Annotated in this window: 54 protein-coding genes (1 of these 54 only partly in view); 14 read left to right on the top strand and 40 right to left on the bottom strand. The window is 64.8% G+C overall.

Annotation, left to right across the window (positions count from 1 at the left end; translation table 11 throughout):
- Both AZSI13_RS15650 and AZSI13_RS15645 read left to right on the top strand, forming a co-directional pair.
- Positions 1–839: the 3' portion of a glycosyltransferase family 1 protein gene (locus tag AZSI13_RS15650; protein ID WP_235609800.1), read on the top strand. The gene continues 400 nt to the left of window position 1, outside the view; 839 of the gene's 1,239 nt are visible here — the last part of the coding sequence; the start codon falls outside the window, past its left edge; it ends in the stop codon at positions 837–839.
- 184 nt (positions 840–1,023) lie between these two features.
- Positions 1,024–1,488, top strand: a complete 465-nt coding sequence (locus AZSI13_RS15645) for a bacteriohemerythrin (RefSeq protein ID WP_109042123.1) — start codon at positions 1,024–1,026, stop codon at positions 1,486–1,488.
- A 102-nt stretch (positions 1,489–1,590) separates the two neighbouring features.
- Here AZSI13_RS15645 and AZSI13_RS15640 read toward each other — a convergent pair whose 3' ends face one another.
- The 5 genes from AZSI13_RS15640 to AZSI13_RS15620 form a co-directional block, all read right to left on the bottom strand.
- On the bottom strand, positions 1,591–2,478 hold the full coding sequence (locus AZSI13_RS15640; protein ID WP_109042122.1) for an energy transducer TonB: 888 nt from the start codon (positions 2,476–2,478) through the stop codon (positions 1,591–1,593).
- Between the two features lie 4 nt (positions 2,479–2,482).
- Positions 2,483–4,393: a ribonuclease catalytic domain-containing protein gene (locus AZSI13_RS15635; RefSeq protein ID WP_109042121.1), complete on the bottom strand. Its 1,911-nt coding sequence runs from the start codon at positions 4,391–4,393 to the stop codon at positions 2,483–2,485.
- Between the two features lie 7 nt (positions 4,394–4,400).
- Entirely contained in the window at positions 4,401–4,964 is a 564-nt protein-coding gene (locus tag AZSI13_RS15630) for a YqiA/YcfP family alpha/beta fold hydrolase (RefSeq protein ID WP_109042120.1), read from the bottom strand.
- 111 nt (positions 4,965–5,075) lie between these two features.
- Entirely contained in the window at positions 5,076–5,978 is a 903-nt protein-coding gene (locus AZSI13_RS15625) for a dienelactone hydrolase (protein ID WP_165833569.1), read from the bottom strand.
- Positions 5,979–6,052: 74 nt separating this feature from the next.
- A complete protein-coding gene (locus AZSI13_RS15620; RefSeq protein ID WP_109042118.1) occupies positions 6,053–6,877 on the bottom strand; it encodes an undecaprenyl-diphosphate phosphatase in 825 nt (274 codons plus the stop codon).
- A gap of 121 nt (positions 6,878–6,998) precedes the next feature.
- On the opposite strand from AZSI13_RS15620, the gene AZSI13_RS15615 reads away from it, so the two are divergent.
- The 4 genes from AZSI13_RS15615 to AZSI13_RS15600 all read left to right on the top strand — a co-directional run bounded on the left by AZSI13_RS15615 (position 6,999) and on the right by AZSI13_RS15600 (position 10,189).
- Entirely contained in the window at positions 6,999–7,934 is a 936-nt protein-coding gene (locus AZSI13_RS15615) for a carbohydrate kinase family protein (RefSeq protein WP_109042117.1), read from the top strand.
- Positions 7,935–7,956: 22 nt separating this feature from the next.
- Positions 7,957–8,424, top strand: coding sequence for a glycine zipper 2TM domain-containing protein (locus AZSI13_RS15610; protein ID WP_109042116.1), 468 nt, complete (start codon positions 7,957–7,959; stop codon positions 8,422–8,424).
- Positions 8,425–8,577: 153 nt separating this feature from the next.
- Positions 8,578–9,336, top strand: coding sequence for a GNAT family N-acetyltransferase (locus tag AZSI13_RS15605; RefSeq protein WP_109042115.1), 759 nt, complete (start codon positions 8,578–8,580; stop codon positions 9,334–9,336).
- 67 nt (positions 9,337–9,403) lie between these two features.
- Positions 9,404–10,189, top strand: a complete 786-nt coding sequence (locus tag AZSI13_RS15600) for a 1-acyl-sn-glycerol-3-phosphate acyltransferase (RefSeq protein WP_235609799.1) — start codon at positions 9,404–9,406, stop codon at positions 10,187–10,189.
- Between the two features lie 52 nt (positions 10,190–10,241).
- Here AZSI13_RS15600 and galE read toward each other — a convergent pair whose 3' ends face one another.
- The 29 genes from galE to AZSI13_RS15455 form a co-directional block, all read right to left on the bottom strand.
- The gene (galE, locus tag AZSI13_RS15595) at positions 10,242–11,258 is read right to left on the bottom strand and encodes a UDP-glucose 4-epimerase GalE (protein ID WP_201262412.1); all 1,017 of its coding nucleotides are present in this window, start codon (positions 11,256–11,258) and stop codon (positions 10,242–10,244) included.
- Between the two features lie 2 nt (positions 11,259–11,260).
- A complete protein-coding gene (locus AZSI13_RS15590; protein ID WP_109042113.1) occupies positions 11,261–12,091 on the bottom strand; it encodes a symmetrical bis(5'-nucleosyl)-tetraphosphatase in 831 nt (276 codons plus the stop codon).
- Complete coding sequence (locus tag AZSI13_RS15585) at positions 12,088–13,200, bottom strand: glycosyltransferase (RefSeq protein WP_109042112.1); 1,113 nt, start codon at positions 13,198–13,200, stop codon at positions 12,088–12,090. Before AZSI13_RS15585 ends, AZSI13_RS15590 begins: the two co-directional genes overlap by 4 nt.
- A gap of 100 nt (positions 13,201–13,300) precedes the next feature.
- Positions 13,301–14,233, bottom strand: a complete 933-nt coding sequence (locus AZSI13_RS15580) for a glycosyltransferase (RefSeq protein ID WP_109042111.1) — start codon at positions 14,231–14,233, stop codon at positions 13,301–13,303.
- Positions 14,230–15,336 carry a glycosyltransferase gene (locus AZSI13_RS15575; protein WP_109042110.1) on the bottom strand — a complete coding sequence of 369 codons (1,107 nt, stop codon included), beginning with the start codon at positions 15,334–15,336 and terminating at the stop codon, positions 14,230–14,232. Before AZSI13_RS15575 ends, AZSI13_RS15580 begins: the two co-directional genes overlap by 4 nt.
- Positions 15,333–15,929 carry a DapH/DapD/GlmU-related protein gene (locus tag AZSI13_RS18325; RefSeq protein ID WP_165833567.1) on the bottom strand — a complete coding sequence of 199 codons (597 nt, stop codon included), beginning with the start codon at positions 15,927–15,929 and terminating at the stop codon, positions 15,333–15,335. The genes AZSI13_RS15575 and AZSI13_RS18325 overlap by 4 nt, the downstream gene beginning before the upstream one ends.
- A 2-nt stretch (positions 15,930–15,931) precedes the next feature.
- Positions 15,932–16,672, bottom strand: a complete 741-nt coding sequence (locus AZSI13_RS15565) for a glycosyltransferase family 2 protein (protein WP_165833565.1) — start codon at positions 16,670–16,672, stop codon at positions 15,932–15,934.
- A gap of 74 nt (positions 16,673–16,746) precedes the next feature.
- On the bottom strand, positions 16,747–17,715 hold the full coding sequence (locus AZSI13_RS15560) for a GDP-L-fucose synthase (protein WP_268807539.1): 969 nt from the start codon (positions 17,713–17,715) through the stop codon (positions 16,747–16,749).
- A gap of 3 nt (positions 17,716–17,718) precedes the next feature.
- Positions 17,719–18,840 (bottom strand): GDP-mannose 4,6-dehydratase, encoded by a 1,122-nt coding sequence (gene gmd, locus AZSI13_RS15555; protein ID WP_109042106.1) that lies wholly within the window; start codon positions 18,838–18,840, stop codon positions 17,719–17,721.
- Positions 18,840–20,042: a glycosyltransferase family 1 protein gene (locus AZSI13_RS15550; RefSeq protein ID WP_133247336.1), complete on the bottom strand. Its 1,203-nt coding sequence runs from the start codon at positions 20,040–20,042 to the stop codon at positions 18,840–18,842. The genes gmd and AZSI13_RS15550 overlap by 1 nt, the downstream gene beginning before the upstream one ends.
- 8 nt (positions 20,043–20,050) lie before the next feature.
- Positions 20,051–20,815, bottom strand: coding sequence for a class I SAM-dependent methyltransferase (locus AZSI13_RS15545; protein WP_109042104.1), 765 nt, complete (start codon positions 20,813–20,815; stop codon positions 20,051–20,053).
- A 4-nt stretch (positions 20,816–20,819) separates the two neighbouring features.
- Positions 20,820–21,938 (bottom strand): DegT/DnrJ/EryC1/StrS aminotransferase family protein, encoded by a 1,119-nt coding sequence (locus AZSI13_RS15540; RefSeq protein WP_109042103.1) that lies wholly within the window; start codon positions 21,936–21,938, stop codon positions 20,820–20,822.
- 1 nt (position 21,939) lies between these two features.
- Positions 21,940–22,368 (bottom strand): hypothetical protein, encoded by a 429-nt coding sequence (locus tag AZSI13_RS15535; RefSeq protein WP_109042102.1) that lies wholly within the window; start codon positions 22,366–22,368, stop codon positions 21,940–21,942.
- Positions 22,365–23,255, bottom strand: a complete 891-nt coding sequence (locus AZSI13_RS15530; protein ID WP_109042101.1) for a glycosyltransferase — start codon at positions 23,253–23,255, stop codon at positions 22,365–22,367. The genes AZSI13_RS15535 and AZSI13_RS15530 overlap by 4 nt, the downstream gene beginning before the upstream one ends.
- Positions 23,255–23,872: a CatB-related O-acetyltransferase gene (locus AZSI13_RS18320; protein ID WP_201262411.1), complete on the bottom strand. Its 618-nt coding sequence runs from the start codon at positions 23,870–23,872 to the stop codon at positions 23,255–23,257. The genes AZSI13_RS15530 and AZSI13_RS18320 overlap by 1 nt, the downstream gene beginning before the upstream one ends.
- A 74-nt stretch (positions 23,873–23,946) precedes the next feature.
- Positions 23,947–25,434, bottom strand: a complete 1,488-nt coding sequence (locus AZSI13_RS15520; protein ID WP_109042099.1) for a hypothetical protein — start codon at positions 25,432–25,434, stop codon at positions 23,947–23,949.
- On the bottom strand, positions 25,435–26,139 hold the full coding sequence (locus AZSI13_RS15515; protein ID WP_109042098.1) for an acylneuraminate cytidylyltransferase family protein: 705 nt from the start codon (positions 26,137–26,139) through the stop codon (positions 25,435–25,437).
- Positions 26,136–27,191, bottom strand: coding sequence for a nucleotidyltransferase family protein (locus AZSI13_RS15510; RefSeq protein ID WP_201262410.1), 1,056 nt, complete (start codon positions 27,189–27,191; stop codon positions 26,136–26,138). Before AZSI13_RS15510 ends, AZSI13_RS15515 begins: the two co-directional genes overlap by 4 nt.
- A gap of 19 nt (positions 27,192–27,210) precedes the next feature.
- Positions 27,211–27,879: an acetyltransferase gene (locus AZSI13_RS15505; protein WP_109042097.1), complete on the bottom strand. Its 669-nt coding sequence runs from the start codon at positions 27,877–27,879 to the stop codon at positions 27,211–27,213.
- Positions 27,876–28,955 carry an N-acetylneuraminate synthase gene (neuB, locus tag AZSI13_RS15500; RefSeq protein ID WP_109042096.1) on the bottom strand — a complete coding sequence of 360 codons (1,080 nt, stop codon included), beginning with the start codon at positions 28,953–28,955 and terminating at the stop codon, positions 27,876–27,878. The genes AZSI13_RS15505 and neuB overlap by 4 nt, the downstream gene beginning before the upstream one ends.
- A complete protein-coding gene (locus AZSI13_RS15495; RefSeq protein WP_109042095.1) occupies positions 28,952–29,635 on the bottom strand; it encodes a PIG-L deacetylase family protein in 684 nt (227 codons plus the stop codon). The genes neuB and AZSI13_RS15495 overlap by 4 nt, the downstream gene beginning before the upstream one ends.
- Entirely contained in the window at positions 29,622–30,794 is a 1,173-nt protein-coding gene (gene neuC, locus AZSI13_RS15490; RefSeq protein ID WP_109042094.1) for a UDP-N-acetylglucosamine 2-epimerase, read from the bottom strand. Before neuC ends, AZSI13_RS15495 begins: the two co-directional genes overlap by 14 nt.
- 10 nt (positions 30,795–30,804) lie before the next feature.
- A complete protein-coding gene (locus AZSI13_RS15485) occupies positions 30,805–31,602 on the bottom strand; it encodes a GNAT family N-acetyltransferase (RefSeq protein WP_109042093.1) in 798 nt (265 codons plus the stop codon).
- A 13-nt stretch (positions 31,603–31,615) separates the two neighbouring features.
- Positions 31,616–32,764 (bottom strand): LegC family aminotransferase, encoded by a 1,149-nt coding sequence (locus tag AZSI13_RS15480; protein WP_109042092.1) that lies wholly within the window; start codon positions 32,762–32,764, stop codon positions 31,616–31,618.
- A gap of 7 nt (positions 32,765–32,771) precedes the next feature.
- The gene (locus AZSI13_RS15475) at positions 32,772–33,752 is read right to left on the bottom strand and encodes an NAD-dependent 4,6-dehydratase LegB (protein WP_109042091.1); all 981 of its coding nucleotides are present in this window, start codon (positions 33,750–33,752) and stop codon (positions 32,772–32,774) included.
- A gap of 42 nt (positions 33,753–33,794) precedes the next feature.
- A complete protein-coding gene (locus AZSI13_RS15470) occupies positions 33,795–35,594 on the bottom strand; it encodes an ABC transporter ATP-binding protein (RefSeq protein ID WP_201262409.1) in 1,800 nt (599 codons plus the stop codon).
- A gap of 3 nt (positions 35,595–35,597) precedes the next feature.
- Entirely contained in the window at positions 35,598–37,070 is a 1,473-nt protein-coding gene (locus AZSI13_RS15465; RefSeq protein ID WP_109042090.1) for a mannose-1-phosphate guanylyltransferase/mannose-6-phosphate isomerase, read from the bottom strand.
- 33 nt (positions 37,071–37,103) lie between these two features.
- Positions 37,104–37,502, bottom strand: coding sequence for a MarR family EPS-associated transcriptional regulator (locus AZSI13_RS15460; protein ID WP_235609798.1), 399 nt, complete (start codon positions 37,500–37,502; stop codon positions 37,104–37,106).
- Between the two features lie 96 nt (positions 37,503–37,598).
- Positions 37,599–38,384 carry a glycosyltransferase family 2 protein gene (locus AZSI13_RS15455; protein WP_201262408.1) on the bottom strand — a complete coding sequence of 262 codons (786 nt, stop codon included), beginning with the start codon at positions 38,382–38,384 and terminating at the stop codon, positions 37,599–37,601.
- A 55-nt stretch (positions 38,385–38,439) separates the two neighbouring features.
- Between AZSI13_RS15455 and waaC the strand changes: the two genes are divergently transcribed.
- Both waaC and waaA read left to right on the top strand, forming a co-directional pair.
- Positions 38,440–39,402 carry a lipopolysaccharide heptosyltransferase I gene (gene waaC, locus AZSI13_RS15450; RefSeq protein WP_109042088.1) on the top strand — a complete coding sequence of 321 codons (963 nt, stop codon included), beginning with the start codon at positions 38,440–38,442 and terminating at the stop codon, positions 39,400–39,402.
- A 12-nt stretch (positions 39,403–39,414) separates the two neighbouring features.
- Positions 39,415–40,677: a lipid IV(A) 3-deoxy-D-manno-octulosonic acid transferase gene (waaA, locus tag AZSI13_RS15445; RefSeq protein ID WP_109042087.1), complete on the top strand. Its 1,263-nt coding sequence runs from the start codon at positions 39,415–39,417 to the stop codon at positions 40,675–40,677.
- A 20-nt stretch (positions 40,678–40,697) separates the two neighbouring features.
- On the opposite strand, the gene AZSI13_RS15440 is transcribed toward waaA, so the two are convergent.
- Genes AZSI13_RS15440 through AZSI13_RS15415 form a run of 6 tightly spaced genes read right to left on the bottom strand, consistent with a single transcriptional unit; the run spans position 40,698 to position 48,186 of the window.
- Positions 40,698–42,041, bottom strand: a complete 1,344-nt coding sequence (locus AZSI13_RS15440; protein WP_109042086.1) for a TolC family outer membrane protein — start codon at positions 42,039–42,041, stop codon at positions 40,698–40,700.
- A 9-nt stretch (positions 42,042–42,050) separates the two neighbouring features.
- On the bottom strand, positions 42,051–42,374 hold the full coding sequence (locus AZSI13_RS15435) for a rhodanese-like domain-containing protein (protein WP_109042085.1): 324 nt from the start codon (positions 42,372–42,374) through the stop codon (positions 42,051–42,053).
- Between the two features lie 9 nt (positions 42,375–42,383).
- Positions 42,384–43,049, bottom strand: a complete 666-nt coding sequence (locus AZSI13_RS15430) for a protein-L-isoaspartate O-methyltransferase (RefSeq protein WP_109042084.1) — start codon at positions 43,047–43,049, stop codon at positions 42,384–42,386.
- 59 nt (positions 43,050–43,108) lie between these two features.
- Positions 43,109–46,312 carry an efflux RND transporter permease subunit gene (locus AZSI13_RS15425; RefSeq protein WP_109042083.1) on the bottom strand — a complete coding sequence of 1,068 codons (3,204 nt, stop codon included), beginning with the start codon at positions 46,310–46,312 and terminating at the stop codon, positions 43,109–43,111.
- Complete coding sequence (locus AZSI13_RS15420) at positions 46,309–47,502, bottom strand: efflux RND transporter periplasmic adaptor subunit (protein ID WP_109042082.1); 1,194 nt, start codon at positions 47,500–47,502, stop codon at positions 46,309–46,311. Before AZSI13_RS15420 ends, AZSI13_RS15425 begins: the two co-directional genes overlap by 4 nt.
- A gap of 48 nt (positions 47,503–47,550) precedes the next feature.
- Positions 47,551–48,186 (bottom strand): TetR/AcrR family transcriptional regulator, encoded by a 636-nt coding sequence (locus AZSI13_RS15415; protein WP_109042081.1) that lies wholly within the window; start codon positions 48,184–48,186, stop codon positions 47,551–47,553.
- Between the two features lie 411 nt (positions 48,187–48,597).
- On the opposite strand from AZSI13_RS15415, the gene AZSI13_RS15410 reads away from it, so the two are divergent.
- The 6 genes from AZSI13_RS15410 (at position 48,598) to AZSI13_RS18425 (ending at position 55,761) form a co-directional block, all read left to right on the top strand.
- Positions 48,598–49,377, top strand: coding sequence for an RNA polymerase sigma factor (locus AZSI13_RS15410; RefSeq protein ID WP_109042080.1), 780 nt, complete (start codon positions 48,598–48,600; stop codon positions 49,375–49,377).
- On the top strand, positions 49,374–49,940 hold the full coding sequence (locus tag AZSI13_RS15405; RefSeq protein ID WP_109042079.1) for a hypothetical protein: 567 nt from the start codon (positions 49,374–49,376) through the stop codon (positions 49,938–49,940). Before AZSI13_RS15410 ends, AZSI13_RS15405 begins: the two co-directional genes overlap by 4 nt.
- 2 nt (positions 49,941–49,942) lie before the next feature.
- On the top strand, positions 49,943–53,326 hold the full coding sequence (locus AZSI13_RS15400) for a UvrD-helicase domain-containing protein (protein ID WP_109042078.1): 3,384 nt from the start codon (positions 49,943–49,945) through the stop codon (positions 53,324–53,326).
- Between the two features lie 83 nt (positions 53,327–53,409).
- Positions 53,410–54,159, top strand: coding sequence for a multiubiquitin domain-containing protein (locus AZSI13_RS15395; RefSeq protein WP_109042077.1), 750 nt, complete (start codon positions 53,410–53,412; stop codon positions 54,157–54,159).
- Positions 54,134–55,315 carry a ThiF family adenylyltransferase gene (locus AZSI13_RS15390; protein WP_109042076.1) on the top strand — a complete coding sequence of 394 codons (1,182 nt, stop codon included), beginning with the start codon at positions 54,134–54,136 and terminating at the stop codon, positions 55,313–55,315. Before AZSI13_RS15395 ends, AZSI13_RS15390 begins: the two co-directional genes overlap by 26 nt.
- Complete coding sequence (locus AZSI13_RS18425; protein WP_369406675.1) at positions 55,315–55,761, top strand: DUF6527 family protein; 447 nt, start codon at positions 55,315–55,317, stop codon at positions 55,759–55,761. Before AZSI13_RS15390 ends, AZSI13_RS18425 begins: the two co-directional genes overlap by 1 nt.
- Positions 55,762–56,469 lie beyond the last annotated feature (708 nt).

Genomic DNA, 56,469 nt, shown 5'->3' with positions numbered 1-56,469 from the left:
TCACCTCCGGCTTCCACACTAACTTCCATGCCTATACCCGCCACTACGGGGTCGGCTGGCTACAGCACCCCCTCGCTGCCTACTTGCGACGCTTCCATAACCGGACCGACGCCACCCTGGTCCCCACCGGGCAACTGGCCCGGGAGCTGGAAACGGCCGGCTATACCAATCTGCGTGTCCTGGCCCGGGGTGTCGATACCGTCCTCTTCCACCCCCGGCACCGCTCCAACTTCCTGCGCCGCAGTTGGGGCTGCGATGGGGATGAGCCGGGCCTGGCGGTGCTATGCGTCGGCCGCATGGCGCCGGAAAAAAACCTGCCCCTGGTGCTGGAGGCCTTCGAGGCCATTCGCCGGCAGCGGCCCCATTCCCGACTGATTTTCGTCGGCGACGGGCCGGTCCGGGGGCCGCTGCAACAGCACCATCCCCAGCACGTCTACGCAGGAATGCGCAGCGGTGCCGACCTGGCAGCCCACTATGCCTCTGCCGACCTTTTCCTCTTTCCCAGCCTCACTGAAACTTTCGGCAACGTGGCCCTGGAGGCGCTGGCCTCCGGTCTACCGGTGGTGGCATTCGACCGGGCGGCCGCGGGAGAATTGATCCGCTCAGGAGAAAACGGCTTTCTCGCACCGCCGGACGATGCCGCGGCTTTTGTCGCCGCCGCAGTGGCGGCGGCCACCGGCAACACCCTGGGCATCCTCAAAAATCACGCCCGGGTCAGCGTGGTTGCCCAGGACTGGGAACGCATTCACGACACTTTCGCCCAGTTGCTGCTGCAATCGGTACGCAGCCACGCCCGGCGGCACCAAGCCCGCACCGCCATCGTCATGGCACCGGATTAGGGCCTGCGCCCCATCTTGGGCCGGCGCCGGCTCACCCTGGACCATAGCGGCCCGTCGGGGCCAGGGAAATCCCTGGCATATAAATCGCTTTATTTTATCCATATGCCTTGCGTGATATTTGTCACGTCAAGACGAATGAGTACAATCCTGCGTTATCAATTTTAAATAAAGGGAGCCGAATAACATGGGAGCCAAAGAGGCCGTGATCGTCGCGTGGAACGACGCATACAGCGTCGGCATGCAGGCCATCGACGAACAGCATCAAGCGCTGTTTACCACCATCAACCGCCTGTGGTCCGCCATCATCGGCAAGGGCAGCCAGGAGCAGGTTTCCCTGCTGATCACCGAACTGGAGCAATACACCAAGGCCCACTTCGCCGCCGAAGAGGCCTTTATGGATGCCGCCGGCTATCCGGGCCTGCCGGAGCACAAGGAATTGCACCGTACCTTCGTCAGCCGCATCGCCGCGGAGCGCCAGAAGGTGAGTGAAGGGAAGACGATCAGCCTCGACCTGCTGCACTTCCTCAAGGACTGGCTGGTGGAGCACATCCAGGTGCAGGACCAGCGTTACGCCGCCCACTGCCGCCAGAATCGGCAGCAGAAGGAAGGTGGCGGCCTCTCGGCCTTCTTCAAGCGCTTCTGGAACTGACGGACCCGCCCCTGCCCGGTCTCGGGCAGGGCACCCACCGGGCAGATCACCGGAGCGCGCCACCAGGGCAAGGGGCCCTGGTTGGCACCCTTGCCGGTGTTCTTACTGGGCCTGAACCCGGTCGCCGCTGGTAAAGAACCAGGTCCGGGTAATCACCAACTGATCCACATCCCGGCGGATATCCGCCGGGAACGCTGCATAGGGGCCGGCCATGCGGACAATGCGCAGGGCGGCATCGTCCAGCAGCTTATGGCCGGAAGTACGTTCCAGCTCCACCCGCTCGACACTGCCATCCGCATTGATGGTCACGGACAGCACCAGGCTACCGTAGAGTTTGCCCTTGGCGGCCTCCGGGTAATTCAGCGTCCCCACCCGCTCCACCTTGAGGCGCCAGTCTTCCACGTACTGGGCAAAGCGGTATTCATCGGCCCGAGTACCGATATTTTTCTTGCGCGGCCGCTTGTTGTATTCATCCACACTCTTGGAGATTTCTGCCTCCATGCGGGCCATGGCCAGGGCGCTGCTTGCTAGGTCCCGGCCCGAGAGGGTGGGCGTGGCCTGGGGCTGCGCCTCCCTTGCCTCCTGGCGGGGGGCCTGATGCTTGCTTTTCACCTCCGACAACAGGCGCTGCTGCTGGGCCTCCAGATCCTTCACCCGCTGGCGCGACTGCTCCAGGTCGCTACCGGCCTGCTGTCGGGCCGACGGCGGCAGGGGCGTGGCCGCCCGCCGGTTTTCATCCACATTGCCACCACCATCCAGGTTGGCCTGGGCCAGGGCCTGGGCATCACTGGGTTTGCGGGCCGACTTGCTGTTCACCAGAATGATTTCCAGGGCCTTGTCCTGCAGGGCGCGGGAGGCATCGGGGAACTTGAAATGGAGCGACAGCGCCACCCCGTGAAGGGCAAACGAAACCCCCAATGCAACCGGCAATGTAATGGCCGTCGGGGTCAGCCGACTCAATGCACCGCTTGCAATGGCGAGTCGTGACATGGACTTAGTCCCCTTCCCCTTCTTCGGCATTGGCCGTTGCCGCAACCGCGCCCTCAACCAGCGCGTCGAAACGCAGATTGAGTTCCAGGGACAAGGTATCCCAGGACTCCACCGTCAGCCGCACCTTCTGGCCCATCGGTAGTTCCGGCAGGGAGGGGACACGCTGCATGAGCGGCAGGGGATCAAGCTTTACCAGATTTTCCTTGCGCACGGTGCCTTCGATTTCCTTCACCCCCTGCTGCTGCAGCCAGCGCAGGCACCAGTAACGCTCCATGTGGCGCTGGAATTCGGCGTAGGCGGTGTAGGTCAGGTCGAAGTCACGCATGGCGGCAAAGAGCGTGTCACTCTTGGCGCCGAAGTGGGGCGCCCGGTCCTGCAACAGGGTAATCAGTTGCCACTGGTTCACCAGGTCCACATAGCGCCGCAGGGGCGAGGAGGACCAGGCGTATTGGGGCACGCCCAAACCCTCGTGGGGCAGGGGCGAGGTGGTCATGCGCACCTTGCCGGCGGTCTGGGCTCGGTAGATGCAAGCCACCTTCTCTTCGGCCAGGAGACCGCCCCAAGTGGCGTTGGCGACGATCATCAGCTCTGCCACCAGCTTGTCCAGGGGGCTGCCCCGCTTGCGGGCGGTGATCTCCACCCGGTCCGACTCGCCAGAGGGGTCGGTGTCATCCGGGAAGATGGCAAAGTTGTAGTCGAAGATACCCTGGGTGGCGGAAGGCTTGCCGCGCCGGCCTTCACAGGCACAGGCCAGCTGCCACAGCAGCTTCAGCTCGGCGGCAAAGCGGAAGTCGCCGAGGCCGGCGGCCAGGGTTTCCTCGTTGAAGAGGGGTTCAATCTCGTGGTGGCGCAGGTTGGCCGCCACATGCACCCGCTCGAGGCGGGATTCGTGGCCGACGATCTCCAGGGTTTCATTAACCGTCAGGTAGAGGGAGATGGCTGGCCGGGGCTTGCCCTCGGCCAGGGTGTAGGCCTCCACCACGGCGTCCGGCAGCATGGTGATCTTGTTGCCGGGCATGTAGACGGTGGAGAGGCGGTTGCGGGCAATCTCGTCCAGGGGGCTGCCGGGGCCAAAGCCCAGGCCGGGCGCGGCGATGTGGATGCCGACCCGCCAGCCGATCCCGGGCAGGGTTTCCAAGGAAAAGGCGTCGTCGATTTCCGTAGTGGCCGCATCGTCGATGGAGAAGGCCTGCACCGAAGCCAAGGGCAGATCGGCGGGAGCGGCCGGCACGTCCACCGGAGCAAAGCCGGTGCCCTTGGGAAAATGCTCCCGCAGGAACCGGTTGAAGTGGTAATCCCGGTGGGACTTGATGGCGCCGCAACGGGCCAGCAGATGGGGTGCCGAGAGATGCAACTCCTCACAGGCGGCCTCCAGGGCCTTGGTCTCCGGCTTGTTGCGGTCCGGGCTGTAGAGCAGTTGATCCAGCAGGGGGACGAACTCGGTCGGCAGACTGCCGGCCTTCAGCTCATCCACCATGCGCGTTATGGCAAGCGCTTGCTGACGCTTTTTTTCAAGACCGGCCAGAGCAGCCTGGAGAATGTCGGCAGGGGCTTTGCGGAAGCGACCCTTACCCTTGCGGTGGAAATAGACAGGCGCTGCGTGTAGGGCAAGCAGGACCGAAGTCGCTTCGACCGGAGCGGGGTCTTTGCCGACGTAGTCCTTCGCAAAATCAAGAAAAGAAAATTCGCCATCCGCACAGCACTCCCAAAGGAATTCGGGTTCGATGTCACGGGCCAGGGGTTCGGCGGCCTCCAGCAGGGCGCCGGGCGCCGGGGACTGGAAACGCAGCAGCACCGCCGCTGACTTGATCTTGGTTCGCTTGCCGGAAGCGCTTTCCACCTGCAGGGTGGCGTCATTGTCGGCCAGCACGGTGCCTGTCTTGAAGGCGCCGTCTTCTTCGAATAGAACGTTCATCGCCGGATTATAACCCGGCGAATTCAATGATTTGCGGCACGAATTCAACAAAACGCGTGAAGCTGTGATCGCCCCCGGCCAGCACCGTCTGGCGCGCTCCGGCATAGCGGGCCACGGCCTGGCGGTAGTCCAGCACCTCATCCCCCTCCTCCACCAGCAGCCAATAGCGGGTCGGATCGATGCGGGCCACTTCCAGGGCCTGCAACTGGGCGACGTGATCCCGGGTGAATTCGAATACCTCGCCGCTGTAGAGGTGAGTCTGGGGGCCCAGATAATCCGACAGGGTGAGATGGGCGACCACCGCCGGATTAACCAGTACCGCCGCGCATCCATAACGCTCGGCCAGCCAGGTGGCGTAAAAGCCGCCCAGGGAACTACCCACCAGGGTCAGATCGGGGCGCGCCGCCAGGATGGCCTCCGCCTGGGCCATGGCCCGGCGAGGCTCATGGGAAAGATCGGGACAGAAGAAGTCGCCGCCTTGGCCTCGGGCCACCATGGCCTCCCCCACGGCGCGGGCCTTGAAGGACTGGGGAGAAGAACGGAAACCGTGGAGGTAGAGGATGCCGGCCATGGAAATGCCTTGAACAGTGAAACGAATCAATCAGAGGCGGGCCGAGCCGCAGGGCAGCCTGCCTGTTTGCCTATTTCCGACGGTCTATTTCCGACGGCCTACTCGCACGACCTACTTGAACTCCCAGCGGTCTCCGGGAATCAGGGTGGCAGGGAAGGATTGGCGCAGCCAGGTGCGGGCCTCAATGCGCCCCTTCAGCGTAACCTCCCAGAAGGCCAGACTCGCCGCCTGAACGGCCTGCTCCAGGCGAGGCGGAGCCTGTTGGCGCAGGGTATGCTGACCAGCAAAATGCATGTGGGCACCGCCCTCCAGCACCAGCAGATATTTGTCTCCCGGCGGCATGTGCCGGTAAGGCAGGGTGCGATTGGCGGCATCGATATCCTGCAGGCCGATACCATCATCCCGGCTGCCGGTAATACTGAAGAAGGGGCGCTGCAGACGGGAAAAGCGGGCATTGAGCAGGTTTTCACCGCCCCGGGCGGAGGGCGAGAGGGCCAGGAAGGCGGCCAGCCGGGGCTCCTCCACTGGCGCCCCAACACTCAATTGCTCCCCGGCCATGGCCTGGGTGGTGACGGCGCCAAAGGAATGACCGGCCAGACCAATGTGGGCCAGATCCGCCTGATTCCAGCCGGGTTCACCCTGGCGACGGGCCAGTTCATCGAGAACGAATTGCACGTCGGCAATGCGGGCCCGGGACTGCTCCGGCGTCATGGCCGCCTTGAGGGCCCGGCGAATGGCCATGGGGCCGCCCTGCAGGAGCGCCCCATCACTACCGGTATGTTGCAGGGCGATGCCCAGATAGCCGTGGGCGGCCCAATGCCGCAGCCACGCCTCACCGGCCTCACGGCTGCCGCCCAGGCCGTGGGAGAAAAGGATCACCGGCACCCGGGCCAACCCTTCCGGCCCATAGCGTTTGACGGGAATATCCCGCTGGCGGACCGCATCATGCCAGACCTCCAGCGCCACCTGAACCCGGTAAGGGCCTGCCGCAGCGTAATGGGGGGATGCTGCCATGACAGGCCCCTGGCTCAGGCAGCAGAGCCAGCACAACAGCCAGCGGCAGGCACGGCGCCCCATGGCATTGCGGCCTAGCCTGCCGACCAGCTCACCGTGCCGCTCCAGGCCGTCCACAGAACGACGCCGCCGAAGACGATGCGGTACCAGGCGAAGATGGTGAAATCGTGGCTGCTGATGTAGCGCAGCAGGCCCCGTACGGCGATAAAGGCGGAAATGAAAGCGGCAATGAAGCCCACCGCCCACATGCCCAGATCGTCGAAGGACAACAGGTGCCGCTCCTTGTAGAGCTGGTACACCGTGGCCACGCCGAGGGTGGGAATGGCCAGGAAGAAGGAAAACTCCGTCGCCGCCTTGCGCGACAAGCCGAACAGCAGGCCGCCGATGATGGTGGCGCCGGAGCGGGAGGTACCGGGAATCAGGGCGAAGGCTTGGGCAATGCCCAGCTTGAAAGCGTCGATGACATCCAGCTCTTCCACCGTTTCCACGCGGATGCGGTGCTGGCGCTTCTCCGCCCAGAGAATGACCAGGCCGCCGACGATGAAAGTGATGGCCACCACGTAGGCATTGAACAGGTGGGCCTTGATGGCCTTGCCGAAGAGCAGCCCCAGAGCGGCCAGGGGAACGAAGGCAATGGCCAGGTTGATGGCAAAGCGCTGGGCCTCCCGCTCCCGAGGCAACCCCAGCAGCACCTTGGCGATGCGGGCCCGGTACTCCCAGACCACGGCCAGAATGGCACCGGACTGGATAACGATCTCGAACAGCTTGCCCCGGGCATCGTTGAAATCCAGCAGGTCGCCGGCCAGGATCAGGTGGCCGGTGGAGGAGATGGGGAGAAATTCGGTCAGGCCCTCGACGATGCCGAGAATGAGGGCCTTGAGCAGCAACAGGGGATCCATGGACGGGGGCCAGAGGCACGAAAGGAAAACGGGGCATTATACCGATGCCGGCCCGACCTCTCCGGCGGGGCGCGGCAGGGCAAGGCTATAATCGGCGTTTTCCCCTTTCTGACCGACCTCTATGCGCACGCTCATCTGCGGCTCCATCGCCTACGACAACATCATGGTCTTTCCGGACCGGTTCAAGAACCACATCCTGCCGGAGCAGATCCATATCCTGAACGTTGCCTTCCTGGTGCCCGAAATGCGTCGGGAATTCGGCGGTTGCGCCGGCAACATCGCCTACAGCCTCAAGCTGCTGGGCGGCGAGCCCCTCATCATGGCCACCGTCGGCGACGACGCCGCCCCCTACCTGAAGCGCCTGGACGACCTGGGCCTGCCCCGGGACCACGTGCGCCAGGTGGCCAACAGCTATACCGCCCAGGCCTTCATCACCACCGACCTGGACGACAATCAGATCACCGCCTTCCACCCGGGCGCCATGACCTTCTCCCACCTCAACAGCGTCGGTGAAGCCAGCAACGTCGGCCTGGGCATTGTTGCCCCGGATGGTCGCGAAGGCATGGTGGGCCACGCCAAGCAGTTCGCCGAGGCCGGCATTCCCTTCATCTTCGACCCGGGCCAGGGCATGCCCATGTTCTCCGGCGAGGAACTGCTGGCCTTCCTGGAGCAGGCCGAGTACGCCACCTTCAACGACTACGAAGCCAAGCTGCTCACCGACCGCACCGGCAAATCCCTGGAAACCCTGGCCAGCCGCGTCAAGGCCCTGATCGTTACCCGGGGCGGCGAAGGCTCCCACATCTACACCGGCGGTCAACGCCTGGAGATTCCCTGCGTTAAGGCAGAAGACGTGGTGGACCCCACCGGCTGCGGCGATGCCTACCGCGCCGGCCTGCTCTACGGCATTGCCAACGGGCTGGATTGGGACCAGACGGGCCGTCTGGCCGCCCTCATCGGCGCCATCAAGATCGCCCATTCCGGCCCCCAGAACCACACCTTTAGCTGCGACGAAATCGCCGCCCAATACCAGCAGGCCTTCGGCAGCCGCCTCTGGTAAGACGGCCGCCAGGAGAACCCCGATGCAAGCCATCCGCAACCCCTTTTCCACTCTGCTCGCCGCCCTGCTGCTGGTGGCCGGCCTGGCCGGCTGCGCCAACAGCCAGTCCGGCAGCTCCTATAGCCGCGGCCAAACCCGTCAGGAAATGACCGTGCGCCAGGGCGTAGTGGAATCCGTGCGCAATGTCACCATTGAGGGCGGCAACACCCCGGTGGGCACCGTTGCCGGCGCCGCCATCGGCGGCATGGCCGGCAGCAACGTGGGCGGTGGCCGCGGCAGCACGGTGGGCGCCATTCTTGGCGCCGTGGCCGGCGGCCTAGCGGGCAGCGCCCTGGAAGAGAAAGTCAGCAAGAAGGACGGCGTCGAAATCACCGTCCGCCTGGACAACGGCCAGTTGCTGGCCATCGTCCAGGAAGCCGACGAAGTCTTCCAGCCCGGCGAGCGGGTACGCATCCTCTCCGGCAACGGCGGCAGCCGGGTCAGCCACTGAGCCACCAGGGGCGGCCCCGCCGCCCCCTCCCCCTGCATCACTGCCCTGCCTCAATATTCCCCTCCCCCGCTTCACCCAAACTTCACTCCGGCGCAACCTCGCCGTAATACGCCCTCTCTAGATTCTGTCCCCATACCCCAAGGAGGACAGAACATGGAACAGCAACAGACCTCGCTCGAGCAAAGCCGTCGCATCTATGCCCGCAACCTGTCCGTCGGACTGGCGGAAAGTGAACGGGAAATCCTCGCCGCCCAGAAGCTGCGCTACCAGGTGTTCGGCGTGGAAATGGGGGCCAAGCTCTCCAGCCGCATCCCCGGGGTGGACCAGGACGTCTACGACCCCTACTGCGACCATCTGGTTTGCCGCAACGAAGACACCGGCGAAGTCATCGGCACCTACCGCATTCTCTCCCCGGCCAATGCCCGCAAGATCGGCGGCTACTACACGGAAAACGAATTCGACCTGACCCGCCTGCAACACCTGCGCCCGCGCCTGGTGGAAGTGGGCCGCTCCTGCGTCCATCCGGATTACCGCAGTGGCGCCACCATCACCCTGCTGTGGTCCGGTCTGGCCCGCTACATGCTGGAGAACGGCTATGAATACCTGGTGGGCTGCGCCTCCATCAGCATGGCAGACGGCGGCCACGCGGCAGCCACCTTGTATAATCAGCTGGAAGCGCACCTGAGCCCCCTGGAGTATCGCGTCTTCCCCCGCTGCCCGCTGCCCATGGAGGCCCTGCGCAACGAGACGAAAGCCGAGACCCCGCCCCTGATCAAGGGTTACCTGCGGGCGGGTGCCTGGATTTGCGGCGAGCCCGCCTGGGACCCGGACTTCAATACGGCCGACCTGCCGGTGCTGCTGCCCATGTCCAAGGTGGACGCCCGCTACGCCAAACATTTTCTCGGACGCTAACAGACTGGAACCGCAACACCTCCCCAGGGCCAACCCCGGCAGCCCGGGCAACCCCACTCCCACCCCCTTGGCCCGGCCTGTCCGGGCCTATCGTTTGTTCCGCCTGGCGGTGCATCTGGCCTACGGCATGGCGGTGGCGGCCCTGCTCTACCCCTTGTTTGGCCGCACCTGGCGACTCCGCCTGAAACAGCGCTGGTCCACCCAGCTGCTCGGCATTCTTGGCTTCCACCTCAAGGCCCGCCTGGGCGCCCTGCCCCCGGGCAGCCTGCTGGTGGCCAACCATATTTCCTGGATCGATATTTTCGTCATCAACGCCGCCCAGCCGGCGGCCTTCGTCTCCAAGGCGGAAGTGCGCCAATGGCCGATCATCGGCTGGCTCTCGGCGCGGACCGATACGGTCTTTCTGCGCCGAGGCAGCCGGGGCCACGCCAAGATCGTCAATGGAGAGATCGGCGCCATCCTCGGGCGCGGCGAGTTTGCCGCCCTGTTTCCCGAAGGCACCACCACGGATGGCGGCAGCCTACTGCACTTCCACGGTGCCCTGCTGCAGCCCGCCATCGAAGCCGGCCGGCCCATCGTGCCCCTGGCCCTCTCCTACCACGACCGCAACGGCCGGCGCAGCACGGCACCGGCCTATATCGGCGACGACAGCCTGTGGGATTGCCTCAAATCCATCCTGGCGGCGGGTTGGCTGGAAGCGCGGGTAGATGCGGCAGAAGCGCTGCCCTGGGACCTGGCAGGCGGGCGCAAGGCCCTGGCCCAGCAGGCCCGGGAAGAAATTGCCCGGCGGCTGATGCTGCCGGAGGACTTGGTGGACGAAGCCCCCCGGGCGGCCTTGGCCGACACGGCCTGAGACCATCCGGCCTTTCCGGGTCGGCTCGATCAGGGCCACTAGGAAAAACGAATCAGGCGATACCGAGGGCGACGGCAGTCTGCTGCCAGCGCCAGGTATCCCGGCACATGGCATTCAGATCCCGCTCGGCGCGCCACCCCAGGAGGCGCTGGGCCAGGGTGGGATCGGCAAAGTACTCCGGCAGGTCGCCGGGGCGCCGCGGCCCCAGGCGATGGGGAATGGGCCGGCCGATGGCCCGGGAAAAGGCGTCGATCATTTCCAGCACGCTGTAGCCCCGCCCCGCCCCGAGATTCACCGTTAGCCCCCGAGCCCCGTCCGTCGCCAGATGATCCAGGGCGGCCAGATGGCCCCGAGCCAGGTCGGTGACGTGGATGTAATCCCGAATGCCGGTACCGTCGGGGGTCGGGTAGTCGCTGCCGAAGACCTCTACCTGGGGCCGGATGCCAGCCGCCACCTGGGCGACGAAAGGCATCAGGTTGTTCGGCACGCCCAGCGGGGCTTCGCCGAGGAGGCCGCTGACGTGGGCGCCCACCGGATTGAAGTAGCGCAGGCAGGCCACCTGCCAAGCGGGATCGGCAGCCTGCAAGTCTGCCAGCACCTGCTCCACCATGGCCTTGGTACGGCCATAGGGATTGATGGGCGCCAGGGGCAGGCTTTCGTCGAAACAGACCCCCCCCGGATTGCCATACACCGTGGCGGAGGAACTGAAAACCAGGCGCCGCACACCCGCCTCGGCCATAGCATCAAGTAGGGTGATGCTGCCCGTCACATTCCATTCGTAGTAACGCAGGGGCTGAGCGACGGATTCGCCCACCGCCTTCAGGCCGGCGAAGTGGATCACCGCCGCCACCGGGACGTCGCGGAAGACCTGCTGCAGGGCTTGCCGGTCACGCACATCCCCTTCCACCAGGCGGGGCGGCCGCCCGGCTACCTGAGCGATGCGCTCCAGCACATCGCGGCGGCTGTTGGAAAGGTTGTCGAAAATGGTGACCTGGTGGCCGGCCTGCAGCAGCTCCACACAGGTATGGGAGCCGATATAGCCGAGGCCGCCAGTCACCAGGATGTGCATGCTCATTCCTTCATCAGCGGCACGGCTTCGCCGGAGGCGCAATCCACCTGGAACAGGCAGTGGTCCTCCAGGCGCATGGCGGACAGCTTGCCGCCCCACAGGCAGCCGGAATCCAGGGCCAGCAGATTGGCTTCGATGCGCAGGCCGAGGGCCGACCAGTGGCCGGTGACCAGCACCTGGTCGGCGCTTTGCCGGCCGGGCACTTCGAACCAGGGCAGGTAGCCTGCCGGGGCCTGCTCCAGCTCGCCCTTGGCCTGGAACTCCATGACCCCGGCGGCGGTGCAGAAGCGCATCCGGGTCATGGCATTGACGATGGCCCGCAGGCGGGGCCAGCCAGTCAGGCTGTCGTCCCAGGCGGCGGGCTCACTGCCCCACATGTGGCCGAGGAATTCTCGGTAGTTGTCGGCTTGCAGGGCGGACTCCACTTCCCGGGCCAATTCCCGTGCCCGGGGCACCGTCCATTGGGGCAGCAGCCCGGCATGGACCATAGCGTGCTCCCCCTCCACATGCATCAGGGGCTGGTGGCGCAGCCAGTGCAGCAGGGAATCCCGGTCCGGCGCGGCAAGAATGTCGTCGATGGTGTCGCTGCGATGACGCTTGCCAAAGCCTTCCGCGGCCATGAGCAGGGAAAGGTCATGGTTGCCCAGCACCGTCACCGCCCGATCTCCCAGCTCCTGCACAAAGCGCAGGGTATCCAGGGAGCGGGGGCCGCGATTAACCAGATCCCCCACCAGCCAGAGCCGGTCGTGGGCCGGATCGAAACGGCAGCGCTCCAGCAGGTTGCGGAAGGAGCGGTAGCAGCCCTGGATGTCGCCGACGGCGTAGGTACTCATGTCCCGTCCTCATTGCGGCCCTGGCGACGCACCAGCATACGGGGGCTGCGGAAAGTGACGATGCGCCGGTAGAGCCAGACGTAGAGGGCGGCAAAGCCCAGGGTGCACAGCATCAGCAGGGGGGTGGAGCGCCAGAACAGCAGGGCGGGAATCACCGACAGGGAGCACAGCAGCCAGAGATAGGGGGAGGTCATGGAGTTGCGCGCCGACAGATCGCGGGCTGCCACGCCGCCCAGCACCCAGCGCACCAGGCGCTTGTAGATCAGGGTGTGCATGTGCAGGGCGTCCGGCATGCCGGGGCTGGCGCCCTGGATGAACTTGCGGCGATAGACCGAGAAGAGGGTCTCGAACACCGGGTAGATGACCAGCAGCATGGGGAACCAGGGGGAAACTTCCGGGTGCCGGGCCACCAGCAGGACGGACACTTCGCCGATCAGGAAGCCCACCAGATAGGCGCCGCCATCCCCCAGAAAAATGAGACCCCGGGGGTAGTTCCAGACGAAGAAGCCGAAGATGCCGCCGATGCTGGCGAGGCAGACATTCCACAGCAGATGGTCGCCGAGGACGTAGCAGACGTAGCCCAGGGCGCCGAGGATCATGATGGACACCATGCCCGCCAGGCCGTTGAAGCCGTCGATGATGTTGATGGCGTTGGCCACCCCACCCACGGCCACGGCAGTGAACACCAGGGCGACGACGCCATAGCGCAGCAGATCATCCACCAGGGGGATATCCACCCGGGACAGGGTGGCGTTGAGGAGCCAGAAGCCCAGCAGGGAGGCTCCCATGGTCAGCCCCAGGCGGGCCAGCACACCGACGCGCTTGGTCAGGTCTTCGATGATGCCGCCGAGGAAGGCCGGTAGCGAGGCCACCAGCAGCAGCAGGAACAGCCGGCCGACATCGGGGCGTACCAGGAAGAGCCAGATGCCCGCCGCCACCAGGGCCAGGAAGACCCCCAGGCCGCCGATGCGAGGGACCGGCGCGGCATGAAATTTCTGCACGCCCTGCAGATCGTGGTCCGCCGAATAGCGGGCGTGCAGGTGGTCGTAACGGATGACCAGGGCGGTAACGATGAGACTGGTCAGAAAGGCCGTCAGCAATACGATCATGGGCAGCGGGCAGCAAGAAAGGCGGGGAAGACGGACATTCTATCTGGATTGTTCCCACAACCCGAATCCGCGGCGATGCCGGCGGGCCAGGGCAGCGAACTCAGGCCCGGCCACCCCAGAAAAGCCCGCTGATAAAATAGGCGGCCAACACCAGTCGATCCCGCCCGCGGCGGCGGAACTGGCCCACCTGGGCGGCGAGGGCAATGCGGTCGGCCAGGCTGCCGCGCTGCAGGCGGCTGGCCAGTTGCGCCAGCGCCGCGTCGGGCTGCCCTTGGCGCCGGGCCAGTTCCACCATGCCGAGCACTTCGCGGCGATACCAGCCGGAAGCGATCTTGCGATGGCGCCCCTGGGCGGCTCCCAGGCCGCTATTGACGCCCACTTCGTTCCCCCCGTGCTGGCGGTAGGCCATGGAGGGACGCGGATCGATGAACCAGGACTCGCCCCTGGCCCGGCACAGGGCGTAGCAATACCAGTCGTGATGGGCCGGCCGGCCATCATCCGGCAGGCGGGCCAGATCATCCCGAGCCGCCCGGGCCAGGCCCGGGGTCATGACATAGGTACAGCCGGGGCCAGCGGCTTCGAAGAGGAAGTCGAAGGCCTGCTGGGGCTGGGCCTTGTCCACCAGCAGGCTGCGGCCGTCGGGCCAGAAGGCCTGGACGTTGCTCGACACCGCCGCCACATCCCCCTGGGCCAGGCGGGCCACCGCCCGGGCCAGCTTGTCGGGGAACCAAAGGTCGTCCTGGTCGGCGAAGGCCACATAGGCCTCCCCCTCCAGGGGCACTTCGGCGAGGAGACGGAAGAAATTGCCCGCCGCGGCGCCGAAACGGCCTGCCGCCGGGGGTAACAGGGAGATGTGGGCCTCCGTGGCAGCCCGTTGGCGCAGCCAGTCCGGCGTGCCGTCGCTGGAGGCATCGTCGGAAACGAAGAGCTGCACCTGCACCCCTTCCTGGGCCAGGATGCTGTCCACCTGCTCAGGCAACCAGCCCAGGCCGTTGTAGGTCGCCAGGAGCACCCGCACCAGGGGCAGGCTCATCGCTGGGCCTCCGGCCCGGCGCCGATCACCAGTTGCAGCAAGGCCGCCCAGTCTGCAGCGAAGGGCTGGGCCACGGCTGCCGCCGGATGGTGAGGCGGACTGTAATGACCATCCAGGACGCTTTCCATGAGGACGGCCAGCGCCTGGGCATCGTCCGGCGGGAAAAAGGCCACCTTGTCGTAAGCCCCCACCGCCTCATGGGCGTAGGGCAGGTCGGCGGCCAACAGGGGCTTGTTCCACAGCTTGGTTTCGGAAATGGGCAGGCCCCAGGTCTCCAGCTTGGAGGGGAAGACCACCGCGGCCGCCTCACCGTACTGGCGGCGCATCTGCTCCGCATTCTGGCGGCCGATGAAACGCAGGGCCGGACACTGGCCGTAGCGCCGATACAGCTGGGCGGCATAGCCCGACTCGCTGCCGGAAAGGGTCAGGCGCACTTCGAAGCCGCCGCCCCGCTTGCGCTGCAACAGCTCGGCAGCTTCGCACAGCACTTCGAAGTTCTTGAAGGTGCGCGGCAGGGCCGGGTAGAGGAAGACTCCGGGCTGCACCGCCGCTGCGGCATCCACCGGCGCGGGTGCGGTCGCGCCTACCGGATGGGCCACGGCCACCGACTGCACGCCATACATACGACGGAAGGCCTGGCGCAGCCAGTCCTGCTGCACCACCACCAGGTCGTTGGCGTGGATGTTGATGCCGTAGAGGTAGCGGTAAAAGAGGGTGAACAGGAAGAAGCGCGGATCCCAGCGCAGATCTTTCCAGCCGCTGCGGTAGAAGGGCGAGGGATTGTGGCAATACACCACCTGCCGGGGCACCCGCACCCGGGGGGACGTGTCGTGGAGGGACAGCCACACCTCCGGCCGGTATTCCTCGGCGATGCGCTGGAAAAGCCAATACTCGTGATACAGGCGTTGCAGCCAGGAGGTCTTGGCCTTGGGAAATTCCCGGAAAGTCACCCAGGGATGGTCGAACAGCTGGCGGTCATGGACCAGGGCCACCACCTCCCACTCGGGGCCGAGGCTGCGGGTGGCCGTGAGGCATTCCCGCAGCGCCGTCAGCGGGCCGCCTTCGATGAAGTTGACGGCAGAAATGATCAGACGCTTGGTCAAACCTTGCTCCACTTCTGGGCGCCCTCATCGAAGACGCGCAACACCCGGGCCGGATTGCCTGCCACCACGCTGCCGGCCGGCACATCCCGGGTGACCACGGAACCGGCGCCTACCACGGCCCCCGGGCCGATGGTCACGCCGGCGAGAATGCACACCTGTTCACCAATCCACACCCGGTCGCCAATAACCACCGGCCGGGCCGCCAGGGGCCGGGCCTGGGGCGCCACGCCGGGCACGCTGGCCGGGTCGGGCTGCTGGTAGTCGCCATGGTTGTGGTCGCTGATGAAGACCCGGCTGGCAATCAGCACGTCGTCACCAATGCTGACTTTCTCCACGGCGCCGATATGCACGTAATCATTGAGCTGCACGTTGTTGCCGAAGGTCAGGCGGGGCGCCTCGTCCTCGGCAAAGACGTCCAGGCGCACACCGACGCCGGTGGTGAAACCGGCGCCCCAGCGGATGCCCCGCTTGCCCCGCACATAGGCCGGGCGCCGCACCAGACGGGCGCCGGGAAAGCACAGCAGGGTATGCAGCTTGTCCAGCAACAGGCGGCAGAAGCCGAAAAATCCGTAACGGCGCCACAGTCCGGGCATGCTCACGCTCCTCCACCAAGATTGAGCCAGCGCTTGAGCCGCCACTTGATCATGGCCCAGCGGGCATCCCAGGCGTTCAGCCAGGCGGGCTGGACACCGTGAAGGTCCTTGGCCCGCTGCCATTCATGGAACACCGCCGTGCTGCGGTTGCTGGCGCCGCCCACCTGCATCTCGGCCACCACTACCGGCACGAACAGGGTGCGGAGGCCGGGGCCGGCCCGCAACAGCAGCTCGTAGTCGCCGGCAATGCGGTAGCTCGGGTCGAACAGTCCGTGGCGCTGGAAATAGGCCATGGCGTGGAGACCGCCGGTGTGGGCAATGCTCATGTATTTGCGGAAGAGGCGCCAGTCCCAGGGCCGGCCGATGGTGCGCAAATGAGTGGCACCGCGATAGAGCGCCACCTGGCCCATGACGAAATCCAAACCTTCCCCCCGTGCCTGGGCGGCAGCCACCAGGGCGGCCACCGCATCCGGCGGCAACTGGTCGTCGGCACCGAGAAACATCACCCACTGGCCACGGGCCTGGCGCAGGCCCTTGTTCCAGGCGTCGTAGATGCCGGCATCGGGCTCGCTCACCCAGTAGGCCAGCTGGTCGCCATGGCGGGCCAGGATTTCCGGCGTGCCATCGGTGGAGGCGGCATCGATGACCAGATATTCGATGCGGGGGTAAGTCTGGGCGGCAACGCTGGCCAGGGCCTTTTCCAGGGTGGCGGCACCGTTGAGGACACTGGTGATGATGCTCACCAGCGGCAGATTCTGGTCCGCCCCCGTCAAGTCATGGCTTGCCAAGCCCGCAGCCGCTCCGTTGCTGGTCACGCTCAAGCGCCGTGACGGCCGAGGAATTCCCCGTAGGCCTGACGCAAGCCGTCCTCCAGACCCACCTTGGGCTGCCAGCCCAGGGCCTGGAGCTTGTCGCTGCACATCCATTTGCGCGGCGTACCGTCGGGCTTGCTGGTGTCAAAAACGAGGGCGCCGGGAAAACCCACCACCCGGGAGACCAGTTCGGCCACCTCGCGGATGGTGTGATCCACGGCACTGCCGACGTTGAGGTGGGAGCACATGGGCTGCACCTGGGCCTGCCAGACCTCTGGCTCCAGATCCATGACATGCACGGAAGCCGCCGCCATGTCATCCACGTAGAGGAACTCCCGGCGCGGGGTACCCGTGCCCCAGACCACGACCTCCTGGCCGCCCCGTACCTTGGCTTCGTGGAAGCGGCGGATCAGGGCGGGAATGACGTGGCTGTTTTCCGGGTGGTAGTTGTCGCCGGGACCGTAGAGATTGGTGGGCATGACGCTGCGGTAATCCCGGCCGTATTGCCGGTTATAGCTTTCGCAGAGCTTGATACCGGCAATTTTGGCGATGGCGTAGGGCTCGTTGGTGGGTTCCAGGGGGCCGGTGAGCAGGGCGCCTTCGGTCATGGGCTGGGCCGCATCCCGCGGGTAGATGCAGGAGGAGCCGAGAAACAGCAGCTTCTGCACGCCGCTGAGGTGGGCGCTGTGAATGATGTTGGCCTCGACCATCAGGTTTTCGTAGATGAACTCGGCCGGATAGGTGTTGTTGGCGTGGATGCCCCCCACCTTGGCGGCGGCCAGATACACCTGGTCGATCTTTTCCCGGGCGAAGAAGTCCCGCACGGCGGCCTGGTCGAGCAGGTCCAGTTCGCTGCGGCTGCGGGTCAGGATGTTGCGGCAGCCCAGGGCTTCGAGCCGGCGGACGATGGCGGAACCCACCATGCCGCGATGGCCGGCAACGAAGATCCGGGCGTCGGGAGTCGCGTGTACCAAGGCTCAGCCCTCGATGGAAACCGGCACTTCGTGGCCGTGGGCCTTGAGCAGGGCATGGCGCTGGGCGGCCTTGAGATCGGCAGCCACCATTTCGGCGCACATTTCCTGGACGGTGATTTCCGGCACCCAGCCGAGCTTGTTCTTGGCCTTGGACGGATCCCCCAACAGGGTTTCCACTTCGGCGGGGCGGAAGTAGCGCGGATCCACCCGCACCAGCACGTCGCCCACCTTGACGGCCGGGGCCTTGTCGCCGGCCACGGCCTCGACGATGCCCCGCTCTTCCACCCCCTGACCCTCGAAGCGCAGGGTGATGCCCAGTTCCTGGGCCGACCAGAGGATGAACTGGCGCACGCTGTACTGCACGCCGGTGGCGATGACGAAGTCCTCCGGCTGATCCTGCTGCAGCATCATCCACTGCATGCGCACGTAGTCCTTGGCATGGCCCCAGTCCCGCAGGGAGTCAATGTTGCCCATGTAGAGGCAGCTTTCCAGGCCCTGGGCGATGTTGGCCATGCCCCGGGTGATCTTGCGGGTGACGAAAGTCTCGCCACGGCGGGGGCTCTCATGGTTGAAGAGGATACCGTTGCAGGCGTAGAGACCGTAGGCCTCGCGATAGTTGACGGTGATCCAGTAAGCGTAAAGCTTGGCCACAGCGTAGGGGCTGCGGGGATAGAAGGGGGTCGTTTCCTTCTGGGGCGTTTCCTGCACCAGGCCGTAGAGTTCGGAGGTGGAGGCCTGGTAGAAACGGGTCTTCTTTTCCAGGCCGAGGAAGCGGATGGCCTCCAGGAGGCGCAGGGTGCCCATGGCATCCACGTCCGCCGTGTATTCGGGGGACTCGAAGCTCACCGCCACGTGGGACTGGGCGCCCAGGTTATACACCTCGTCCGGCTGCACTTCCTGCAGGATGCGGGTGAGGTTAGAGGAATCCGTCAGGTCGCCGTAATGCAGGCGGAAGCGGGCGTTCTCCACATGGGGGTCCTGGTAGATGTGATCCACCCGCTGGGTATTGAAGAGGGAGGCGCGGCGCTTGATGCCATGCACCTCGTAGCCCTTGGCGAGCAGGAACTCGGCGAGGTAGGAACCATCTTGTCCGGTGATACCGGTGATCAGGGCTTTTTTCGACATTACTTTCCCCAGCACAATTTTCTGTTGTTGAACGATTCGAGTTTTTTCAGGAACGTCGCCTCAGCCTGCCGACGCAGCGTTCCCAGGTATTCGAGGCGGGCCTGCCCCCGTGCGGCAAGCGCCCGGGTCGCCTCGGCATTGTCATACACCGTGGCTATGGCGGCGGCCAGTTCTTCCGCCGAATCCGGATCGACGCACAGGGCGCCGTCGCCCACCTGGCCAGCCAGATGGGCGGAATAAATCACCGGCTTGCCCAGGGCCCAAGCCTCCAGGGGAGGCAGATTAGTCGGGCCGAAATAGGTCGGCATCACCAGGGCTCGGCAGTGGCGGTAGAGCGCCTGCATGTCGGCCTCGGGGACGAAACCGATGAAGGATACCTGCCCCGCCACACCCAGTTCAGTCGCCAGCCGCTGGATGTAGGGCTTGTTGTTCTTGTCGCCGCCGCAGAACACTACGGCATGGGACTGACCCTGGGCCTTGCGCAGGGCCAGGGCCTGAAGGATGCGGACGTGGTTCTTGTGGGGCCAGAACTGGGCGGGATAGAAAAGATAATCCGCCGGCAGCCCCAAACGCTGCACCCGATTGTTGGTGCTGGCACTGGCGGACTCGCGGGCAAAGCCGGCCGGCTGGAAAGGCATGGCCAGCAGGCGGCCGCTCTCGGCACCGTAGTACTGGGCCATGCGCTGATTCAGTTCCTCGGAATCCGTCAGGGTCAGCACTGCCCGATTGATGGCCTCCCGGTAGAAGGCCTCGCGTCGGGCAAATTCCCCCTGGGCCCGCACTTCCGGAAATTCCGGATGATCCCGGTGGCAGAGGTCCCAGACCGTCAGGATGTAGGGCAGCTGGCGCAGGGCCAGGGCGTAGCCGGAAGGGGAGAGGAAATAGACCAGATCCACGCCCTCGGCCACCATGGCGCGCTCCAGGGCGGTCAATACGTCATGCCGGGCACACCATTGGTCCAGGGCCGCCGGCAGGGTACGGGCCAGGGCGGCTGAGCGCAGGCGTTCCGCCGCCCCCCGGGGCACCACATGGAGGTCGCGGCCGGCAAGGGCCGCATGGCCGGCATTGGCCGGCGCCGTGGTGAAAACGGCGATCTGCAGCCAGGGCGGCGCGATGGCCGTCAGCTGCTCCAGGGCATTCAGGGCTTGCTGAAAGCCCCCGCCGCTGTGCAGCTCCTGCTCCAGGACAACGCCGATTTTCATGGCGGCCGTCACCGCTTTCTCAGCACCGAAAAAGCGCCCCAGGAGGCGGAGGACGGCTTGCCCTGTTCCATCCAGGCCTGGTGCACCACCGGCTCGAAGCCGAATTGGGCCGCCAGCAGCTCGATCTCGGGGATGAAGAGATAACGCATGCGGTGGGTTTCCCGGATCACCTCCCGGGTCTCGCCGACACTGACGGTGGTTTCGTAATTGACGTCCACCGTGCTGGCCATGTCGTCCAGGCTGGATTCGGCAATGCGCAGGACGGAGAGGTCTCCATCGCTCAGACGCTTGACCCGGGTTTCGGGGCGCTGGGCGAGCACCGCAGGGCCGTACCAGTAATCGAAGACCAGTACGCCCCCCGGCGCCAGATGTTCGGCGGCAGTGGCAAAAGCGGCCTGCAGATCGGCATTGCGAGTCTGGTAGCTGAAGACGTGGAAGAGGGAGATCACCACATCGTAGGTTCGGCCGGACCGGAAAGCGCGCACGTCGCCCTGGGAAAAATCCAGACGCCCCTGCAATTCGGGCGCCAGCCCGGCCCGCCGTGCCTGGGCGGACGCCAGCATGGCCTCGCTGAAGTCGATGCCATGGACGGCATAACCGGCCTCGGCGATCAGCTGGGCATGGATGCCCGTACCGCAGCCCAGTTCCAGGATGCTGCGTGCCCCGGGAGCATGGGCCCGGACCTGCTCAATGATGAAATCTGCTTCACCGCGGTAATCCTTGTCGCGGTAGAGCAGGTCGTAATAGCGGGCGTAGTGGTCGAATACTTTCATCGCCTCAATTCTCCATGAGTTTGCGCACGCTGGCGACCACCGTTTCCTGCTGCTCGGGGGTCAGGGCCAGGCCGCTGGGCACGTAGAAGCCGCGGCGGGCGATGCGCTCGGCGACGGGGTAACGCTCCCCGGCAAACAGCCCCATGCGCTGTAACACGGGCTGCTCGTGCATGGGCCAGAAGAAGGGACGGGTGCCGATGCCCATCTTGCCCAGGCGGGCCATGGCCTCCTCGGCATCGAAAGGCACGCTGTCGGCCAGGACCATGCCGAAGACCCAGTAGATGTTGTCGGCGTAATCGGTCTGGGGCAAGGGCAGCTGCAGGGTCTCGATGTTGCTGAAGGCGGCCGTGTAGGCGGCCCCCATTTGGCGCTTGCGCTGGACGAACTCGCCCAGGCGCTCCAGTTGGGCCACCCCCAGGGCGGCCTGCAGGTTGGTCATGCGCAGGTTCCAGCCCAGGCGCTCATGCACGAAACGCTTTTGGGGCTGGAAGCACAGGTTGCGCAGACTGCGGCATTCGGCGGCGAGTTGGTCGTCGTCGGTGACGATCATGCCGCCTTCCCCGGTGGTGATGTGCTTGTTGGGGTAGAAGCTGAAGGTGCTGATGTCGCCGAAGCTGCCACAGGGGCGCCCCTTGTAGGTCTGGCCGTGCATCTCGGCGGCGTCCTCAATGATGCGCAGGTTGTGGCGACGGGCCAGTTCCAGCACCGGGTCCATATCCACCGGCAGGCCGTAGATATGCACCACCAGAATGGCCTTGGTACGGGGGGTGATACGGGCCGCGACCTGGGCAACATCCATGTTCCAGGTCAGGGGATCGCTATCCACCAGCACCGGAGTCACCCCGGCCCGCACCAGCTGGCTGATGCAGGAAATGATGGTGAAGGCCGGCATGATCACCTCGTCGCCGGGAGCAAAACCCAGGGCTTCCACGGCGGCATCGATGGCCACGGTGCCGTTGGAAACGGCAATGGCGTGCTTGCGCCCGACGCTGGCGGCGAACTGCTCTTCGAACTGCTTGATGAAGGGGCCTTCGGAGGAAATCCAGCCGGTGTCGATGCACTCGGCCAGATAGCGTTTTTCGTTGCCGTCCAGCAGGGGCTCGTTGACGGGGACAAAGCTCATGTTATTTCAGCCTCACTTGGTCGGTGGTAATGGGGGAAAAACGGGTCTTGTCGGCTTCGCCGGCATAGGGCCCCTGCTTCACCTCGATGATTTCGGCAGCCTCCAGCATCTCGAAACCATGGCCGCCGTAGGCCAGGAGAATGACGTCACCGCTGCCCAGGATGGTGCTTTCCAGGTACTCCTGCTCGTCGGAGTAGAAATCCACCCGCACCCGGCCGGATTTGATGAACAGCACTTCCTTGGTGAACTGGACTTCCCGGGTGACCGGGTTGTGCACGTGGGGGGCAATCACATATCCGGCGGGCCGGTTCATGTAACCGATCTGCTGGGAGTAGGAATTTGGGGTGAAAAATTCGATGCCGTCCTTCTTGAAGGAAGCACGAATGATGACGGCCAGTTCCCGGCCAAGATGTTCAATCCGCTCGATCACAGCTTTACCCCGATCCCACGCTTTGCGCAAAAAAAGTAGGCCCAGGTCCGCCACTTGATGGCACTGAACCAGGGAATTTCACCCAGGGCGGCTTCGGCCTCCCCGGCAAACCCGAGCTGCAGGCTGCGCCGCGCCAAGGTTGCCAGATGCCGCAGCCAGGCCTGCTGGCCGGCAACGCGAATGATTTCCTCGCGATGCTTGCCAAGTACATATTTGAGGCCGTCGATTTCGCGACGCCCGTTCTTCGAAATGGTCTCGCCCTGGTGCAGCCAATACACGGCCAAGGGCTCGTGGAGATGGACGAATTCACAGACCCGGGCGAGGCGGATAGCGCTCTCCCATTCCTGAAAAGCCGGCACATTTTCGTCCAGCAGGCCGATTTCAAGCAATGCCTGGCGGGAAACCAGCAGGGTCTGGAAGACCGGCCCCGGCGCCCGCAGCACGGTAGCGTAGGCATCCGGCCCGGCCACCTCGGGCAACGGCCAGTCCTCCCGCGCCCCGGTTTCCGGGGTGTAGCGGATCATGTCGGCATGGACCGCCACATGGGGATCGAAACCGCGCTGTTCCAGCACCGCCAGCTGGCGCTGCAGGCGCTCCGGTAGCCATTCGTCGTCACTGTCGTGGAAGGCGATCCACGCCCCGCGGGCCGCCTTGATCCCGGTATTGCGGGCAGCCTGAGCCCCCAGGGGACGCTCATGGGAGATCAGGCGCAGGCGTTCGTCACGGATATCCCGGACCACGGCACCGGTCTGATCAGAGGAGCCGTCGTCCACGACGATGACTTCGATATTGCCGTAACTCTGGCCCAGCACTGAAGCGAGGCAATAGCCCAGGGTATGGGCCCGGTTGTGGGCGGGAATGACGACAGAAACCAAAAGCGGGGGCATTACTTCACCTTATCTAGCAATTCACTGCTCAGGGGCGAGGAAAACAGCGCCCGGTTGCGCTGGATGCGGGCCTCATCCCAGTTCCACCATTGCAGTTCCAGGAGGCGGGAAACCACCTCCGGCGGGAAACGGTAGCGCAGGACCTTGGCCGGGCTGCCGGCGGCCACGGCGTAGGGCGGGATATCCGAAAGCACCACGCTGTTGGCGCCGATTACCGCGCCGTCGCCGATTCGCACACCGGACGCCACCGTGACATTCGCGGCCAGCCAGACATCGTTACCGATGACCACCGGCCCCCGGGATTCCACATCCTGGACCATGCTCTCGCCGAAGAGATTGCAGGAGACGAAGAAGGAACTGATCCGGTCTATCCGGTGGTTGTATTCCTGGATGGAGACATTGCGGGCAATGGAGCAATAGCTGCCGATTTCCACCGGATGCAACAGGCAATGCACATGGACGTTCGGCCCCCAGACCCGGGTATGGCGGCCGACACGGGCTTCGCTGACCATGAAATGGCTGTCACGGATGATCGCCCCCGCCTCTACCACCACCTTACCGGCCAGGGTGCTGTTCAGCACCTGGGCCTCGGGGTGGAGGAACTCAGGATGGGACACCGTTGCGCCGCTGCGGTACTGGCGAATTTTACGCCGCAAATAACGCTTTGCCCGAAAGAGAAACGACTCTGCCATCACGCCTCCAGCGCCCGCGGCCGGGCAAACAATTCCTGCAGCAGCCCCCGGGCCACGTCCGGCCCGGCGAAATAGCCCTCTCCGCCAGTAGCCAGTCCTGTACCGTCCTGGCGTTGCAGGTAGGCCAGGCCCTCGGCGGCATCGGCGGTGCCGAACATCCAGCCCCGGGCAATGTAGTTTTCGTAGGATTTCCAGCCCAGCCGGCCCAAGGGGGAATCCCCGAGAATCAGGGTCGGCACCTCGAAAAACAGTGCCTCCAGGGCCACGGAAGAGGCCTCCGTAAGATGGCAGTCGCACTCCAGCAACTGGGCGTAGAGCAATTGCCCGTCGTCAAAGACAATACCCGGATGGCCGGTGGCCAGGAGCAGGGCCTGGTCGGACTGGCGCTCCGCCGGCTGGCGGGAAGGATGGAAGCGGATGACCCAGGTCCACATCGCCGGGCTACCCTTGAGCAGGTCCAACAACAGGGGCGGCACCTCCCGCTGCAGGGTCACCAGCAGGCGCCGACCGGCACCCGCCGCCTGGCGAGCCTGACGGCGTTGGGGCAGCTGCTTTTTCCATTCATTGAGCCAGAGATTGCCGCCGGCCAGTACCCGCAGCTCCGCCGGAAAACCGGGGTTGAACTGCCGCAGCTCCGCTGCGGCGTCGTTCCCCCAGCACCAGAAGGCGTCCGGCAGCACCTCGTAACCACCCGTGGGGCCGCGCAGCCAGCCGGAATAGCCGGCATGGCGCCGCCCCTGCAGACCATGCTGGATTTCCACCGTGCGGATACCGCAGCGCCGGGCCGCCATCACCGCCGCCATGACGATGGGGTCATACCAGCAGACCACGAACAGCACGCGGGGCGCCAGCCGGCGCAACCAGCCTTCGAACACGCGGCTGCGCTGCAGGCAGGATTCCAGCAACCAGTACAGCTCATGCCAGGGCACCGTGCGGCCAACGCAAGTCAGCAGCAGCCCCTGCATCTCGGCAAACCAATGAGGCGCTCCGGGGACAGGCGAAAACAGGCCCCGTTGGCCCGCCTCGCGATTCAGGGCCAGGTCGACCCTTGTGCTGGGAAAGTGCTGGGCGACACCGGCGCAGCCCTGCTCCCAGACCCGGCACGACAGGCCGAGATCGGTCAGGGCTGCGACGAAGGGGTCGGTATAAATCTCGTAGGACTTGCCCTCCCGGCTGACCCGCCGCTCCGCCAGGGTCAGCAACAGCGCATCCACCGGGCCGGCAGCCGCCGGCGCGCGGGATTCCGCAGACCTCCGGAGCCGCCCCGGCAGGCGTGACAATCCCAGGGCGACACGGCCGGGCCAGGTCGCCTTGAACAGGTATTGCAGACGGGAACGCCAGGAGGGACGCGCCTCCCGGGGCAACCACCCCAGACGCAAGGCCATCTTGAGGAATGGCCAGACGTGCCAGCCATCCACCGTGTAGTTCTCCACGGCATGGCTGGCCTCGTAGTCCTGCAAGGCGTCCAAGAGCGCGTCCTGGGTCATTCAGGCTTGCCCGAAACTTTCAGCCAGCAACTCAGCGGCACGCCAGTCCTCCGGCGTGTCGATGTCCAGGCACTCCCCGGCATCGTCCATGACGAAGGGCTTCATACCGGGTTGCAGGAAGGATTGACCCGCCCGGGCCAGGGCTGCCGGCGCCAGGTAGATGGCGCCATTCAGGGCAAAGGCCGGCGCCAGATCCTGGGAGCGGAGCCGCAAGGCATCCCAGCCCAGGAAGGGCTCCATGCCGGCTTCGCCAAGGCGGAAGCACCAGGCCGGGTGCTGGGCAACCAGGCTGACGCTGACCACGGAACGGCGCTGTTCCAGCGTGCTCTCGGCAAACAGGGCGGCGGCCTGCCGGATGGATTCCGCCCGACGAAAAGGGCTGGTGGGCTGCAACAACATGACCGCATCAACCGGGCCATGCTGGGCCTCGTAGCAGGCCACGGCATGGCTGATCACTTCGGTGCTGCCGGCCGTATCGGTGGCCAGTTCGGCAGGGCGCAACCAGGGCACACTGGCACCGTGCTGGCGGGCGACCTCGGCGATGGCCGGGTCGTCGGTGGATACCAATACATCGGCAAAAACACCGCTCTCTCGTGCGGCACGGATGCTCCAGGCGATGAGCGGGAGCCCCCCCAACGCTTTGATGTTCTTGCCGGGCACCCGCTTGGAGCCGCCCCGGGCCGGAATCAGGGCCAGCAGCTTCATCGCACCATATCCCCGAATTCCGTCTGAGCCCGCTGGAAATCCTCCATGCGGCCGATGTCCAGCCAGTATTCGTGCAGGGGGAACATGGTCACCGCCCGATCCGCGGCGATCTGTTGTTCCAGCAGGGTCGGCATGTCAATGCGGGTGCCGGGCACCACGCGCTTCACCAGCTCTGGCGACAGCACATAGATACCCGCATTGACGAAGAAACTCTTGACCGGCTTTTCCACCATGGAGCGAATGAGATGACCTTCGCTCTGAATGACGCCATAGGGCACCTGGTAATCGAACTTGCGCACGCACATGGTGGCCACGCCCGCCTGGGCCACGTGGAACTCCAGAAGCTCGCGATAGTTGAGGGTGGTCAGCAGGTCGCCGTTCATCATGATGAGAGGGTCATTGATCTCCTCATGGGGCAGCAGGCCCACGGCGCCACCGGTCCCCAGAGGGGTTTCCTCATGGGTGTAACGGATGCTCACTCCCCAGCGCTTGCCGTCGCCGAAGTAGTCGCGAACCATCTCCGGCAGGTAATGGGTGGAAATGAAGAAGCGGTGGAAGCCCGCATTGATGAAGCTCTCGAGGATCAGTTCGAGGATCGGCTTGTCCCCCACCTTGAGCAGGGGCTTGGGGCAGTCGTGGGTCAGGGGATGCAGGCGGGTGCCGAAACCGCCGGCCATGAGAAAGACCGGATTGTTCAGCAGCCGCTTCTCCAGCAGGCCATGGAGGGTTTCCAGGCCAACCACGCGGCCATCGCCATCCACCACCGGCAGTTGCAGCAGCTGGGTACTTTCCATCACTGCCAGCACCCGCTCCCGGCTCCAGTCCCGCTGCGCCACCTGGGGGCTGGCGCACATCACCTGGCTGACGGGGATGTCCAGGGGCAGGTGGCGCAACAAGGCGCGGCGCACGTCACCATCGGTGAGGGTGCCGAGCAGACGACGCTCCTCGTCCACCACGATGGCGATGCGCAGGGCGCCCCGATCCAGGGTGGCAATCGCTTCCTCCAGGGAGACGTTGGCACCAACGAGGACAGATTCCCAATGCTTGATCATGTCGAGATATTCCAGAAATTCATGCGGATGGCGGCCGCAGACGGCCGGCGGCGCCGAGAAAGACCAGGTCGGCAGCCAGATCCTTGACCAGGGAAGCGCCGGCACCAAGCACCGCCCGCTCACCGACGTGGATGCCCTGGATCAGCAGGGCACCGGCGCCGATAAAGGCGTCATCCCCCACCTGCACACCACCGCAAAGGGTCGCACCAGGGGCAATGTGGACATGGGCGCCGATACGGCAATCGTGGTCCACCCCGGCCCGGGTATTGATGATGCTGTTCTCGCCGATCCGGCATCCCGGCTGCACCACGGCCCCGGCCATGACCTGCGCGCCGCCTTCCAGCACCACATCGGGGGCCACCCAGGCGGCGGGATGGATCAGGGCCGGGAAGACATGGCCGGCGGCAGTCATGCGTTGATAGAGATTGCGACGGGCCACACTGCCAACCAGTTGGCCGATGCCATTGATCAGGCCTACCCGGGAGGCATCCAAGCCGGCCACCGCTTCATCGCCGCCCAGCACCGGCACCTCCAGCCACTGGGCCGCGCCCTCGGCCGCCAGGGCCGGGTCGCAGACGCCGACCACCTCATGGCCAGCCGCCCGGGCCAGGGCCAACAGCACCCGGGCGTGGCCGCCGGCCCCCAGGAGGACCAGGGGCAACGGGGAAGCGCAGCGGTTGGCACTCATGCTTCGATGACCTCGCCGCAGGCGTAGGCACGGCCGGTACGCTGGCCCACCAGGGCCCACAGGTCCGTGGCCGGGCGCCCCGTACCGCAGCGTGCCGTACCCAGGTCCTGCCGGGCCAGGACGGCGCCGGCCGGGATGTCCCGGGCCGCCACCACCTGCTGCCGGGCGGCCTGCCGGGTATCCCATTCGCTGGGCTGGGGCGCCTTGCCGCCATCCCCCAGGGCAACCTGCAGGGCTCGAATCTCCGCCACCATGCGGGTCAGCTCGGCCGGCTCCAGGGAGGCCTTGTGGTCGGGCCCCGGCAGCTGGCGATCCAGGGTGAAGTGCTTTTCGATCAGGCAGGCGCCCCGGGCCACGGCCGCCACGGGAATGAGGATGCCTTCCGTATGGTCGGAATAGCCCACTTCCAGGCCAAAGGCATTCGCCAGGGTATCCATGCCCCGCAGATTCACTTCGGCGAAGGGTGTCGGATACTGGGAGGTGCAATGCAGCAAGGTGACATGCCCCTGCAGGCGGGCCCGCCAGTCGGCCCGGCTCCAGCCGCGCCAGACCTCTTCCAGGGAGGCGGGCTCCGCCTCGGCATGGAGGGCATGGGCGACGATGGCCAACCCCTGCTCCACCTCGGCCAGGGTGGCCATGCCGGTGGACAGCACCAGGGGCTTGCCGGTGCGGGCGAACTGCCAGAGCAGCGGGCCGTTGGTCAGCTCCCCGGAGGGAATCTTGAATAGCGGCATGTCCAGGCCCACCAGAAAATCCAGGCTGTCGCTATCGAAGGCGGTGGACAGGAATTCGATGCCCTGGCGCCGCGCGTGGGCCTGCAGCTCGGTATGCCACTCCCAGGGCAGTTCCAGCTTCTGCAGCATGGCCAGCTGGCTCTCCGCCGCATCGGTCTGCACCTTCTGGTAGGCCGCCTTGGGGGCGCTACGGGAAGCCAGCTTGGCGGCCCGGAAGGTCTGAAATTTGACCGCATCAGCCCCGGCTGCCGCCGCGGCATCCACCAAGGCAAAGGCCAGATCCCGCTGGCCGTTGTGGTTAACCCCGGCCTCGGCAATGACATAGACGTGACCGGCGCTCATCGGATTTCCTTCAGCAGCATGAAAGCCTCCGCCGCAGTGGTGCCGGCCTGGCTGCCCCGCAACTGGGCCTGGGCACGCAGGGCGACGTCGCTGCGAGGAAAGGGGAAGGGCGCCATCTCACCGACGTAGAGGCCCATGATGTCGATCTTCTGCTCCAGATAACCGGCGATATCGACAAAGACGTTGGGGCGGAAACCGCCATCTTCGGGCTTCAGGCCGAACTCGGTTTCGGAAAGGGTTTCGTAGGCCAGGACCGTGCGGACCGAGGGATAACGGAAGGTCTTGGCGCAGGCCACCGCGGCGTCGAAGACCGCGGCATGGTCGCTATGGGCATCGTTGCGGTAGGGCACATACAGCACCTCGGCCCCCAGGGCCCGCACCCGGTCGCCGATGGCGCCCACCAGATCGAGCATGGGCAGGCTGTCCAGGCGCATGGTGGGGAAATCCAGGGCATGCACCGAGGCGAAACCGTAGGCCCGGGCTACAGCCTCGATTTCCAGCCGGCGGGATTCCACCCGTTCGGCCGCAAAGCCGATGGCAGTGGAAATACCGGTGACGATGATCCAGTGCACTTCATCCCCCGCTGCCAGATGTTTGAGCAGGGTGCCGCCGCAGCCGAGGGTCTCGTCGTCCGGATGGGGGGCGATGCAGGCAATGATGTTGCGCTTAGATGGCGACATGCAGGGGGTCCTCCGGTTTCTTGAGGCGGGCGAGAAAATCCTCGTCCCGCAGCAGGGCGGCAGCCCGCGCCGCGCTCTGGCCATCGCCATAGGGATTGACCAGGCTTGCCAGGGCAGTAGTGAATGCCGGGCTGCGCACCGTTGCCAGGGCCTCGGCAATGGCGTCGCAGTCGCCGCCGGTGAAGATGACATTGGCGCCGCACAGCCTTCCCCGCTGGCGCTCGCCGATATTGATGACGGGCAGGCGCAGGGTGGCGGCCTCGAGAATGCCGGCGGAAGAATTGCCCAACATGAGACTGGCGTGGCGCATCAGGTTGACGAACAGCAGGCGGGAGGTAGTGCCGTAGCAGGTGACTTCAGGCAACTGCCCCAGTTCGGCAAAGGCGCTGATCAGGGGCGCATTGCCGGGATCGGAATTGGGTGTGCCGATGCAGATATGGAAGCCGGCCTGTCGCAGCACCGCCACGGCGTTGCGCACGTAAGTTGTGGCCACCTCCCGCTCCTGGGCCACCGGATGGAAGATCAGGATGGCCAGGGGATGGGTCGCCGCATGGGGTTTGGCGCCGATGCCCGCCAGCAGTTCGGCCTTGGCGAGGGGCCCTTCGGCGACGAATTTATCCAGGGCGACGCTACCGATGACGAAGATGCGCTGCGGGATTTCCCCCAGTTTGAGCAGGCGACGGCGATGCTCTTCCAGGCTGACGAAGTGGGCGGTGGAGAGCTTGGAGGTGGCATGGCGCACCGGATTGTCCACATGCCCGTCGGCCGCATGGTCGCCGCCGAAGAAATGGGCCGTGGGAATGCCCAAGAAAGTGCCGATGGTGGCCGCGATCAGCACGTCCTCCCGGTCCCCCGCATAGACGATGAGGTCGGGGGCATAGCTGCGGATCAGGTCCATGGCGCCGTTGAGCAGGCCCGCCGCCGTCTTCAGGCGGGAAGCCTGGGTATCGCCGCTGATCAGGGTTTCCACTTCGCACAGGATGTCGAACCCGTCCTGGCGCACCAGGTCCACCGTATGGCCGAACGCCGGCGACAGATGGGCGCCGGAGACCAGCAGTTTCAGTTCCACCGCGGGGTCCTGGTGAAGCTTGCGGTACACCTCGCTCATCAGGTCGTAATCGGACCGGATGGAAGTCAGGGCCAGTATTTTCCGTGCCATGCCATTTCCCTCAGAACAGGTCCGAAAGGGCCATTTCGCGATTCACCGACTGGGGCCGGAATTCACGGCCCAGGCCAATACCGCCGAACTGGTAGTCGAAAGACTTGCAGCTTTCCAGACCGGCATCGCTGCCCACCAGCACATTGATGGCCATACCCTCAGGCAAGGCCGCCAGGGCGGCGGCGGATTCCCACCACAGCAGGTCGATGCCGCCTTGGTGTTCCTTGTAGGCCAGGCCGTCCTGCCACTGATAGCGGCCGCCCGGCCGCGCCAGGCGCCAGGCACGCAGACGGGCCTCACCCAGATCCAGGCTGAGCCTGCCGCGCTTGTCGAAATAACCGGTAGCCGCCAGGGCCAGCAGGCGCTCCTTGTCTACTGTCGCCACCAGGTCGGGCTCCGGCAGCTGCCATTCCAGGCGTTTGCGGAAACCCGGCGTGGACTGGGCGTTGGGAAATCCGAAAACGAAAGCCGCACCAGCCTCCCGGGCCGCCTGGTAGGTGGCCTGGGCCAGGGTGGTGAAGAGGCCGAACTTGCGGTGGGACTCGGCCACCATGGTGGTCATGGAGACATAGGTATTCAGCCGCTGCCCGCCCTCCGCGAGGGGCATGGGCACGATGGCGTAATGACCCACCAGGCGCTCGCCCTCGTAGCAGAGGGTGACGAAGGGTTCGCCGGCGGGGTTGTCCAGATAAGCCCAGTCCCAGACCTTGCCCAGGGAGCGTTGGCCGAAGCTTTCGAAAAACAGGGCTTCGATGTTTTCCCGGTGTTGCAGCAGCTGCTCCTTGCTGGCAATCGCTTGAATATCCATGGTGGCGTTCTCGTCAGGCGGCGGGAAGAATGACACTGCTGGGCAGGTTGACCACCCGGGCTTCCAGCCATTCGGCGTTGCTCAGGTCACCCTTGCGGCAATGAGCATAGATAGGCAGGCGGTTCATCAGGGCCCAGATCGGACGGGTCATGACTTCGGCCCCATTGGTGGCCTGCAGCAGGGCATCGCGCTGGGCCCCGCTCTCGCAGATGACGGCGTTGAGCCAGTAATTGGAACGGCAGTCGGCGGGTTCCACGACGAACTGCAGGTCGCTGCCGGCCAGATGCGCGGCGTAGCGTGCCGCCAGTTCCCGCTTGCAGGCGATGAAGGCTTCCAGCTGCTCCAACTGGGCGCAGCCCAGGGCCGCATTGAGATTGGGCAGGCGGTAGTTGTAGCCGACCTCGTCATGCACGTATTCGTAGGGATGGGGCTGCTTGGCCGTGGTGGTGAGGTGCTTGGCCCGGGCGCCCAGGGCTTCACCGGCGAGGATCATGCCGCCACCGCCGGTGGTGATGATCTTGTTGCCATTGAAGCTCAGGGTGCCCACTTCCCCCAGGGTGCCGGTGTGGCGCCCCTTGTAGAAGCTGCCGAGGGATTCCGCCGCATCTTCCACCAGGGCGAGACGCCAGCGCCGGCAGACATCGGCCAGCCCGTCCAGGTCGGCGGGATGGCCGAAGGTGTGCATGGGCACACAGGCCCGGATGATCCGGCCATCGGCCTTGGCGCGGCAGAGGCCATCGTCGTCCAGGCGGGCGTTTTCCGTCAGCCAGGTTTCCAGAGCCCGGGGGCACAGCCCCAGGGTACGCCGTTCCACATCGACGAAGACCGGCTCGGCCCCGCAGTAGGCAATGGCGTTGCAGGTGGCGACGAAGGTCAGGGGCTGGGTCACCACCAGGTCGCCGAAGCCGACGCCCACCAGTTGCAGGGCCATGTGCAGGGCCGCCGTGCCATTGACGGTGGCCACGGCCCGGGGGCTGCCGGTATAGGCGGCCATGTCGCGCTCGAAACGATCCACGTAGGCGCCAACGCTGGAGACGAAGGTGGAGGCGATGGTGTCGCCGACATAGGCCTGCTCCCGGCCGGCAAATACCGGCGCATGGAGGGGAATGAAGCCTTCGCTGCGGTACTGCTCGCGAATGAAGCGGATCAGGGCGTCGAACATGGGGGGCTCAAACGTTGTAGATATCGGCTTTGTACTTGGCCAGGTTTTCCGGCCGGGTGAACCAGGCCACCGTGGCCTCGAGGCCATCGCGGATACTGAACTCTGGCGCAAAGCCGGTCAGTTCGCGGATCTTGGTGTTGTCGCACCAGAGGCGGAAGACCTCGGATTTTTCCGGCCGCAGGCGCTGCTCGTCGGTGAGGAACTCCACGTCGCTGCCCATGATTTCCCGGATCAGGTTGAGGGTGTCGCCGACGGAAATCTCGTAGTTGGAGCCGATATTCACCGTCTCCCCCACCGCCTTGTCGCAACGGGCCAGATCCAGGAAGCCGCGGCAGGTATCGGCCACGTAGTTGAAGTCCCGGGTCGGGGTGACATCCCCCAGCTTGATCTGCTTCTTGCCGTTGGCGATCTGGCTGATGATGGTGGGAATCACCGCCCGGGCCGACTGGCGCGGGCCGTAGGTATTGAAGGGCCGGGCAATGGTCAGGGGCAGGTTGAAGGCGTTGAAGAAGCTCATGGCCATGGCGTCGGCACCGATCTTCGAGGCGCTGTAGGGCGACTGGGGCTGGATCGGGTGCTTCTCGTCGATGGGCACGTAACGGGCCGTGCCATACACCTCGCTGGTGGAGGTGTGGATGACCCGCTGCACGCCGTTATCCAGGGCCGCCTGGCAGATGTTCAGGGTGCCCTTGATGTTGGTATCCACATAGCTGTCCGGCGCCACGTAGGAATAGGGAATGGCGATCAGGGCGGCCAGATGGAAAACCTCATCCACCCCCTTGGTGATGTGCTTGCAGTAGTGGGGGTCCCGCACGTCACCATTGAGTACTTCAATGTCCGCCAGGCAATCCACGTCCTCCAGCCAGCCCCAGTAGTTGAAGGAGTTGTACTGGGACAGGGCCTTGACCTTGTAGCCTTCCCGCACCAGCAGTTCGGTCAGATGTGAGCCGATGAAGCCGTCGGCGCCGGTTACCAATACAGTTTTCATGGTCGTCGTTCAGATAAGTGAAGAGGGGGATGCCGCCGGCCATCAGGCCTGCCGGGCCAGCACCATGGATTCGTAAGTGCCGCTGGCCACCACGGCCCCATCCTTGAGTTCGATGATGCGGTCGCAGTCCTGCAGGGTGCTGAGACGGTGGGCGATGAGCAGGATGGTCAGGTCCGGGCTGAGGCGGCCGATGGATTCCATGACGGCCCGCTCGGTCTCGTTGTCCAGGGCGCTGGTGGCCTCGTCGAAGACGATGACGTCGGCCTGCTTGTAGAGGGCGCGGGCAATGCCAATGCGCTGGCGCTGGCCGCCGGAGAGCTTGACGCCCCGCTCACCGACAAAGGCCTCGTACTGCCCGGGCAGGGCTTCCACCATCTCCGTCAGCTGGGCTTGGCGGATGGCATCGCGCACCCGGGCCATGTCGATCCGGGCCTTTGGCACGCCGAAGGCGACATTCTCGGCAATGCTGGTGTCGGCCAGGTAGATGGCCTGGGGAACATGGGCGATGTGGCGCTGCCAGGCGGCCAGGCAGCCATCGCTGATCTCCTGCCCATCCACCAGCAGCGCCCCGGCCGTGGGCCGCAGCAGACCCATGACGATATCCAGGAGGGTACTCTTGCCGCTACCGGTACTGCCGATGATGCCCAGGCGTTCGCCGCGGCGAATGGCCAGGTCCAGCCCCTGTAGCACCGGGGCGGAATCCAGCTGGTATTGGAAGGACAGTTGGCGCAATTCGATGGATTGCTGGAAGGGCAGGCTTTCGCCTTCCGCCAGCCCTTCTGCCACGGGCGGCATGGGTTGCTCCAGCAGGGCCAGGGTGTCCTCCAGGGAGGCCTGACTACCCTTGATGCTGGCCCAGGAGACATAGCACTGCTGCAACACCGGCAGCAGGCGCTGGGCACCGAGGGCCAAGGCGCCCAGTACGGGGATGGCGCCGGCGATGGTAGCCGAATCCCGTGCCAACCAGTAGGCCAGGGCGGCGATCAGCACCATGCCCAGGGCCTCCGTGCCGAAACGGGGGCTGGCGCCGATGAAGACGTTGTTGCCCTGGGCCCGGCGCAGTTGCAGGTCGGCCGCCTGGTAGATGCGGCAGTAGGTGGCCTGGGAGCCATCGAGCAGAATGTCGCGGATGCCTCCCATCCCTTCCTGCAGGGCCTTCAGTACATTGCCCTGCTCCCGGGAGATGTGGGCGCTGTTGGCCGCCAGGCGGCGACGGGTCAGCCCCACCACCAGGCCGTAGATCAGGCCGAAACCGAAGAAGGACCCGAGGGCCACCCGGGGGTCAATGAGCACCAGGGTGGCCAGGATCATGCACAGCAGGAAGAGGGAGCCCGCCAGGGTCACCAGGGGCACCAGCACCCCGTAGATGACCATGGAGGTCTTGCCCATGATGGTGCTGATGACCTGGCTGCTGTTGCGCCCGGCATGGATGGCATAGGGCTGGTGCAGGGTGCGGCGATAGGCTTCGATGCTGAGGTCGGCCCCGGCGGCAAAGGACAGTCGGGTAGTGAGGAAGAGCAGCAGCAGGCGCATCGCCCCGGCAAACAGGGCGGCCAGGGAAAAGGCTACCGTCAGGGGCAGCAGCAGGCCCCGGGCCTCCCGCAGGTCCAGCGCCTGGATCAGGGGCTGGGCATAACGGTGTTCAAACACGCTCTGGGGGTCAATCAGCACGCCGAGGAAGGGCAGCACGGCGCCAATGCTGAACACTTCGGCGATCGAGGCCACCACCATGACCACGGTGAGCAGCACGAACTGGGTACGACGCCGGGGCGGCAGGGACTGCCACAGCCGGGCCACTTGGCCGGACAGCACGAAGGAAGGGGAAGACGGGGCCACAGCCATGAATCAGGGTGCCCGGCCGTAGGTGTCTTCGAAACGCACGATGTCATCCTCGCCCAGATAGCTGCCGGACTGCACCTCGATCATCTCGAGGGGCAGCTTGCCCGGGTTTTCCAGGCGATGCAGGGTACCCAGGGGAATGAAGGTGGATTCGTTCTCGCCCACCAGGAAGGTTTCCTCGCCCCGGGTCACCCGCGCCGTGCCGGAAACGACGATCCAGTGTTCGGCCCGGTGATGATGCATCTGCAGGCTGAGGGCGGCACCGGGGCTGACGACGATGCGCTTCACCTGGAAACGCTCACCGCTGTCGATGCTGTCGTACCAGCCCCAGGGCCGATGCACCTTGCGGTGGGCCTGGGTTTCGCTGCGCTGCTGGGCCTTCAGCTGAGCGACCACGCCCTTCACTTCCTGGATGCGCTCCTTGTCCGCCACCAGCACGGCATCGGGGGTTTCCACCACGACGATGTTGTCGAGGCCGACACAGGCCACCACCCGGCTTTCCGAAATGGCCAGGGTGTTGCGGGTGTCCACGGAGAGCACATCGCCCATGAAGACATTCTGGGCGGCATCCTTGCTGCCGATCTCCCACAGGGCATTCCAGGCGCCCAGGTCCGACCATTGGGCATCCAGGGGCACCACCGCCACTTCGCCGGTGTTGCGCTCGCTGCTGGCCAGCTTCTCCAGCACGGCGTAGTCGATGGAATCGCTGGGGCAGGCGGCAAAGGCTTCGCCATCGGGACGCAGGAAATCCCGGTCCTGGCGGCGGCCCTCGAAAGCCTGCAGGGTGGCGGCGGCGATATCGGCCCGGCACTGCTCGATCTTGGCCAGCCAGGCGGAGGCCTGCATGACGAAAATGCCGGCATTCCACAGGTACTGGCCGCTTTGCAGATAGCCCTTGGCCGTTTCCAGATCGGGCTTCTCGACGAAGCGCTCCACCAGGAAGGCATCGGGCTGAGCCAGGGCGCTGCCCAGCTTGATGTAGCCGTAGCCGGTTTCCGGTGCGTTGGGGCGGATGCCGAAGGTCACCAGCTTGCCGTTGGCGGCGATGGCAGCGGCCTGCAGCACAGCCCGCTGGAAGGCATCGCCGTCCTGGATGACATGGTCCGCCGGCATCACTACCAGCAGAGGATCGGCCTCCCGTTCTGCCAGGGCACTCTCGGCCTGGGCCACCAGGGCGGCCAGGGTCAGGGCCGGCGCGGTGTTGCGGCCGCAGGGTTCAAGCAGCAGGGGCGCATGTTCGATACCCACCTCCTGCAACTGCTGGGCGATCAGGAAGCGGTATTCGTCATTGCCCACCAGTAGGGGTTTGAGTAAGACATCGCCCTCGGCCAGGGGCAGGCCCTGCAGGCGCAGGGCAGTGGCCTGGAGCATGGTGTGGTCGCCGGCCAGCTTGAGCAGCTGCTTCGGGTACTGCTCCCGGGAAAGGGGCCACAGACGGGTACCGGAACCACCGCAGAGAATGACGGGTTGGATGTGCATGGAATCTCGCTATGAACGAAAACCGGCCGCAGGCTAGCGACAGGGGGCGTTAAGGTCATCGCCCTCGCGGGCGGCATCCAGGGATTGCACTTCGACACGCAGGCGGGAAATCTCGTCCTTGATGGTCTCGTACTCCCGCTCCTTGCGCCGCAGGAAGGCCAGGGTGACCCGGGCCTTTTCCTCCAGGCCGGCGGGCGTCAACAGGTAGGCATAGGCCAGCTTGTTGCTGCTGTTGCGGAAGTTTTCCAGCTTGACGAAACCCTTTTCCATCAAGGCCTTGAGACAGTAATTGGCCTTGCCCAGGCTCACCCCCATCTGCCGCGCCAATTCCCGCTGGCTGATGTCGGGATTGGCCTCGATCAGCTTGAGCAGGGCGTAATGGGCGGGATCGGGGGCAGGATCGTGAAAGATCTCGGCGGGGCTGTCAGACACGAGAAGGCGCCATGCGTTCATGAATTGAACGCAGATTGTATGCCCAAAGCCGGCAAACGAAAAGCCGTTGGCATCGGCCGCTCGGCTCCGACTTTCCTAGGGCTTGGCGCGCTGCTGCAACTCCAGCATCTTGGCGTATTTGAAAAAGCTGTTGCTGCAGCCGATGAGGGTGTGCACCAGGCCCGGCAGACCATCGAGAAAACTGCGGCGGACGAGGTAGAACTTGATGAAGCGGAATACCGGGGAAAGCAGCAGACGGCCGTAGCCGGCCCGTTTGCCGGCGGCCACCGCAGCCTCGGCCGCCAGGGTGGTATAGCGGTTCTGCTTGGCCAGATAGCTGTCCAGGCTCTCGGCCGAATCGTGGAGCAGATCACCCGTCAGGGAACCGACTTCCGCCGCGGTTTGCACGAACTCATGCACCGTATGGTCGGACCAGCGGGCATGGGCGCGATGGAAGAGGCGCAGGTTCCAGTCCGGATAGCCTTCGCCATGGCGCAGGTAACGCCCGAGGAAGCGGTTGCAGCGGGGTACCCGGTAGGCCAAGCGGGCGGGAGCCGCCATTTCCTGGCGGATGGCCGCGGCCAGGGCCGGGCTGACCTGCTCGTCGGCGTCGATGCAGAAAACCCAGTCGTGGGCCGCCTGGCTGACGGCAAAATGTTTCTGGGGGCCGAACCCCAGCCAGGGCTGGTGGATCACCCGAGCCCCCAGGCGCTCCGCCAGGGCCACGGTGCCGTCGCTGCTGCCGGAATCGACAACGATGATTTCCGCGGCGAAATCCAGGCTTTCCAGACACGCTTCCAGACAACGGGCCGCATTCAGGGTGATCAATACGGCGGAGATGGGGCCTGGGGCAGTACTGCCGCAGGGGAACGGGCTTTCCACAGTGGGCTTCTCTATAATGGCGCCTTTGCCGCCGACGGCGCCATTTTAACCTCCCATGCGCATTCTGCTGGTCAAGACCTCGTCCCTCGGGGATGTCATCCACAACCTGCCGGTGGCCAGCGACATCCGCCGCTGCTTCCCCGACTGCCGGATCGACTGGTGCGTGGAAGCGCCCTTCGCAGCGATCCCCCGGCTGCACCCGGCGGTCGGCGAGGTCATCCCCGTTGCCATCCGCCGCTGGCGCCGCGCCCTCTTCAGCCGCAGCACCTGGCAGGAGTTCGGCGCATTCCGGGCACGCATCGGTGCCACCCCCTACGACCAGATCATCGACACCCAGGGACTCGTCAAGAGCGCTCTGCTTTGCCGCCTCGCCCACGGGCCGCGGTACGGCTACGACGCCGCCTCCATCCGCGAGCCCCTGGCGGCGCGGTTCTACGACCAGTGCCACCCGGTGCCCACCCGGCTCCACGCCGTGCACCGCAACCGCCAGCTGGCCGCCCAGGCCCTGGGCTATGCCGACCGGCTGAACGAACTGCCCCTCGACTACGGCCTTGGGGCCACGACACGCGCCACCGCCGACGCGCCCTACGCCGTGCTGCTCACCGCCACCAGCCGGGACGACAAGCTGTGGCAGGAAGACAACTGGATCGCCCTCGGCCAACGCCTGGCCGACCAGGGCATCCAGGCCCGGCTACCGGCCGGCAATCCGGTGGAGCGGGCCCGGGCCGAGCGCATCGCCACCGCCATTCCCGGTGCCGCCGCCCTCCCCGCCCAGGGGCTGGAATCCCTGGCCAGCCAACTGGCGGGCGCCACCCTGGTGGTCGGCGTAGATACCGGCCTCACCCATCTGGGGGTGGCCCTGGCCCGGCCCACCGTAGCCCTTTATGTCAGCACCGATCCCGGGCTCACTGGAGTGCTTGGCGCCGGCGACTTCCGCAATCTCGGCGCCGCCGGCCAGCCTCCCTCCCTGGCAGAGGCCTGGGATGCCTGCACCACCCTGCTCGGCCGGCCGGCCTGATGCCCCCCGCCCATGGCCCGCGTTCTCTATTCCCTGCTGCTGCATCTGGCCCTGCCCCTGATCCTGGCCCGCCTGCTCTGGCGCGCCCGGCGCCAACCGGCATACCGCCAGCACTGGGGCCAGCGCTTCGGCTGTTACCGCGCCCCACCACCAGGCCCCTGCCTGTGGCTGCACGCCGTCTCGGTCGGTGAAACCCGGGCTGCCCAGCCCCTGGTGACTGCCTTGCTGGAACGCTATCCGGATCACTGGCTGCTGCTCACCGGCATGACCCCGACGGGGCGGGAAACCGCCACCCAGGTCTTTGCCGCCCATGCCGACCGGGTGCACTACGTCTACGCGCCCTACGACTTTCCCTTCGCCGTGGCCCGCTTCTTCCGTCATTTCCGGCCCCGGGCCGGCATTCTCATGGAAACGGAAATCTGGCCCAACCTGCTGGCCGGCGCCCAGCAGGCCGGTGTGCCGGTGATGCTGGCCAATGCCCGGCTGTCGGCCCGCTCCGCCCGGGGCTACGAACGCTTTGCCGCCCTCAGCCGCCCGGCCTTTGCCAGCCTGGCCTCCATCGCCGCCCAGAGCGAGGCCGATGCCGAGCGTTTCCGCCGCCTGGGAGCCAAGCACCTGGCAATCTGCGGCAACATCAAATTCGACGTCACCCCACCGCCCGCCGCCCTGGCCCTGGGCGACGACTGGCGCCAGGCCCTGGGCCGGCGCCCCGTATGGCTGGCGGCCAGCACCCGGGAAGGCGAGGACGAGGAAATCCTCACGGCCTTCGCCAGCCTGAACATCCCGGCGCTGCTGCTGGTGCTGGTGCCCCGCCATCCCCAGCGCTTCGACGCGGTGGCCAACCTGGCCGCTGCCCGGGGTTTCCCCACGCAACGGCGCAGTCAGACCCTGCCCGGCACGGAAACCCGGGTCTGGATCGGCGACAGCATGGGGGAAATGGCGGCCTACTATCGCTGCGCCGACGTGGCCCTGATCGGCGGCAGCCTGCTGCCTTTCGGCGGGCAGAACCTGATCGAGGCGGCGGCCTGCGGCTGCCCTACCCTGCTCGGTCCCCACACCTACAATTTTGCCCAGTCGGCGGAAGATGCCGTGGCGGCAGGAGCGGCCCTACGCATCGCCGGCAGTGCCGAACTGGCGCCGGCCTTGCAGCAGCTGTTCCTGGACCATGAAAAACGCCGCACCATGGCGGATGCGGCGTTGTCTTTTGCCGCGGCCCATCGGGGCGCCACGGCGAGGAACCTGGCCCTCGTCGAAACCCTGGCGCCGCCGGCCTGAACGGCAGGCGGCCGCCTGGCTCAGTGGGCCAGGAGAGCGCTGACCTGCTGCACGTCGTCGTCGGTGAGATTGCCCACCACGCCCTTCAGGCGCAGCTGGTTCACCAGCGTATCGAAGCGGGCCTTGGCCAGGTCGCGCTGGGTGGAATAGACCTGCTGTTCGGCGTTCAGCACGTCGATGTTGATGCGCACCCCCACCTCGTAGCCCATCTTGTTGGCATCCAGGGCGGAACGGGAAGACACCAGAGCCGCTTCCAGGGCCCGTACCTGGGCGAGGCCATTGACCACGCCGAGGAAGTACTGGCGCGCACCCAGGGCAGCCTGGCGGCGGGCGTATTCCAGGGAAGAACGGGCCGCCTCGCGACCAGCTTCAGCTTCACGCTGGCGGGAAACCACGGCGCCCCCCTGGAAGAGCGGGATATTGACCTGCACGCCGATGGCCGAGGCATCCTGATCGAAGCCGGGGCCGGTGGTGCCAAAGAGCGTGTTGAGGGCGGCGGTCTGGCTGCTGCGGCCACTGGAGGCCACCAGGTCCACCGTCGGGAAGTGGCCGGCGCGCTGCTTGCTCACTTCCTTGTCGGCGATGTCGGACTGGGCCTGGGAAATCTGTACCGCCAGCCCGTCCTTTTCCGCCGAGGCCACCCATTCGTTCATCACGGCTGGCTTGGGCGGCATGAGGGGCACATCGGTGCGCAGGGGCGCCAGTTCGCCGGCCTCCCGGCCGATGATGGCCTGCAGGGCCCGGGCCTTGATCTCCATATCGCTTTCCGCAGCAATTTCCTGGGCGGTGGCCAGATCGAAGCGGGACTGGGCTTCGTGGGTATCGGTAATGGTGGCGGTGCCGACTTCGAAGCTCTTCTTCGCCAGTTCCAGCTGCTGGCCGATGGCCGACTTCTGGGCCCGCAGGGCCTTGAGGTTTTCCTGGGCGTAGAGCACGTCGAAATAAGCCTGGGCCACCCGCAGGATCAGGTCCTGGCGGGCTTGCAGGAACTGGGCTTCGGCCTGGGCCACCTGCAGCACGGATTGCTCGTACTGCACCCAGTTCTGCCAGCGGAAGAGGGGCTGGCTGAGGCTGACCGTGTAGCCGTGGGTGTTGTAGCGGCCGGACAGATCGAGCGGGGGCTTGCTGCGACGGGTGTAATCCACGTCGTTCCACATGGTGTTGGCGGAAACGTTGAGGGTCGGCAACAAACCGGCCCGGCCCTGGGGCAGCTTTTCCCGGCCGGCTTCCACCGTGGCCCGGGCCGCGGCGAACTGGGCGTCGTTGCTCAGGGCTTCCTGGTAGATCTGCATCAGGTCAGCCCCCTGGGCGGCGGCGCTCAGGCCCAGGACGGAGAGGATCAGGACAGCAGCTTTCAGCTTCATGGACAGCCTTCAGTAGGTCGGCATGGAGGGATCCACTTCCCGGGCCCAGGCGTTGACGCCTCCGGCCAGGTTATGGACGGCGTTGAAACCGCGGTTTTCCAGGAACATCGCCACCTGCATGCTGCGGCCGCCGTGGTGGCAGATGACCACGATGTCGCCATCCTCAGGCAGTTCCGCCAGACGCACCGGCACCGCCGCCATGGGGATAGCGACGACGCCCGGCAGCACGCAAATTTCCAGCTCTTCGGGCTGGCGCACGTCCAGCAGCAAGGGCTTCGGGCGCTCGGGGTCGGCCAGCCAGGCGGCCAGGTCGGTGACGGAAAGCTGATTCATGGGGCAGGCTTAGAAACGGAAACGCTCCTTGGCCGGCGCGTTTTGCAGGGGCGCCACCACGGTTTCGAAGAGATTCAGGGGGGCGAAGGTGGTCTCGCCGGTACGGGTGATGATCTGGGCTTCCATCACCGGCGCTTCGCCGACGATGGCGGCGAGGCGGCCACCCACCTTCAGTTGCTGCAACAGTTCGTCGGGCACGGCCGGCAGGGAGGCGGAAACCACGATGACATCGTAGGGCGCGGCAGCGGCCCAGCCGCGGGCGCCGTCGCCGACTTCGACGGAAACATTGCTGGCACCGGATTTGGCCAGATTGGCCTTGGCCTGCTGGGCCAGGGCCGGGCTGATTTCAACGCTGGTGACCTGTTCGGCCTTGGCCGCCAGCAGGGCAGCCATGTAACCGGAGCCGGTGCCGATTTCCAGGACCTTTTCCTTCGGTTGCACGGCCAGTTCCTGCAGCAGCCGGGCTTCCATCTTGGGGGCCAGCATGGCGGCGCCTTCGCCCAGGGGGATTTCCAGGTCGGCAAAGGCCAGGGCCTGGTAGGCGGCGGGAACGAAATCCTCGCGCTTCACTTCGGACAGAAGATCCAGCACGTCCTGATCCAGCACGTTCCACGGCCGAATCTGCTGCTCGATCATGTTGAAGCGGGCTTGTTCCATGTTTTGCACTTGTTCCATTTGGCGTCCCCGGTCGTTATATCAGCGTCTACTAATATGTGGTTGGCGGAAAACGCAGATTATAGCTGAGCCCCTTGCGGCCTGCCGGCCAGGCTTTCGTCCACCGCCGGAATCCCCTCCAGGGGCGCTTCCGGCTTGACCCGGTGCCAGGCCGCGTAAAGCGCCGGCAGGAAAATCAGGGTCAACAGGGTGGCTACGGTGAGGCCGCCCATGATGGCCACGGCCATGGGTCCGAAGAAGGCGCTGCGGGTCAGGGGAATCATGGCCAGGATAGCAGCGGCAGCGGTCAGGGCGATGGGCCGCAGACGGCGCACGGTGGAATCGACAATGGCCTCCCAGCGGGGCTTGCCGGCCTTTTCATCCTGGTCGATCTGGTCCACCAGAATTACCGAATTGCGCATGATCATGCCGGAGAGGGCGATGGTGCCGAGCATGGCGACAAAGCCGAAGGGCTTGTTGAAGAGCAACAGGAATACCGTCACGCCCACCAGGCCCAGGGGGGCCGTCAGCAGCACCATGGTGACCTTTGAGAAGCTCTGCAGCTGCAACATCAGCACCGTCAGCACCACCAGGAAGAAGAGGGGCACGCCGGCGGCCACGGACTTGCCGCCCTTGGCCGATTCTTCCACCGCGCCGCCCACTTCCAGGCTGTAGCCCAGGGGCAATTCGGCCTTGATGCCTTGCAGGGCCTTTTCCACCTGGGCCGACACCACCGGCCCCTGGATGCTGCCGTAGATGTTGCCGCGCACGGTCATGGTGGGTACGCGGTTGCGGCGCCAGACAATACCTTCCTCGAAACCGTATTCCAGGGTCGCCACCTGGGACAGGGGCACCGCCTTGCCGCTGCGGGTGGGCAGCATCAGGTCCGGCAGCAGGGAAAGGCGGCGGCGCTCCATCTCGGTACCGCGCAGGTGCACTTCCACCAGTTCGGCACCATTGCGGAACTCGGTGACGCTCTGGCCCTTCAGGGCAGTATTGATCAGGGTGGCCACGTCGCTGGAAGTCACCCCCAGCAGGCGGGCCTTGGACTGGTCCACCTGCAGGCGCACCACCTTCACCGGCTCTTCCCAATCCAGATGCACATTCACCAGATGGGGGTTCTGGCGCATCACGGCTGCCACCTGATGGGCCTTATCCCGCAGCACGCCCAGATCCGGCCCGGCCACCCGGAACTGCACCGGGAAGCCCACCGGGGGCCCGTTTTCCAGGCGATTGATGGCCGCCCGGAGGCTGGGAAAGTCATGTTCGAAGAGGTCGATCAGCTTGCTGCGCAGGGCCTCCCGTTCCGGCGACCCTTGGGTGAGGATGACGAACTGGGCGAAGTTCTTCTGGGGCATCTGCTGGTCCAGCGGCAGATAGAAACGGGGGCTGCCGGTGCCGACGTAGGCCACCACGTTGTCGATGCCCGGCTGTTCCGCCAGCCAGCCTTCCAGCCGCTTGGCCTCGGCGTCGGCGGCATCCCAGGAGGCGCCTTCGGCCAGGCGCAGGTCCACGATCAGTTCAGGCCGGGTGGAATCGGGGAAAAACTGCTGCTGCACCAGTCCAAAGCCGACGATGGAGGCCACGAAGGAGGCCACGGTGATGCCGATGACCAGCCAGCGCCGGCGTACGCAAGCATCTACCAGGGTGCGGAAGCGCCGGTAGAAGGGCGTGGCGTAGATATCCTGCTCACTATGGGTGTGGGGCTCCTTGTGCAGCCACTGCTCCAGCCGGGGCAGGCGGCGCAGTAGCCAGCGGGTGAAGCGTGACGGCTCCCGGTGGGCCACCTTGTGGTGAGCGAAATCCGGCAACAGCTTATAGCCCAGGTAGGGCACGAAGAGCACCGCGGCGACCCAGGAAATGAGCAGGGCAATGACCGTCACCTGGAAGATGGAGCGGGTGTATTCCCCGGTGGCCGAAGCCGCCGTGGCAATGGGCAGAAAGCCGGCCGCCGTCACCAGAGTGCCTGAGAGCATGGGCATGGCGGTGGATTCGTAGGCGTAGGAGGCCGCCTTGGCGCGAGCCCAACCCTGCTCCATTTTCGTCGCCATCATTTCCACGGCGATGATGGCATCGTCCACCAGCAGGCCCAGGGCCAGGATCAAGGCACCAAGGGAAATCTTGTGCAGGCCGACGCCGAAAATCTGCATGAAGAGGAAGGTAATGGCCAGCACCACGGGAATGGTGATGGCAACGACGATGCCGGTGCGCAGACCGAGGGAGAGCAGGCTCACCCCCAGCACGATGATCACCGCCTCAATCAGGGAACGCACGAATTCATTGACCGAGCGCTGCACCGCCTGGGGCTGGGAAGACACCGTATGCAGTTCCAGGCCCACCGGCAGGCGCTCCTGGATGGAAACCACGGCACCGTCCAGATTGCTGCCCAGGCGGATGATGTCGCCGCCCTTGGCCATGGAAACGCCGATCAGCACGGCCTCCTTGCCTTGGTAACGGATCTTCTGGGTCGGCGGATCTTCGTAGCCCCGGCTGATACTGGCGATATCGCCCAGGCGGAATTCCCGGTTGCCCGCCCGCAGGCGGGTTTCCCGCAGATTCTGCAGGTCATCGTAGCGGCCGCTGACGGCTACCCGGATGCGCTCCGCCGCCGTATCGAAGCTGCCGGCGGCGAGCACCGCATTCTGGTTCTGCAGGGCCGCCAGCACGGTTGCGCCATCCAGCCCCAGGGTGGCCAGCTTGGCGTTGGAAAGCTCGATATGCACCCGCTCCTTCTGGTCGCCGAAGAACTCCACCTTGGCCACGTCGTTGACCTTCAGCAGCTCGGCCCGGATGGCCTCGGCCTGGCGCCGCAATTCGGTGTAGCCGAAGCCATCGCCCACCACGGCATAGAGGTTGCCGAAGACGTCGCCGAACTCGTCATTGAAGGTCGGCCCTTCAACGCCCTTGGGCAGGGTGTAGCGCATGTCCCCCACCTTCTTGCGCACCTGGTACCAGATGTCGGCCACGGCGGAAGGGGGCGTCGCATCCTTGGCCTGGAAGAAGATCATCGACTCGCCGGGCCGGGAATAGCTACGGATGATGTCCGCGTAGGGCACGGACTGCAGGGTCTTTTCGATCTTCTCGGTGACCTGCTGCTCCACTTCCTCGGCGCTGGCGCCGGGCCAGCCGGTACGCACGACCATCACCTTAAAGGTGAAGGGCGGGTCTTCGGATTGCCCCAGCTTGCTGTAGGAAAACAGGCCCACCAGAGTCAGGGCCACCATGAAATACAGCACCAGGGCGGGATGGCGCAGGCCCCATTCGGAAATATTGAAACGCTTCATCGGGCGCTTTCCGTCGCGGCAGGCTTGGCACCGGCGATGGTCGGGGCAGCGGTAGCAGCGGTGGCGGAGACTGCGGAAACCGCCACCGCGCCGCCGCCCACCATGGGCTGGGGCACACTGCTCGGCTCCACGGGGCGCACCACCTGGCCCGGCTGCAGCTTATGCACGCCGGCAATAACCACCCGTTCGCCCCGGGCCAGGCCCTGGGTCACCACCACGCCGTCTTCCCGGTAAGGCCCGGTTTCAACGGCCCGGGGCTGCACCTCGCCGCTCTGGGGATGCACCACCCAGACACTGTTGCGGCCTTCCACCTTGGTCAGGGCGGCAGTCGGCACCAGCAGGGGCAACTCGCCGCCGCCAATCAGCACCCCGGCGGTCATGCCCAGGCGCAGCTCGGCATCACTCTCCAGCACCGTCACCTTGACCTGGAAGCTGCGGGTGGCGCCATCGGCGGCCGGCGCCACTTCCCGCACCCGGGCCGGGTAGGCTTTGTCTTGCTGGGCCCACAGGCGCACCACGGCGGCAGCGCCGGGCACCACGCCCTTGAGGCGGCCTTCCGGCACCGCCACCACGACTTCCTTTTCACCATCCAGAGCCAGGCGGATGGCGGCCTGGCCAGCCGCCACCACCTGGCCGGCTTCCACCTTGACGTCGGTAACCACACCATCCTTTTCCGCCAGCAGGTCGGTGTAGCCGGCCTGGTTGCCGCTCACCGCGGCCTGGGCCCGGGCTTGCTCCAGGCGGGCCTGGGCAGCCTTGAACTGGGCTTCGCGGCTATCGAAGGCGCTCTGGGAAATGAACTGCTTCTCCAGCAGCTTCTTCTGCCGCTCGTATTCGGCCTTGGCCACCAGGAAATCCGCTTCCGCCGCCTTGCTCTGGGCGTTGGCGGCGGCAGCGGCGAGGCCGGCATCCACCGGGTCCAGGCGGGCCAGGGGCTGGCCCTTCTTCACCACGGCGCCAATATCCACCTTACGCTCCACCACCTTGCCGCCGATGCGGAAGGACTGGTCGGTTTCGTGGCGGGCACGCACTTCGCCCACCCACAACATGTCGTTCTGACCGGCCACGCCTACCACCTGGGTCAAGGCAGGACGGGGCTGGGGCGGCTGGGCGGCTTCGCGGCTACAGGCGGTCAGCACCAGGAGCGCCAGGGCGGGCAGCAGGAAGGGAAGAGGACGCGAGACGTTCATGAAAGGCTCCGGAGGGCGTCGGTGGCGGGGCGACGGGGTAACGGACGGTTAGGCCCGCAGGCCCTCGATCAGCAGGTCGAAATGGGTGTCGAGGAAACGCTGGGGGTCCCGCAATTCCTCAGAGCAGCAGGGGCCGATGGAGTAACGCCAGACGGCCAGCATCAGGATGGGGGCGATGATCACGTCCACCGCCACATCCACGTCGATGGGGCGGAAGTCTCCCCGGGCCATGCCCCGGGCCAGGGCCTCGGCGATCAGGCGGCGACCCCGGGCAATGACGTTGTCCCGATAGAACAGCGCCACCTGGGGAAAATTGCCGGCTTCGGAAATCATCAGCTTGGGCACACCGCCCAGGGGGGTGTTGCCGATCACCTCCCACCAACCCAGCAACAGGCAACGCAGCAGCTCCACGGCGCTGCCCTGGTGGCTGGCGGAAAGGGCCTCGCCCTGCTCCAGGGCCGGCACGATGCCTTCCCGGATCACCGCCTCGAAGAGGGCTTCCTTGCTGTCGAAGTAGAGATAGAGGGTGCCCTTGGAAACCCCGGCCCGGGCCGCAATGTCCTCCAGGCGGGTGGCGGCGAAGCCGCGCTCGGTGAATAGCTCCAGGGCAGCCGCCGTCAGCTCCTGGGGACGGGCTTCCTTACGGCGGCGGCGGGGTGTTTCTGTGGAATCGCAGAGGGACATGGCAATAAATTACTGACTGACCGGTCAGTAATTTATTGAAAAGCGCCCACCCGGTCAAGCCGTACGTGTTGTCGTTTTTCACTCAAAGTGAGAGCTTCTTTCACTCAGATTGAGAGCCTTCTAGTCGGCCTTTGCGGCCATTGATACCAACGGGCTCGAACGACCGTTGTAGGCTGGGTGCTACCGTTCAGCCCTTGAGCACGAATGTCAGCGACAACTCTAAGCTGCCCGTCGATTTCTGGCCGAGCGGATTCTCAGTATCGAGGACTTGCCGGAAAACAGTGGTCTGGCCAGCATTATCGGCAAAGCCTCTGTGTCCGTTTGAACGTACGAATCCTCAAGCGAAACACCTGCTGTTACACTTGAAACAATCAAAGCAAAATCACCGGCGCATAAGACATAGGAATATACGTGTCACGTTCCCTACGCAAACGCAAGCTCGACGGTACGCCTTATTTAAGGCGAGACGTGGTCGAATCCGAGATTCAAGGTCTAGCAGACATCAGTGCATCAGAATTTGAACGCCGCGCTGGCCTGTGGTCGAGTAGGGAGCTTGGTTTTATATCCCCCGAAGCACTACTGTACTTCGTGCGCAACGCGGCCCCAGGCGCTTACCGAGAGAAGCTGACCGAGAAACTTCTTGGTCGCGTGGCCAGCCGAGTCCGGGCTATCCCCAATTCGGGCGGCGATACCGTCTCTCTGACTGGGTTGAACATCCGAGAGGAAGTCGTTGACCACTTCGTCGACCTGCTGCTCAGCGACTGGAACGAGTATGACGAGCGCCTCGACTACTATGAGGTCAACTTCAACGCGGCCATCGCGGCAGATCGCCGCGATGCGAACGCTCGCCACTGGAAGCTTGAGAATCGGAACGATGAGCTGGAGACCGAGGACGGCGAAGTCACTGCCCAGGTGGAATCCGCCGTCGGCAGCTACGACCCGTTCAAGTCCGACGAATTTGACAACAAAGATTACCGGCTCCTAATAGACGAAGCGATTGACAGGCTGCCTGAACTTCAAAGGAGAATCGTCGTGATGTGGCGCCAAGATATTCCCATCGAGTCCAATGACCCCTCGATCGAGTCCATCAGCAAAGTGCTGGGAAAGTCGGAAAAGACCATCCGCACGCATCGAGACAAGGCCTTTGCATCGCTGAAGCGATTCCTTGAGCAAAAGGGGATGGTGCGATGACTCAGCATCCTCAACTCTCGGCAGACGACGTTCTGAGAGCGTTCGCCATGGACTTCCAGCCAGGAACTGGTGTTCTGCAGCGATACCTCGCCGAGTACCCTGAGTATTCCGTGGCCCTGATAGACCTCTCCATGGAATTGACTCGGGAGTTTGATGACAATATTCCTCTTGGTGCCGCCGAGTTTGACCTCGTAGCCGCAGGTATGGCGCGCCTCCGGGAGAACGCTGCAACACTGCAGTCCCTGGAAGCTGCCCCAGCGAAGGTGTTCACCGAGGCCATCAGTGCGCTGGCCTTGCCAATGCAAGTTGGCCTCGCGTTCCGAGAGCGCCGGATCGAGGTGGAAACCTTGCCCCATCGCATGGCCACAAAGATGGCCGAGGCGCTGAGAACCTCGACCGAGACGCTGCTCTCATATCTCGCGCTTCCTGCCGTAGCCCCCATGGCTCGCGCAAGGAAATCGGCTGTCAAGCCAGTAGCACCTGAGAAGGTGTCATTCGAGAGAGTCTTGCAAGACGCGGGTGTCGACGAACATAGCATTTCAAACCTACTCCGCGAGGAGTAGCCATGGACCCGATAGAGCTGGCTCGGCAGCACGCGCAGCGGCTGCACGATGAGGCCGTCCGGCGCGGGCGAAATCCATGGTCTCCATATGAGTTTGCCGTTGGCATAGCAAACGATCTCGGGATCACCGTCGAGACCTGTGCTCCCAGTGCCGCACTTCTCGATGGCGGCCGAGCCTCCTTTGACCCGGACGTTCCGCTCATCATCCACGAAGCCAACGGGTCGCCGTTCGACCAGGCGTTTCTGGTAGCGCACGAAATCGGGCATGCTGAACTGGGCGATGGTGAGGATGAGTCCGAGCAAGCGACAAACATCGACCCGGCCCGTACCTCGGAAGCAGCACCCGTCGGCATGGACCGCGTAGTGGACTACAGCCGGCGTCAGCGGAGAGAGGTCCAGATGGATCTCTTTGCGCGGGAGCTTCTCCTCCCACGACACGTCGCGGTAGACCTGCACGTGACCCAGGGCCAGACGTGCTCCGCCGTAGCTGCGCGCCTGGGCGCTCCGTTCGAGGTTATTGCCCAGCAGATGCTGGACGCCCTGTTGCTTCCCGCCTTTCCGGCAGCTGCAGCTACAGAGCTGATCGAAGTCCCGCTGAACCTAAAGCAGCAAACTGCCGCTGCCCACCGTGGCGCCGCATTCCTGCTCCAGGCCGGGCCGGGCACTGGCAAGACGCGCACGCTGGTGGCTCGCGTCGAGAGCTTACTTGACGATGGCGTTGACCCCAGGCGCATCCTCCTCCTTACCTTCTCAAACAAGGCTGCAGGCGAGATGGCCGAGCGGATCGCTCGGAGACGCCCGCAACAGGCAGCTGCGCTGTGCATCGGCACGTTCCACAGCTTTGGCTTAGACATCCTCAGACGATTCAGCGATAGGTGCGAATTGCCGACGGACCCTCGGCTGATGGACCGTACTGAGGCCGTTGAACTACTCGAAATCGAGTTCCCTCGGCTCGGCCTGCAGCACTATCGAAACCTTTACGACCCATCGCAGACTGCTGCCGATATTTTGACCGCAGTCTCCCGAGCTAAGGACGAGGTCGTTGGTCCTCGGGCCTATCTCGCCCTGGCTCAGACGATGCGTGCGGCTGCGGCCGACCCTGCAGCTATCGAAGCTGCTGAAAAGGCTGAAGAGGTCGCAGGGGTCTACGCACGCTACGAGGAACTCAAAGCCGCCTCAGGGTGCGTCGACTTCGGCGACTTGGTCATGCGGCCGGTGCTCCTCCTCGAGGGCGATGAAGCGGTGAGGGCCCAGCTCCAGAGCGACTACGACCACGTTCTAGTCGACGAGTATCAGGACGTGAACCGAAGCAGCGTCCGGCTCCTTGCCGCCCTCAAACCCACAGGTGAAAACCTGTGGGTGGTTGGAGACGTCAAGCAGTCCATCTATCGCTTCCGGGGCGCCTCGTCCTTCAACATGGCGCGTTTTGGCCGTGAGGACTTCCCTGGAGGGGTTCGAGACAATCTGGACATCAACTATCGCTCCACGCCAGAGATTGTCAGCGCTTTCTCCAACTTCGCAGCCGGCATGAGTGCCGCTGATGGGCCCACGTCCCTCGAGGCTGATCGGGGCTCCGGCGGCGCGCAGCCGGAGGTCATCACCGTTGCTGAAGGTTCGCTCGTTACTTCGGCACTGGTCGACAGCATTGAGCAGTTCCGAGCAGCAGGCTTTCGGTATCGCGATCAGGCAGTTCTGTGCAGGGGCAACGATAGGCTGTCAGATACCGGGCAGGAGCTTGAGCGTGCCGGCGTGCCCGTCCTATTCTTGGGCAGTCTCTTCGAGCGCACCGAGATAAAGGATCTTATCGCTGTCCTCTTGCTCCTTGTGGACAGGCGCGCCATGGGCCTGATTCGCACCGCCTGCTGGCCCGAATTCGCTATGGCGCTTGAGGACGCTGTACGCATATTTGAACGCCTTCGCGGCGCTGAAGTGCAGCCCGGTGCATGGCGGCAAGGAGCACCGGACATAACTCGAGCCGGGCAGGCCGCCCTGTCTGCCTTAAGTACCGCGCTCGACGGCTTCGACGCCACGGCGCAACCCTGGGCAGTGCTTGCAACCTTGCTGCTTGACCGAACGAGGCTGGCAGCGCGCATCGCCTCGTCGTCTAGTGTTCCTGAACAGGCCCAAGGCATCGCCATCTGGCAGTTCATGAATTTCGTTCGAGTCCAGCCCAACGGGCAGGGTCTTCCGATCCAGCGGTTGGCCGACCGCGTACGCAGGCTGCTGCGCCTCCGGGACGACAGGGATCTTAGGCAATTGCCAGCCGCAGCCCAAGGCATCGACGCTGTTCGCCTGATGACGATCCACGGCTCCAAGGGTTTGGAATTTCCGGTAGTCCACATAGTGGGCGTGAATCAGGACTCCATCCCTGGTGCTATCCGCCCCTCTAAATGTCCGCCGCCGAACGGCATGGTGACGGGAGGGGCGGGCAGCCCGGAGGAAATCGCGCGGGCCGCGCACAACGAGGAGCAGGAGTGCCTCTTCTACGTGGCGATGTCGCGGGCAAAGGACTGTCTGGCTTTCTACGGCGCCACGACGAAGTCCAACGGCACCTCCAGGCCACTGTCGAAGTTCCTTGACCGCATCGGCGCCGCCAGCCAGCGATCGGTCACGCCATTGACCGTTCTGCCTCCAGCCTCAGACGCTGCACAAATACCCGTGATCTTTTTGGGCGCGCCATCCTTCAGTTCCGAGGCGGTCGCGCTCTATGAGTCGTGCGGGCGGCGGTTCTTGTATACACATCTGCTGCAAGTCGGTGGGCGTCGACGCACGAGCGCCTTCATGCAGATGCACGAGGCGATCCGGGAGGTCTATCGAAAGGTAGTCACCAACGGAGTTGCCTCGACTGATCAGTGTGATGCACTTCTTGCAGAGGCCTTCGTCACCCACGGGCTTCACGACCACGGATACGTCGAGGACTACCGTGCTATGGCCTCCAAGATGCTAGGCTATTTCCTGGAATCGCGGGCTGGCGCCATGGTTGAAGTGCCCACCGCGCTGCGCATCACCTTCGACGACCACGAAGTGGAGGTCAGGCCGGACGACGTCTTGGTGCGTGATGGCATTCGAACGCTGCGCCGGGTCAAGACAGGGCACGCATCAAGCACAGAAGGTAAAGACGTCGGTATCGCAGCGTTCCTCTTAGCAGCTCGAGCAGCTTTTCCAGACGCGATAGTGGAACTGGTGCATTTGGCTGACGCCGAAGCTAAGCCCCTAGTTTTGTCGGCAAAGGAGTTGAGTAACCGTCAGGTCAAGCTGGGCAACATCCTACGTGACATTCGCGAGGGGAACTTCCGGGCCAAGGCGTCGGACGTGACGTGCCCCAACTGCCCAGCTTTCTTCGTATGTGGCGCCGTGCCTCCTGGCGCGCTTATAAAAAACTTCTGAAAAAAATTTACCGGCATCGTCCGGTGGGTCCGATTAAACGGTTGTAGGCGAGAAAGCTTCGCCACAACAACCTAGAGGACCCTATGAAATATCCTGATATTGACGACGTTGGTGACGCGATCCGCGAGGGTCGCGCTTTGCGGGAAGCCGCCGCCTATCGTATCCGCTTCGGCCTGGATGGGCTGAATTTTCGCAACATTAATGTACCGGACCCAGTTCCCACCGGCAGGCAAATCCTGGCTAGTGCTGGTTTGGACCATCGCACTGACTACATCCTGTACGCCTACCTGGACACGGGCGACTTCGAGGACGTCCGCCTCGACGAGACCTTCGATCTGCGCGGGAAGGGCGCTGAACGCTTCATCGCGTTCAAGTCGGACCGCGACTTCAAGTTCTCGCTAAACGACTGCCAGCTGGCGTGGGGGCACGCCAACATGCTCGGCAGCGTTCTGTACGACCTCGCCGAGACTTCGTCGGACGATGCTGTTTTCTTGGAGGTCCGCGGCGGTGAAGACCTACTCATCGAGCCGGACGATCGGATCAACCTCGACGCGCCGGGCATCGAGCGTTTCATCACTGCCCCCAAGCCGCAGACGGGCTACATCATCTTGGTCAACTCTGTCGAGGAGACCGTTCCGGACAAGCACGTCACCTTCGAGCAGGTGGTCAAGTTGTCACACCCGAACGCGCCGCCCGAGACCAACGTGAAGTTCTCGATGACCTACCGCAATGCGGCATCGCTCCCTCACGCTGGAGAACTCGGCGAAGGCGGCTCTGTTGAAGTTAAAAAGAAAGGGACCATCTTCAATGTCACGCGCACTGTTCAGTCTTAATCCCGATCTGGCTCGGCTCCGCTCGGAGGGCTACTTCATCCGCATCAAGGGAAACTTCCTTGTGATGCTGGAAGTACCCTACGTGGACGCCCAGCGCCAGGTCCGTTTTGGCACCCTGGTCTCTACTCTTGACCTTGCAGGTGACCGTACCCGCAAACCCGAAACGCATGTCATGAACTGGGATGGCGACTTCCCGTGCAATGCCGACGGAACGCCTTTGCAGGGCATCTCGCATGCCGCGCCGAACAAAGACCTCGGCTATGGGCTCACGGCGCGGTTCAGCTTCTCCAGCAAGCCGAGCGACCAGGGTTATGCGGACTACTACGCCAAGATGTCGACCTACGCGACCATCGTATCCGGGCCGGCCGCGGTGCTGCAGCCAGGCATCAGCCCGCGCGTATTCCGCAGCGGTGAGGAGGAAGATGAGGCCAGCGTGTTCAACTATCTCGACACTGCCTCCAGCCGCGTCGGGATTGGCGCGTTGGCCAGCAAGCTAGAAGAGGAGGTTGTAGCCATTATCGGCCTGGGTGGCACCGGCGGCTACATCCTCGACTTCGTCGCGAAGACGCCCGTTAAGCGGGTCCGCCTTTTCGACGGTGATGACTTCCTGTCACACAACGCCTTCCGCGCGCCTGGGGCACCGTCACTGGAAGAGCTGCGGGATGCCCCGAAGAAGGTGGACTACCTGAAAAGCATCTACGAGCGCATGCACCGCAACATCGAGGCGCATCCCGTGGAGATGAACGCGGATACGCTCGGCCTGCTGGACGGCATCACGTTTGCGTTCCTCAGCATGGATGCCGGCGAGAAGAAGCGTGCTGTCGTGGCCAAGCTCGAGGCGCTGGGCGTGCCGTTCATCGATGTCGGCATGGGCCTGGAACTCACTAACGGCAGCCTCGGCGGCATCTTGCGCGTGACAACCAGCACGCCCACGAGGCGCGAGCATGTACACCAAGGGCGCATCTCCTTCGCGGGCGGTGGCGGCCAGGACGTATATGCGTCCAATATCCAGGTGGCCGACCTGAATGCCTTAAACGCGTGTTTAGCGGTCGTGAAGTGGAAGAAATTACGCGGGTTCTATCGAGACCTTGAGCAGGAGCACCACAGTACCTACACCACTGACGGCGGCATGCTGCTGAACGGAGACCAATTGTGATGCGGGACCACACCTTGGAGCACCGGTTTGTCCGGAACGTACCACGTGAGTTGGAACCGGGCGTTCTGTACATCTCGATGGAATACGCAACCGCGGTGCACTCGTGCTGCTGCGGTTGCGGGGAACGCGTAGTGACTCCGTTCACGCCGACGGACTGGCGGATAACGTTTGACGGCGAGTCCGTGACGCTCAATCCCTCGGTGGGCAACTGGAATCAAGCTTGCCGCTCGCACTATGTGATAGAAAGAAATCGCGTTATCGAGTGTGGCCAGTGGTCTGATGTGCGCGTTGAAGCCGAAAGGCTCCGTGACAAGCGGGCGAAAGCCGCTTATTACGGTCACGCAACGGCGTCTGCCCAACTTGACGCGCCGTCGACTGCACTCACCGTTGATCCGGAGAAAGCTAGCGGCTTATGGTCTCGCTTTTTGGCGTGGTTCTCGAAGTAATTCAATCCTACCTTTACGACAGCCTGAAGACTTCCGTTGCTACTCCAACAAAAGCTGCTTCAGGCCACTGAGAGTGAGTTCGCCTGCGGGAATGGAAGGGCAGCAATTTTCTGTTCAGCGGTCGTTCACGGAAAGCAACTTTGCCGTCCGCGGAGGCCAGAAAGCAGAATCGGTTGTTCTTGGATTTTTCACTCTTAGGCAGCCGGTTCCCCTTTTTTTGCGGAAGCCAGGTTTAGCTCCTCAAATGCCGCATCCCAGGTCTCAACAATCCAGTCTCCACATATTCGCAATGACGCCTTCCGTCTACGATCCTGGCTGTTCTGACCGCCACAGGGCGCTGAGAAGCTCAGAAAGCCGACTGGAGTAAGCCATCCACTCTCAAATAGTCTATCCAGCACTTCTCGAGCACGATAGCCAGCCAATCCACCCTCCTGAGACTCCAACACGACCCTAACTAAGTGAGCGGTCCGCTCATAGGAGACTCGCTCCATACTCAGCCAATTTGTTGTGCTACGTGCGAACGGGAAGACTCGATCCCTGACGACGTCGAACAGTTGAGGAGCAACTTTGGCCAGCACCTGATTTGAGCTAAACGGCAACCTCAACAGAGCATAAAACAGCGCTCTGGGCTGCTGCCGGTTTCATGGACACCTTGTTAAGGTGTGAAGGTGAAACTGGAGGTATTTATGGGAGCAAGACGGACATTCG

Origin of the sequence: Azospira sp. I13 (assembly GCF_003112695.1) — a bacterium.
GTDB lineage: Bacteria > Pseudomonadota > Gammaproteobacteria > Burkholderiales > Rhodocyclaceae > Azospira.
Note: the sequence above shows the minus strand (reverse complement) of the source record. Positions and strands in the feature narration are given on the sequence as shown.

Coding starts and splice junctions, on each gene's coding strand:
- AZSI13_RS15435 (WP_109042085.1), bottom strand. CDS start 42,374: ATGAATCAGCTTTCCGTCACCGACCTGGCCGCCTGGCTGGCCGACCCC.
- AZSI13_RS15605 (WP_109042115.1), top strand. CDS start 8,578: ATGGAACAGCAACAGACCTCGCTCGAGCAAAGCCGTCGCATCTATGCC.
- AZSI13_RS15545 (WP_109042104.1), bottom strand. CDS start 20,815: ATGAAAGTATTCGACCACTACGCCCGCTATTACGACCTGCTCTACCGC.
- waaC (WP_109042088.1), top strand. CDS start 38,440: ATGCGCATTCTGCTGGTCAAGACCTCGTCCCTCGGGGATGTCATCCAC.
- galE (WP_201262412.1), bottom strand. CDS start 11,258: ATGCACATCCTGGTGACTGGCGGCCTCGGCTATATCGGCTCCCATACC.
- AZSI13_RS15630 (WP_109042120.1), bottom strand. CDS start 4,964: ATGGCCGGCATCCTCTACCTCCACGGTTTCCGTTCTTCTCCCCAGTCC.
- AZSI13_RS15515 (WP_109042098.1), bottom strand. CDS start 26,139: ATGAAGCTGCTGGCCCTGATTCCGGCCCGGGGCGGCTCCAAGCGGGTG.
- neuC (WP_109042094.1), bottom strand. CDS start 30,794: ATGGCACGGAAAATACTGGCCCTGACTTCCATCCGGTCCGATTACGAC.
- AZSI13_RS15470 (WP_201262409.1), bottom strand. CDS start 35,594: ATGGCTGTGGCCCCGTCTTCCCCTTCCTTCGTGCTGTCCGGCCAAGTG.
- AZSI13_RS15635 (WP_109042121.1), bottom strand. CDS start 4,393: ATGAACGTTCTATTCGAAGAAGACGGCGCCTTCAAGACAGGCACCGTG.
- AZSI13_RS15615 (WP_109042117.1), top strand. CDS start 6,999: ATGCGCACGCTCATCTGCGGCTCCATCGCCTACGACAACATCATGGTC.
- AZSI13_RS15420 (WP_109042082.1), bottom strand. CDS start 47,502: ATGAACGTCTCGCGTCCTCTTCCCTTCCTGCTGCCCGCCCTGGCGCTC.
- AZSI13_RS15625 (WP_165833569.1), bottom strand. CDS start 5,978: ATGGCAGCATCCCCCCATTACGCTGCGGCAGGCCCTTACCGGGTTCAG.
- gmd (WP_109042106.1), bottom strand. CDS start 18,840: ATGTCGAAAAAAGCCCTGATCACCGGTATCACCGGACAAGATGGTTCC.
- AZSI13_RS18325 (WP_165833567.1), bottom strand. CDS start 15,929: ATGCCCGGACTGTGGCGCCGTTACGGATTTTTCGGCTTCTGCCGCCTG.
- AZSI13_RS15645 (WP_109042123.1), top strand. CDS start 1,024: ATGGGAGCCAAAGAGGCCGTGATCGTCGCGTGGAACGACGCATACAGC.
- AZSI13_RS15400 (WP_109042078.1), top strand. CDS start 49,943: ATGGACCCGATAGAGCTGGCTCGGCAGCACGCGCAGCGGCTGCACGAT.
- AZSI13_RS15640 (WP_109042122.1), bottom strand. CDS start 2,478: ATGTCACGACTCGCCATTGCAAGCGGTGCATTGAGTCGGCTGACCCCG.
- AZSI13_RS15475 (WP_109042091.1), bottom strand. CDS start 33,752: ATGAAAACTGTATTGGTAACCGGCGCCGACGGCTTCATCGGCTCACAT.
- AZSI13_RS15590 (WP_109042113.1), bottom strand. CDS start 12,091: ATGAGTACCTACGCCGTCGGCGACATCCAGGGCTGCTACCGCTCCTTC.
- AZSI13_RS15430 (WP_109042084.1), bottom strand. CDS start 43,049: ATGGAACAAGTGCAAAACATGGAACAAGCCCGCTTCAACATGATCGAG.
- AZSI13_RS15620 (WP_109042118.1), bottom strand. CDS start 6,877: ATGGATCCCCTGTTGCTGCTCAAGGCCCTCATTCTCGGCATCGTCGAG.
- AZSI13_RS15530 (WP_109042101.1), bottom strand. CDS start 23,255: ATGCCCCCGCTTTTGGTTTCTGTCGTCATTCCCGCCCACAACCGGGCC.
- AZSI13_RS15390 (WP_109042076.1), top strand. CDS start 54,134: ATGTCACGCGCACTGTTCAGTCTTAATCCCGATCTGGCTCGGCTCCGC.
- waaA (WP_109042087.1), top strand. CDS start 39,415: ATGGCCCGCGTTCTCTATTCCCTGCTGCTGCATCTGGCCCTGCCCCTG.
- AZSI13_RS15495 (WP_109042095.1), bottom strand. CDS start 29,635: ATGTCGCCATCTAAGCGCAACATCATTGCCTGCATCGCCCCCCATCCG.
- neuB (WP_109042096.1), bottom strand. CDS start 28,955: ATGAGCGCCGGTCACGTCTATGTCATTGCCGAGGCCGGGGTTAACCAC.
- AZSI13_RS15485 (WP_109042093.1), bottom strand. CDS start 31,602: ATGGATATTCAAGCGATTGCCAGCAAGGAGCAGCTGCTGCAACACCGG.
- AZSI13_RS15550 (WP_133247336.1), bottom strand. CDS start 20,042: ATGAAAATCGGCGTTGTCCTGGAGCAGGAGCTGCACAGCGGCGGGGGC.
- AZSI13_RS18425 (WP_369406675.1), top strand. CDS start 55,315: ATGCGGGACCACACCTTGGAGCACCGGTTTGTCCGGAACGTACCACGT.
- AZSI13_RS15540 (WP_109042103.1), bottom strand. CDS start 21,938: ATGAGCTTTGTCCCCGTCAACGAGCCCCTGCTGGACGGCAACGAAAAA.
- AZSI13_RS15510 (WP_201262410.1), bottom strand. CDS start 27,191: ATGATCAAGCATTGGGAATCTGTCCTCGTTGGTGCCAACGTCTCCCTG.
- AZSI13_RS15405 (WP_109042079.1), top strand. CDS start 49,374: ATGACTCAGCATCCTCAACTCTCGGCAGACGACGTTCTGAGAGCGTTC.
- AZSI13_RS15415 (WP_109042081.1), bottom strand. CDS start 48,186: ATGTCCCTCTGCGATTCCACAGAAACACCCCGCCGCCGCCGTAAGGAA.
- AZSI13_RS15395 (WP_109042077.1), top strand. CDS start 53,410: ATGAAATATCCTGATATTGACGACGTTGGTGACGCGATCCGCGAGGGT.
- AZSI13_RS15440 (WP_109042086.1), bottom strand. CDS start 42,041: ATGAAGCTGAAAGCTGCTGTCCTGATCCTCTCCGTCCTGGGCCTGAGC.
- AZSI13_RS15580 (WP_109042111.1), bottom strand. CDS start 14,233: ATGAGCCTGCCCCTGGTGCGGGTGCTCCTGGCGACCTACAACGGCCTG.
- AZSI13_RS15585 (WP_109042112.1), bottom strand. CDS start 13,200: ATGATCGTATTGCTGACGGCCTTTCTGACCAGTCTCATCGTTACCGCC.
- AZSI13_RS15425 (WP_109042083.1), bottom strand. CDS start 46,312: ATGAAGCGTTTCAATATTTCCGAATGGGGCCTGCGCCATCCCGCCCTG.
- AZSI13_RS15610 (WP_109042116.1), top strand. CDS start 7,957: ATGCAAGCCATCCGCAACCCCTTTTCCACTCTGCTCGCCGCCCTGCTG.
- AZSI13_RS15480 (WP_109042092.1), bottom strand. CDS start 32,764: ATGTTCGACGCCCTGATCCGCTTCATTCGCGAGCAGTACCGCAGCGAA.
- AZSI13_RS15465 (WP_109042090.1), bottom strand. CDS start 37,070: ATGCACATCCAACCCGTCATTCTCTGCGGTGGTTCCGGTACCCGTCTG.
- AZSI13_RS15505 (WP_109042097.1), bottom strand. CDS start 27,879: ATGAGTGCCAACCGCTGCGCTTCCCCGTTGCCCCTGGTCCTCCTGGGG.
- AZSI13_RS15520 (WP_109042099.1), bottom strand. CDS start 25,434: ATGACCCAGGACGCGCTCTTGGACGCCTTGCAGGACTACGAGGCCAGC.